The organism is Enterococcus sp. 22-H-5-01 (assembly GCF_050310005.1).
Classification (GTDB): Bacteria; Bacillota; Bacilli; order Lactobacillales; family Enterococcaceae; genus Enterococcus_A; species Enterococcus_A hailinensis.
Genome location: NZ_CP189994.1, coordinates 57672 through 115342, shown reverse-complemented (window position 1 = coordinate 115342; position 57671 = coordinate 57672). Strand labels below are relative to the sequence as shown.

Below are 57671 nucleotides of genomic sequence, written 5' to 3'. Positions count from 1 at the left end.
CATTGACTTACCTTTTCCGTTATCCGATTTTAGGTTTATTCACTGATAGTTCAAGTTTGGTTCAAGTTGGGGAATATATTTTGACTGCATCGCTTGCGACAACGATTTTTAATGGTTTTGCAGGCTTGATTTTGGGGATGTTTCAAGGAACCGGCAAAGGGTTGCCTACGATCATTATCTCAATCATCCAAAGTTTATTGATCATTCCAATCATCCTGTATATGAATAGTAATTTTGGTTTGCACGGACTTGTCTGGGCGTCTACAGTAACTGAATTCATCGCCTTTTTGATTGGGGTCGGCTTCTATTTCTATTATCGAAAAGATTTTCATACCGCTTGAGCATACAAAATACCGGTGATCTGCCGATATTTTTTTAGTTCGAGTAAGAAATAGCTAAGCCTCCAACCTTAACTTTCCCTTACATTCCACCAGATTTCTTCGTTTATGGGCTGATAGTTATTGTTTTGAGTGAATCGCTAGTACAATATACGTTTACGACAATTCTGGAAAGGTTTGATGATTGTCATGCCAAAAATAAAACGTAAGTCCCACGAAGTTGAGTCGGTGCTGGAAGAAGATATCGAGATCCAGGGGAAACGGTTCCGATTGTATTTTCAAAATCGTTACTCGATTCTGTCATTAACAGTGGATCTATTGACTGGTTTCTTTTACATTATCGGGAGTGTCGCTTCTTTGACACCGATCCCTGATCGTATCGGGATGTATTTCTATCTTACTGGTGCCATTTTTCTAACGATCCGCCCCATTTTACGAATCATCAAAAATATTTTTGTCTACGATGATTGGAAAGAAGATTCAAAATAATTAAAAAAGTTCGATACACCTGATAGTACCTTTTACACAGCAAATTTTTTACCAATGGTTCTCGCTCCTACTTATTTTGCTAGAATGATACAATAACAGTATAAATAATTAGAGCTGACTAAGCTTTATTGGAGGAGGTACTTTTATGCATTGGGCTTTTCAAATTGCAAATGAATTGATTGAAAAACATAAGGATGACCAAGCACCAATTACTTGTGCATCAGGTGTCAGCCCTTCTGGGTATGTCCACGTTGGAAATTTTCGCGAGATCGCTACAACATATTTCGTGACACAGGCACTGAAGAATCTAGGTGCAGCGCCTCGATATATTTTATCTTGGGATGATTATGATCGCCTGCGGAAGATTCCGAAAAATGTCAACGGGGTGGCAGAAGAAAATATTGGCTTGCCGTATACAAAGGTCGCTCCTCCAGCAGGTACAGATACAAATGCCGTTTCCTATGGGGATTACTTTGAGCAGCTATTCATTGATGATTTAGCAAAATTAAATATTCGACCAACATTTATTTTTGAAACGAAACGTTACGAAGGCGGAGCTTATGACGAAGAGCTTGCACTAGTCTTAACTAAACGAAAAGAAATCTATGATATTCTAAGTCGTTTTCGGACGGAACCTGCAAATGATGCCGAGCGGGAAAACTACTACCCTGTTTCTTTATATTGTGACCAATGCGGACATGATAGTACGACGATTACTAACTATGATGAAGCGACTCAAACGTTGTCCTATGAATGTAAAAAATGCGGACATGCGGGTACTCAAACGATTGGACAGCATCAGCACATCAAGCTTCATTGGAAGGTCGATTGGCCGATGCGTTGGCGCTATGAAAAAGTTGCTTTTGAACCCGGTGGCAAAGATCATTCGTCAAAAAATGGAAGCTTCGATGTAGCCAAAGCGATCGCCAAAGAAATTTTTGATTGGAAAGCCCCGCTATATCAACCATATGATTTCGTCAATATCAAGGGTGAGACAATGAAAATGTCCAGCTCAACGGGCAATATTTTGACCTTACCGGATTTATTATCGATCTATACGCCCGAATTGGTTTTATATCTATATGCTAAATACCAGCCAAAGGCACAATTTGATTTAGGGTTAGACGATGATGTCTTACGGAATTATTCCGAATTCGAGCGGTTAGTTCAAAAAGCAAAAACCTCAGAACTAGATGAAAACAATCAGCAATTACTACAATTGACTGGAGTCGATTTAACGCAGAATTACCCAAGCTTCAACCACGTTGTCAGCATCTTATCAATGACAGCCAATGATGCTGCTATTGCCAAAGAATTACTTTTAAAAGAAGCAACTTACAACACAGAAGCGATCGATCATATCTTATCTCGTGCTAGTTATTGGATTGAAAACGATGCGACGGCTCGTTTAGTCTCGATCAACCAAGTACCGAACCAAGCCGTTTATGAACAGTTGACGGAACCGGTGAAAGCGCAAATCGTGAAATTCAAAGATCTCTTAACAACTAGTAGCACATTAGATGAGAATGAGTTGATGCAAGCCATTTACGATTTGACCGATGCAACAGATAAAAAAGAGAAGCGGATGGAACAAAAAGTACTTTTTACCGCTATTTATCAATTAACGTTAAACCAGGATCACGGACCACGAATTCCTCTACTGATTAAAGTTGTAGGTCCTGAGAAATTGCAGCAATTACTAGATTTCAATTAAAAAAAGATCGAGCCCTAGTTTTCAGGGTTCGATCTTTTTAGTTATTGCTATATGCTCGATAATTTACCATGCCTAAAGTAGTTTTGAATAATCGTGATTTGGCTTCTAATTCGATTCGGAATTTTTCAAATTCAGAAATGGTGTGTTTCTTTGTAGCTGTACTCGGTTGCTTGATTTGCTTATTAAAGATTTTTTTCATGCTGATTCCTCCTTTAAATTCATTCATGTCATTGTTGAAATAATGCTGGAACTGGCGCGATCGCAATTTCTTTTATCATCCAAACGAAATCGATCGTATGTTTTTAAAGGTCCAAAAAATGGGTTTGTACTTTCTTTTTTGATAAAAGGCTTGAGCAGTCTTACGCGCTGTCAAAACAATTCGGACATGACCTTGTGCTTGAGCAAATTCTTCACATTGTTCCATCAACTGATCGCCAATTTTTTTACCTTGGTACTCTGGTGAGACCGCGACTTGACGGATGCGGGCAATGCCAAAAGGATACAATTGCACCGCGGCTGTCCCTACAACTTCCCCTTGTTCGATTGCTACAAAAACTGTCAAATTTCTTTCTTGATCCCAATCTATTTTTCCGCCTAAAAGTTGTTTACGTAATTTTAGGGCGGCAGTATGCTCTTTGCTAAATAATTCAGCCTGTTCAATCTTCATCGCAAACGTCCTCCGTATTCCTAGAAATTTCTTATCCTTAACAGATGAGAAATAAATTTTTTAGTTGATCTGATTCGTTAGCTGCTATTGGTTCAATTACTGCTTTTATCAAACCCATCAGCAGGAATCTTTTGTGTAAATATTAAGTAGAACTCTTTCAATTCGGTACCTATTTTTTAGGTACCTAATATTTAACTTGTTCTTAGTATACTTCGGTACCTAATCATTGTCAATAAATAATTTCATTTAAATCATAAACTAAAAAATATTTATTTTTAATTTTAAAAATAATTCCATAAAAAAACAAATGAACTCAAACTGATCATTCTCATTCAACTGATTTTTTGGACATTACTAAGGGACTGTGCCCCGATATTTTGTTGCTAAATAAATTCGGAGCAATAAGTGCAGTCGGTTCCAAGCCGTATACTTTGGCAAAAATGGAAACAATTCTTGCAGAATCTCCTGCCATTCTGCATGCGAAAAATAGCCTTCAAACTGAAAATAAAAGCGTTTGAAGGCAGCGACTTGACGGTATTCTTTCTTTATATAAAGATTGCGAACCAACTCGCAACACGGATTTTCAAGCTCTTCATTCCCTAATGCTCCACGGACTTGGAGCATCAGGATCAATCGAACCAGTGTTTCAGCATCTTTTTTTTCTGCATAAAAGACAGTGATTCGTTTTTCTAGTGTTTTTGGTTTCAAATGAAACAATTGGCGAATCGTAAAGGGATGCTTATTCATTAGCTCGACTCCTTTCTCCTGCTTCACTCTAACTAACGAATCTTCGACATGTCGTGTTCAAAAAATTTGCTATACGAAAAAAAACGGTAAATAATTTTGATTTCTAAGCTTTAAACCAAATTTTTTTTGTTCACTTCACAAACACCGTTCAATAAAAAAAGAAAAATAAAAAAACAATAATCTTTATTCAATTGACTTTTCAAAAAACATAATACGACCTAAAAGAAAATAAAAATAACAATTATAGATAAATAAAAGAGTTTTATGTTTTTGACTTACACGCATTTTCTACAAATAGCACATACTTGCTTTATTCAGATCTTTAAAGAAAAAACAGCGTTTATGGATAGTGGAAAAAGAGCGAAACAGTCTCAAAGATAAAAGACTGCTTTTATTAATTTGCTGATAAAAAAGAAGGCGTGTCGTTTTTTACCGCATGAATTATAGTGAAGATGAAATTACTATTTTGAAGGAGGAAACATTCATGAAATCATTTGTTCAAACGGAGTATTTAGATGACAGACAGTGGTCCGATCTTTGGTCAGCTTCACTTCAACGAGCTACACACCTTTCGATCCATTGATGGTCGATGAAATCAATGTGATCTTACCAATACCTGAACATAGCGGTGTTCTGATTTTTACGGACAAGCAGCTCTATCATAGTGACGATAGTGGTTTGACTGTTTTGAATCATTTTTCAAATGCTCATCGTTTTCCTCTGTATAAAGATAGTCATCGCTACCTGAATGCTCTAGGCTGCGGCACCCACTACAAAACACCGTGGCTCTGTCCATTTTTTACTTTACTGCCACTCGAAGATACGCGGCGAACAATTTGGATCAATCCGTTAAAAATCGCGAATACGAAACAAGCTGACAATCGTTGTTACCTCGAATTGTGTGATGGCTCGACTCTTGTTTTACCATTGCTTCAGCGAAGTGTCCGACTCCACGCCGCCCAAGCTTGTTACGCACTCGCTTTGTTGCGCAGAGATTTATTCCGTTTTGTCAAAAAAGCCGATACGCCTTTAGCTTATCTAGAATTACCTAATACCCCTTTTGCACGTTTACTAGTCAAACGTCCGCTGTTATCTCAATTCACACATCCCATTACCGCTTTTAGTCGGCACTATACTAAAGTTACTTTTCTGGCACGCTATGAAAAATTAGAAGCGGAGCCAACAGAAATCGATTGGTCTTTATGGTGATAAAAACTATGGCGTCCTAGGCTTTATTTTAGCTGTCCCAAAATAATTATAGTTTGTCAAAATCCTTGTTTTTCCCCAATCAAAAAGTGTATAGTGATAAAACATTTTAATTTTTGGGGTGTTTAAACTAATGGTAAATAATCGCTATGAACAATTAAAAAAAGCCGAATTAGGTGCGATCATCAGTATCGTAGCTTACATTTTGATCTCGATCTTAAAACTGACGGTTGCTGATCTGGCGCATTCAGAAGCATTACGCGCGGACGGTTTGAATAACTTTACGGATATCTTAGCTTCAATCGCTGTTTTGATCGGCTTAAGGATTTCGCGTAAACCGGCAGATGCTGAACATCGCTATGGTCATTGGAAAGCCGAAAATGTCGCCAGTTTAGCGACCTCGTTCATCATGTTGTTAGTGGGACTGGAAGTCTTATATAGTTCGGTACAATCAGTGATCCAGCATAAAACGGAATCACCAGATATGACTGCAGCAATCGTGGGAATTTTTTCAGCAATCGTGATGTACGCTGTTTATTTCTTTAACAAGCGCTTATCCGAAGAAGTCCAAAGTTCCGGTCTGCTAGCTGCTGCCAAAGACAATCGTAGTGATGCTTGGACAAGTATCGGGACCGCCGTTGCTGTCTTCGGCGCTTCGTTCAATTTAGGTTGGTTGGATAGTGCTGCTGCGATCGTTGTTGCCTTGTTGATTTTAAAAACCGCGATCGATATTTTTCGCGACAGTGTCTTCTCACTTTCAGACGGGTTTGATGAAACCCAATTGACTCGCTATACGCGTGCGATCGAACAACTGCCAGAGATCCGAGCAGTCAAAAGTATTAAAGGTAGGAGTTATGGGGCTAATATTTATTTGGATGTCACCGTCACGATGAATCCACAGCTGACCGTCAAAGAAAGTCATGACATTGCAGATCAGATTGAGGAACTATTACAAGAAGAGTTTCAAATTTTTGAGACTGATGTACACATAGAACCCTCCGAGTCTTAAGACTCGAAGGGTTCTTTTTCATTGATTATTTTAAGATTGCGATTGAATTTATAGACTAAAAAAATCGAGCGCAAGTACAGATCCAAAGCGATCGATAACCAAATACCGGCGATTCCTAAACTTAAATATTTCGCTAAAACAATTACACCGACGACCCGAATGCCCCACATTCCAACAGCTGTACTGTACAAAGGGGAACGTGTATCGCCCATTCCTTGGAGCGATCCAACAGTGATCAAACTGATCGCAAGCCCAGGTTGTGCAAAAGCGTCGATTCGTAAAGCCGTGACGATTTGCTGAATAGCTGAGTGATCGTGGGTAAATAAACTGGCAAAAAAAGGGGAACCAAAAAATAAAACAACTCCTAAAAAAGACATGAAAATCACACCGTATTTTGCGGCATTATAACCATATTTTTTGGCTAATAAAGGATTGTTCGCCCCAATCGCATGACCGACCAAAGTCGTTGCAGCAGTTGCCAGTCCATAAGCCGGCATATAAGTAAAACTTTCAATATTTCCTGCGATGGAATGTGCCGCAAATGTCTTGGCTCCGATACTGACGATCAAACCAAAATAAAGGACTTGACCTAAGCGCATCACCAAGCGTTCCAAAGTTGCAGGGATCGATAATTCGATCAACGGTCGAAAGCCTTTAAGTGAAAAAAAACGAGACCAATCTAAGGGACTGCTTGAGGATTGGACTTTACGATAGAGTAAAAAACATCCTAAACAGCGAGCGATAACTGTTCCCAACGCTGTTCCTAAAATACCCAAAGCCGGGATCGGTCCCAATCCAAAAATCAAGATATAATCTAAAACAATATTACTTAAATTAACGACGACACTGACTTTCATTGGTGATTTGGTATCACCTGTCGCCCGCAAAATACTACCAAAAATCGTCATCAAACCCATTACGACTGCCGCGCCGCCAACAACCATAAAAAATTTCAGTGCTTCATGAAGGACCGAAGCTGAGGCGCCCATCACTTTTAGTAAAGGATTTCCAAAAAAGAGCGAAAGCATTCCTAATACTAGACTGATCGCTACTGTTAAAAGTACTGCTTGATTGGCTATACTTGTCGCTTCCGCTTGTCTTTTACCGCCAATTTTCTGTGCGATCAAGGCCGAAGCCCCTACACCTAAAGCAATAAATAGAGCTAAATAGACATTTAAGATCGTATTTGCGATTCCCACCGCTGTAACTGCGATCAATCCGATTTTTGATACCATCAAAGCATCTACAAATCCGACCGCTGTCTGTAATAAATTTTCGATAGTTGCGGGAATCGCTAATTGTAATAATTTATTTTCTTTCAATGACTCCATCTGATCACCTCTCTTACAGCAGCTTGCTGTACTGATGGATCGCTTTACGTAAACTTTCTAATTCCGATTCAGCTTTTCCACTTTCGATTGCATTCATAAATGTATGATCCGCGTGCGCTTCTAATAATATCTGCGAAATTTTTTGTAAAGCTGATTTCGCTGAATTTAATTGTATGATGACTTCATCGAACGGTTTTTCTTCGACGATCATTTTTTTGATTCCGCCGATTTGCCCTTCAATGCGATTGATCCGTTTTACAAGATTCTCTACTTGATGATCTGGTTGATGTGACATATTGTCTTCCTCCTTTTCAAGATATGGCATATACCCCCATACCCCATATAAGAAGTTTAGTCCTCTCTTTATCTAAAGTCAACGACTTACAAATTTAGAAGGCTATCTTTTTACTTTTTATTTATTCCCGATCTTTTTGCCGTACATTATATAGAAAGACCATTATCATCATTCGCGATTTTTTGTCATTTTATAGAAAAAATGACAAAAGTTATGAATAAAATGTTGACAAAGTCCTTGTCCGTCTGTAGACTGATAAGAAATTAATTTAAATATTCCGAAAATTCCGAACAAGGAGGTGAAGACCATGAAACGCACTCAAAATCTATCAACTGCCGTCATTATTTTATTATGCTAGGGACTTTTTTGAGTGATCAATCAAAAAGTCCCTATTCACATTGCATCAAAAAGAAGAACTTACTTCTTTGATGGAATGTTTTTTTATACCTATTTTTGATCAATTAGCTTTTGAACGCCGTTTAATAAAACGAACGATTTCGTGTTCCACCACTCTAAAGTCGATTCTTTTGGCCTACTGCTTTCTTTGCGGCCAACAGGATTTGGAAGGAAGAAACCTCATATGAAAACCGTTAATGCGATTGCTGCTTTTGTTAACAAGTACCTGATTTACATTATGATTTTATTGATGATCGTTTCTTATTTTTTCCCTCAGCCGTTTCTATGGATCCCCGCTCGAACAACAAATTTATTGAGTATCATCATGTTTTGTATGGGGATGACTCTAAATTTTGATGCTTTTAAAATGGTCGTAGTCCAACCCAAGGCCTTTATCCTCGGTGTGATTTTTCAATTCACGATCAGTCCATTGGTCGCTTACGGATTGGCTCAACTATTTGGACTGTCATCTGGCTTGATTATCGGCTTTGTATTACTTGGCTCCGTTTCTGGCGGGACAGCCAGCAATGTGATGACTTTCATTGGAAAAGGTGATGTTGCTTTGACAGTCTCCATGACCACCATCTCTACTTTATTGGCGACTGTCGTAACACCTTTTTTAACTTTTATCTTGGCAGGAAAATACACGCATATTTCATTTGTACAAATGCTGCTGTCTGTTTTGCAGATGGTTTTAGTTCCAATTGTTTTAGGCGTTATCGTGCATAAACTAATCGCTAAATATATTGAACAGTGGCTGCAAACATTTGTCTTAGTTTCTTCCGTCAGTATCTTATTGATCGTTGCAGGGACCGTTGCTAAAAATGGTTCTGTCATTGTTCAGTCAGGATTGATTTTGATCTTACTAGTCTTGATTCATAATTTGTTCGGTTATGGTGCTGGATATGGCTTGAGCCGCCTGCTAGGTGTCAGTGCCAAACAAGCCCGATCGATCATGTTCCAATTAGGAATGAAAAATACCGGCTTAGCGATTTCACTCGCCACAGCTCATTTTGCTACCATTCCTGCTGCTGTCACTCCCGCTGCCGTGGGCATGGTGATCCATCAAATCACTGGTCCGATTCTCGCTAACCTAGTCGCAAAGAAAGAAGGAAAAGTATATGAGTCAAACAATTTTTTTACCAAGCTATACTATCGGTACAGACGCCTATAATCACATCACTGAAATCGTTCAAGCTTACGGAAAAAAAGCCGTTATGATCGGCGGAAAAAAAGCTTTAGCCGCAGCAGAACAAAAAATTACATCCGCCATCACAACAGATATTGAATTAACGGATACCCTTTGGTACGGCGGCAACTCAACATATGAGAATGTTGATGCGTTAGCCAATTCCCAAGCAGTCCAAACAGCTGATGTATTATTTGCAGTCGGCGGAGGTCGTGTCTGTGATACGGTTAAAGTCGTGGGCGAAAAAATTGGAAAACCCGTTTTTACTTTTCCAACGATCGGGTCAAATTGTTCACCGGTAACTGCTGTATGTGTTATGTATACTGAAACAGGCGAAATGCAAGGTCTCTTCTTTCCATCTAAACCACCGACACATGCCTTTATTGATACCGCAATTATTGCTGCAGCTCCTGATAAATACCTATGGGCTGGTATCGGTGACGCTCTTTCAAAACAAGTCGAATCAAGTTTTTCTGCTCGGGGCGACCAACTGAACCATACGGATGGCTTAGGGATTCAAATTGGAAAAATGTGTACCGACCGCTTGTTGGACTATGGAACTCAAGCATTAAAAGACAGTGCTGAAGGAAAAGCATCCTATGCGATCGAGCAAGTCGTTTCTGAGATCATCGTGACGACGGGATTGGTTTCTGTTTTGGTGATCAATGATTACAATTCTTCAATGGCACATTCCTTCTATTATGGGACGACCGTCTTGAAAAAAATGGAAGAATACCTACACGGAGCTTCTGTCAGTTATGGCGTCTTAGCCCTACTGAAACTCGATCAACAAGAAGAACTTTTTGAACGCATCTACCAATTCATGCAAGAAAATAACTTGCCTGTCTCCTTAGCTGAAATGAATCTAAATACAACTTCAGATTTGACCGCTATTTTAGACAAAGCAATGACGACCAATGACATCGTTCATAGTCCTTATGAAATCACTCGAGCCATGTTCGAACAAGCCATTATGGATGTGGAAGCTCACAAAGTAGCCGAAGAAACAAGAATCGGATGATAAAAAGCCCTAATTCTCTAGAGAATTAGGGCTTTTTTTATTCAGTAGTTGAGAACAGCTTCTTTATTGATCTAATAAGTAATAATAAAGCAGCCTTTTCCATCATTCCCTTTTTTTCCTGGATTTCCTTTTATCCCAGCAACTCCAAGGTTACCAGATTTACCAAATTTCCCAGAATTTCCTTTTCTACCCGGATTGCCTCCAAGAAAGTCTGTTCCTTTTTGGTACATTTCAGTGGCAGAATGATTTGTCTTAGGATAAACGATTGTTTTTGCATATGCTATGTTTCCTATACAAATACTACCAATTATACTACCCATTATTAATAATCTAACTAACCCCTTTTTCAAAAAAGACACTCCCTTATTCATAAAATAAAAATAGTTCTTTATAAGGAAACCATATAATTTGATCATCTTCAACACTTGTCTATTTTAAAAATTATATAAAAACATAAAAAGTTACTTTAATGTTATTTTAACCCTTTCGCGAAAGTAGATAAGTATCTATAGACTTCCTATCTCGTTCTATTCTTTTATGTCTAGTTATTTAAAAATATACTCTATCTAAGTAAAATCACTCAAATATATCCACATAAGCATATTGCTGATCAAGTTTATTTAAAATAAAAAAAGTATCCCTTTTTCTTTTAAGGGATACTTTTTTATCTGAATTAAAATAATGATTCTTTATAAACACCTCAGATACTTAGTATATATTAAAAATTAGCTATTTGCTGCATCTTTAGACTTCTTCCAATAATATAAACTACTTAAAGCAAGCAGTACAACTGCTCCTAAAATAGTAAATAGATTACTTTGGCTTTCACCCGTTTTAGGATATTCCTTATTATCTGAAGTAACTTGAGCCTTAGAATTTCTCTCATTATTTTTAATAATATTTTGATTTAATTGGTTACCCAATGCCCCAGGACGATTTATCAATTGATTAGTTGCTTTTTTATCTAGACCTCCATTCGTATCTTTATCTACCTTACTATTTTCTTCTTTTACTGTATCTTTTACATAAAGATACGTAATAACTTGATCTACATCAGTAAATACGCCAGTAGCATTTCCTTTAATCTCTTTAAATGTATAGCCTTTAATATTTAATTTTTCGGTTGAGTATTTTTCTCCGATTTCTCCTTGCTTTGTAATAGCATTATGGATAGTTTTTCCATCAACATCTTGGTAATTTACAATTACTTTACCTGCTACTATTGGTACGGGTTGTGTAATCGATATACCACATTATATGTTCCTTCTTTTGTTGTATCTACTTCATTGACAATCGCAATGAACTCGCCACCATTGTTAGTATCACCATACGGTATCTCTTGATCTCCTCTATAAGCTGTCGCATAATTTTGAGGTTCAAACACATCGCCAACATTTAAATGTATCGTACGGTTTGGTACTTCAATGCGATCTGAACTGTCAACGATAACCGTCATTGACTCATCTACGGAACTCCCTGACGGGTTGTGTAATCGATATACCACATTATACGTTCCTTCTTTTGTTGTATCTACTTCATTGACAATCGCAATGAACTCGCCACCATTGTTAGTATCACCATACGGTATCTCTTGATCTCCTCTATAAGCTGTCGCATAATTTTGAGGTTCAAACACATCGCCAACATTTAAATGTATCGTACGGTTTGGTACTTCAATGCGATCTGAACTGTCAACGATAACCGTCATTGACTCATCTACGGAACTCCCTGACGGGTTGTGTAATCGATGTACCACATTATACGTTCCTTCTTTTGTTGTATCTACTTCATTGACAATTGCAGTAAACTGCCCTCCATTACTTTCACCATACGATATCTCTTGATCTCCTCTATAAGCTGTCGCATAATTTTGAGGTTCAAATACATCACCAACATTTAAATGAATTGTACGATTAGGTATTTCGATATGATCAGTAAGATCAGCATCTACAATAGAACTAGTACTCGACGTTGTTTCAGCAAAGGTACTCAGCGGAAAATAAAACTGTGTGAAAAAACTACATGTGACTAAACAAATTACAACTTTTTTACCTAACGAATTTTTCTTCAAAAAAAAACACCTTCCTTTTGTTTTTTGATCATTTACAAAATTATTATTACATTTTGTTCATTTTTATTCAACATTTTTACAATGTTTTAGTTATTTTAAACATAATAAATAATCATTTTTTGTTATTTAAGTTATAAACATTTATTATAATTATATATTTTTAAAATGAATAAATACGCTAGTTATTATAGTTTAAAAAACATTTTCTACCCTAACTATGTTTAACTCTAAAATACTAATAGGCTAAAAATTTATAATTTTATGTTGTAAAAATGAATAAAAAATATTTTTATATTGGCAGGAATGCGTATCAATCTTTACTAAAATATATCCAATATATTAACTACGATTTATACATCACATCGGATCACGAATTTTCATTCTCTCATAAATCAGTTTAATTATTTTGTCTATACGAATTAGCTGTTCAAAGTTTGAAGTTTGAAGCTAATAACAGCCAATTTTCATTATAAGAATATTCAAACTTTATTTAAAAAACAAAAAAGCTTTCCTTGATGGAAAGCTTCTATATATTAAATTAAACGATTTTTTTGTTATTATAGTCTGCAAGTATTGATTTAATCAATTTAACTTCCTTATCTGTAAATAAAGTTGCGGTACTTCTTAACTCAGAAATTCTATCTTCATGAATTTTAGTTTTTTTTGCTAATGAAGCATCAGACATGCCCGAGGCGTTGAATAAATCAACAACATGTTCTAATTTTTTTTGAGATTGCATACATAAAAGAAACACTATAAATGGAATTATTACTAAAAAAATATGAAACCCAACAGAATAGACATAAGTATGATAAACACTTTCAGGTATAAATAAGTAATCCACAAAAAACGCCATAGAGATAAGAATCGCATTCATTTCAGCTATATTCAAATATAATCGTTTCATTACTACGCACCTCCATCTTTTTTAACTAAATTACTACTAATAAATTCTCTAGATTACTCTTGAAAATATATTATCTGACATTTAGAAATTAAATAATTCCAAAAAAATATTATTAATTTTTCAAATGAATCAAAAAATATTTATATCCAAAACAAATTAACCTCAGTATTTATTATTTTCAGCTTATTCTTCAATCCACTTTGCTTTAAAGAATATCTCCCCCATACCATAAGATATTATAAATTGCATCTAAAGCTCCCACTAATCATCAATCAAAATTATTCAGAAAAAATAATAGGTATATATATTCAAAAGTTGTTCTAAAAGTTATATATATTAATAATAGCATATTGGTATACCTTTATCAAACAGCTTTTATATAACAAAAAAATAAAGGACAGCCAATAGATGGCTGTCCTTTTCTAATTTCTTTTGTATAGCTCATGTCCTTCCGGCGTTACACCGATACATTCGACATAACGTGATAAAACACCGTTTGTTACCACGCCTTTAAAATGTTGTTCTAATTGTTTTGATTTATCTTCTGGACAATTTTGCCAAGAATCTAATTCAGTTACTTGAAATGTTTGTCCTGAATGTGTGTGTCCAGCGTCTTTAATTAAATCAACTAACCATTTACCCAAGTGGTAAAACCTCCTAAATGATACTTTAGGTAATAATCATATCATTAATGAAAAGACAACAAAAACCTGATTTAGTTTTATTATTTAAGTTAAATTGACCAAAAATCTTACGTTATTGATTCACCTCAAAATAGTAAGGTAATCGACAATAAAGCTCTTGTATCACTAATTAAGACCACCTTACTTTCATTCTTTGAAAATTTGGCAGCTGTCTATGAGCTACATGAAAATAACAATTGATGTCATAACCTTTAGACAATTTGTGTAACCTTTCGATAGGAAGCTGTGTGATTTGTATTTTTAATATCTCCAAATTTAATTTAACAGTAGCTTTGCAGTATTATCAGAATTTATCACTGAAAAATTGGATATCACTAACTGCTTATTACTATTGATTTCTCCTTCAGCCTTGATCAGGTATTTGCCATCTGGAAACATGGAAATTTTTTTGACTAGCTTGGGCTCTACTGCAATACAATTAAACGATTTCAAAAGCGTCATCAAATCAAACTGAACAATTGAAGCCGAAATGTTACCCATCCGAATATTTTTCAACAACCCTATTTCTTCAAACATCATTATTTTCCTTTCCAAAACAATTTAATTTTGCTTGTTCACCGTATCGCTACAAACAGAACCATTATAAACCAAAATAATTCATTTATAAACAAAATAATTACTATTTTTAAACATAATGACTTTGTACACAAAAAAGTAACGTATTAAAAACGAATAGTTTTTAATACGTTACCAATAATATCTCTTCAATAACAAACTTAGCTCGAATAAAACTTGCTTATCATCTTTTAGTAATTTTAGTTTCACTTATCTTTTTTGCAATTTGATTGATCGTTTCAAGTTCACGATCAGATAAATTATCAACTAGCGTCAATAAGGCTTCGTTACCTGCAAATTTATCTTTCACGATTTTTTTTGTTTTATAGCGTGTTTTTTCTTGGTTCAATTTTTTTAAAATTTCTTCTGATAAGCTCACTGAAGCGTATATTCCAGAAATAGCCGCAATACTAAGCCCGATACCGATTTTTGTACGTGTCTTCATTATAAATCATTCCTATCTTCATTATTGATCATCATTAATTTAACCATCGATTTAATCCAATTTCGCTTTTTTTGTTCCCTTAAAATACAAGAAAGAGGATCCTATCATAAGAACCTTCTTCCTTGTATTAATTAATAGTAATTACAAAATCATCGTTTGTTCAATCAAACATTTTTTTGGCTGCTTTTAGCAATGTAGGAATATCTTTGTCATATCTTGGCGTTTTAACTAATTTAGACATTGGGACTCCAGCAAAATGAAACGCAGCGATTTCTCCAGAACGAACAGCGCTTTGTTCAGTGAAAATCATTTGATAAGGCTGTTCTACAAATTCACCAGTAAAGGCTAAATTAGTCGAATGTTCTGGGATTACTTTAGGTCTATCTATTTTTGCACGATTATTAAATAGCGCCGAAGCATACGGCATATATACAGGTATATTGTTAACGATACTTTCTAGAATCGCTTCTTCTTTTTCAGCAATATTGACCGGACCAGGATCAACTTTAGACAATTGCCCTATTAATTCCTGTGCCATTTCTTTACCAGTCATTTGAATGTATTCTTTTTCAACAAACTCTCCTTGACGTCTTGGATACAAGAAATAGCCCCAAATGACGGTTTCATTAGGTTTTTGTGTTGTAAAGTGTGGTTGATGATGAACTACGATCGACATATTGACGTCCTTATGGCCTAGCGGTGTAATTGGTGTGGTTGAAATGAATGAGTTTAGCGCATTACCTGGCGTTTGCGTCGTAATTCTGACAATTTCATTTAATAGTAAATGATCTTTAGTCGTCAGAGTAAAACTTACCCATTCACTTGCATCGCGGTCAGCAAAGAATTTATCCGCATTTCCTAGGTTATAGAATTTTTTACTGATATTTTTCCAAAGACTCGACGCAGCCCCATAGTCCATATTTTCAGCTGCCGGTGTGTTGTAATCCCCTAACGTAGCTGAATCAGTAATTGAACCATTTGTAAAAATGACGGCGGTATCATCATCTATCGTTAAATAATGATCTTCATTTGTGACAGTATCCGTCATCTTGATACCTGTTACTGTAATTTCATCTTGCATTTTAGTTTCTTTAAAATCAAAATCAGTTACCAATCGATTTAGAACGATTTCACAGCCTTGATCTTTCAAATAATTGATCAAAGGCAACATGATACTTTCAAATTGGTTGTATCTCGTACGATTGACACCAACTAAATGTTCGATTTGGGTGAATTCATAAATCATTTGATGCATATAGCGACGGAACTCTTGAGCAGAGCTTCTGGTTCTAAAGGCAAAAGTTGTTTCCCACATATACCAAAAATTCGTTTCAAAAAAGTGTGGATCATCCTTGAAGTATTGAGCAATTGTAACATTATCTAATTTTTCTTCTTCGGAATCAGGCATTGAAATCAATTTGGTCAATAATTTACGATCCGTATTATCAAACCCTAATTTTCCACCATTAATAATTCCTTTACCACCTTCAAGTAGACGTGCGATGTCATAGGTCCGATGGTTTGCATCAAATTCCCTAGTATCTTCTTCCGCCGTCATATGAGGCTCTGTCGCAGATGGAATTCTGCTTAATAAATCCATTAAATCCACATACGTACGATAATTTAACATTCTACCGCCACGTGCGATGTAGCCTTTAGTATTTTCCATTGGATGGTTTTCATTCCAATATTCATCGGTCACTGTATCTGTGGGTGCTCCATCGTTTGATCCATGATCATCTAATGAATAAAATTTTATTTGGGATCCGCTCCAACCGCCTTCTTGAATTAAATAGACGGCCGCAGCCATATTAGCAATGCCGGCCCCAATCATTACAGCTTTATTTTTTCTCATAACAAATTATCCCTCATTTCAAATCTTTATTTACTGGTATCATATTCATCGTATAGATGATCATCATTTTTGAGTAATCCTGTTTTTTTCCCTAAAATTAAACCACTAATTGTCAATAACCCGATACTTAATAGAAATAATTTATTCTTCATAAAAAATACCCCCTTATTTACTAAGTTGTCCTTACACTTTGATTTTAGAACCACCGATATTTAATTACAAATCTAAGCACTTTTATCTTTTCAAAATATAAACAAATTACTTAAATTGTCTAAATTAGTCAGCAAATATAGCTAAAATAACTATTCATTCGGTATCATCAATATTAATGTTCACTTTTTCGTTGAATAAATACTCTGTGTATATTGGTACAAATTTGTTTGATTATTAACTAAAAAACCTATCAAATAAATGATAGGTTTTCTTCTATTGTTCCTTATTCCGTTAGAAATTTATTGATGGCTTTAGCATTTACTTCTGTATCAATCTCTAATACTGATCCACTTGGGGTATCATCATTGAATTGCCAAGAGTTCTCGATGGGAACCGATAGGGCCTCCATTTCTTTATTACTGCCTAAGGCAAAATCTTTTCCAACACTTAGAATCGTCTTTTCTGGAATATTGGTTTCCACATAGCCTAATAATTTACCGATTGTTTTAGGCAGTCTACTTAGCGAAGTTACGTCAGTCACTTGTTGTGAAATGGAGATAGTACTTGTTGCTGTCGTCTGATACGACCAAAATCACTTTCCTCATCCTCTCTAAAACGAGAGTATTGTAACAACGTATTACCATCCATTTTTTGTTTTCCAGCTTTTATAAAAACACCGTCTAAATCTAAATCTTTTTCCGCATCGATCGTAACTCCTTTAGGAAATAAACTATCGACAGCTTCTTTAAAGTGATCAAAATTGATGATCACATAATATTCTATCGGAATATCAAAATTTTCTTTTAACGTCTTTCGAACCAACTCTACTCCGCCATAGGAATACGCCGCATTTATCTTATCCATCCCATATCCAGGAATATCCACATAACTATCACGCATCAATGAAACAAGTTTTGGCTGCTTTTTCTTTTGGTCGTAATGCGCGATCATCAAAGAATCCGAACGTCCCGCATCCTCTCGTCGAGAGTCAGTTCCGATGATCAATACATTCAAATCATTTTGATCGCTTGCTTCTTCCCCGTTGAAAGAAACGGCCTGTTTAGAATGGTCTTGCTTCGTTGAATCGTATCCTTGAAGAAAAGAAAAAACAAGGTAACCTTCTACGATCACGATAATACCTAATATAATTAGAATAACTTTTTTAAAAATTTTCATTCCCAGATCCTTTCTTGTCACTCACATCTATCTATTAAAATTAACGAATAGATCGTTAATGTAACATTCCAAAAATACCAATTATAACCATTAAGGCTGCTGTTTTTTTAATATACTATTACAATAATACACTTTGGATCTAAACGCTATATTAATAACAAAATATTTGCAAGAACTTCGGTTATTTTTAAAATCAAGACTAGAAACTACTTAAATATATTCAAAAAAAATAATCCAGTCTCTTAAATTCTCTTAGTTAATAATGACCGTTAAAAGTCCCAATAGTTCTGAATATCTCACAGATTACGTCCACTTATTCTGTTGCAATAAAAATAGTTTTCAATACGGATACTGGATTTTTTTCCAATAGGTTACTATTTTACCAGACCCAGCTTCTTCATAAAGTAGATCAAAATTTTGGGGAATGATCTTTATTCCTTACTTTGAATTGCTCTCAAAAAGTATCTCGTAATCCGCCTGCATTAATAAGCTTTATCTTATTCGAATATAGCATTTGTTAATAACGAAACTGCTTTTCGTCATTCATTTATTTTGATATTCTTCGGATAGATCTTGTTATCGCTGATAAAAGATTACATTATTATATAAAGTCATTTTTATTAAAATAAAAAACAGGAATATTTTGCATAAAGATGGCCTTATATGATGATGCACTCACTCTACTACTTTTTTTAATAAAATGGGTTAGTAGCTATTTTTTATTGAAAGGATCGGTCAAAATTGGAAAATTCACTTCAAATAAAAAACACTATTCATGAATTGTACAATCTTCTATCGAAACGAACAAATCCGTCCCCCGAACTTTTAGATATTACAGATGTTTTATTGCAAGTATACTTAAAAATAGATACCTCTAACAATCCACCCGCATTACTCAATCGCTTAGTCAATTATATCCGTACGCTTTCTTTAAAAGGTCGGCTACACTATTCAGCGGAAGAAGAAAACTTGCTTATCCAACTTGGTTTATCCAGCCAGCCAGCCGGATTGAACGGCCTATATAAAGCCGACTTTTCGGACAAATCGCAATTTTATACTTGGTCAGAAAAAATTCCGCGCCATTCATAACTAAATAAAAAAAGTGTCTCTAACTCCTTCGTTAAAGACACTTTTTATTTATTTCAAATATGAAACATGAAACGCAATATGTTCTTCGATAAACGTCGCAATCGTATAATAACTATGATCATACCCAATTTCTTTACGATAACTGATTGCTTCATCACTAGCATCTGCAGCCGCTAAAAAGGCTTGCTCATTCAACTGAACTTGATAAAAATTATCGTCGGTTCCTTGGGTGATCAACATCGGTGCATGCTTAGTCCCAACTTCTTTCAGCAACTCCGTCGCATCCCATGCCCGCCATGTGTTTACCGACGTTCCCAAATACGCAGTAAAAGCCTTTTGTCCCCATGGTACTTGGCTTGGATTTGAAATCGGCGCAAAGGCGGAAATCGCAGAAAAACGTTGGGGATTTTTTAATCCAATCATCAATGCGCCATGGCCACCCATCGAATGGCCCATAATACTTTCTTTACCAGAAAAATTAGGCAGCAACGAATAAACGAGCGCCGGAAGTTCTTGGGTCAAATAATCATACATCTGATAATTTGCTTGCCAAGGTTCTTGAGTCGCATTTAGATAAAAACTTGCCCCTTGTCCTAAATCCCAATCGCCACTATCAGCAACGCCTCTTGGAGAAGTATCCGGCATCACAAAAGCGACGTGATTTTTGGCAGCGTAAGCTTGAAACGCACCTTTTTGACTAAAATTATCGTCCGTACAAGTCAGTCCTGAGAGCCACCAGATCAATGGCATAGCTGTCTTGGTTTCTGGCGGCAAAAACAAACTGAACGTCATCTCACACTTCAAAGTTGCGGAATCATGACGATATTTGATTTGCTGACCACCAAAAGATTGATGTTTTTCTATTATTTCAACTGTCATATTAGGCGTCTCCATAGGTCAACATCGTTCGGATCGATTCTCCACGATGCAATAAGTCAAACGATTCATTAATTTGAGTAAAATCTAAATGATGCGTAATAAACGAATCCAGATCAATCGAACCAGCCATAAATTCTTCCACCATGTCAGGTAATTGAGTTCGACCTTTGACACCGCCAAATGCAGAACCGCGCCATACTCGGCCGGTTACCAATTGGAAGGGACGCGTATGAATTTCTTTACCAGCGCCAGCCACACCAATAATAATACTTTCGCCCCAACCTTTATGGCAGCACTCAAGCGCTGAGCGCATAACATCGACGTTACCGATACATTCAAAGCTATAATCCACACCGCCATTCGTCATTTCAACGATGACTTCTTGGATCGGACGCTCAAAATCTTTCGGATTCACAAAATCCGTCGCGCCCATTTTTTTAGCCAATGCCCATTTATCAGGATTCGTATCGATGGCAATGATCCGTTTGGCTTGAGCTTTTTTCAATCCTTGGATCACTGCTAGACCGATCGCACCTAATCCAAATACTGCTGTTACCGCTCCAGCTTCTACTTTAGCCGTATTTTCAACCGCTCCCAGGCCGGTGGTTACGCCGCACCCTAATAGAGCCACTTTATCTAATGGTGCCAGCTCATCAATTTTCACCAAATTAATTTCATTGACGACAGTATATTCACTAAAGGTACTCGTGCCCATATAATGGTAGATTGGCTTTCCTTGATAAGAAAATCGCGTCGTTCCATCTGGCATCAATCCTTGGCCCTGTGTTTCACGGACAGCCGAACATAGATTGGTTTTACCAGATAGACAAAATTCGCATTTCCCGCATTCTGGTGTATATAAAGGAATCACATGGTCCCCAACTTTGACGGATGTAACCTCATCACCAACTTTATAGACGACGCCCGCCCCTTCATGTCCAAGAACCGCTGGAAAAACACCCTCAGGATCATCCCCCGATAAAGTGAAAGCATCCGTATGACAAACAGAGGTATACAATATTTTTACCATGACCTCCGTTGGTTTTGGATCCGCCACGTCGATCTCAACGATTTCTAAAGGTTTTCCGGCTTCAAAAGCCACCGCTGCTCTACTCTTCATTTCCACATTCCCTCTTTCTACTACCTAATTTGAATACTAACCGAACAATAATTTGTCCATTCCTTTTAAGTATACTGGGGGGCTGGCGATTAAACCAATTAAATGAATCAGCCTGTCACTAATCAAATCGTTTCCCAAAATATCGATCCAGCAAAATGTTTCACTAAAAAAGTACTCCGCCATCGACGAAGTACTCGAAAAAATCAATTAATCACCCGTGCCTTCATCTGACCAAGGAAGTTCCGTTGATAATAATGCCGCAAATTTTTTGTAGTCGTCCCGCTCTTTTAAGCGATGGTCTCGACGTTGCTGGTACCCATCGCAGACCATTTTCTCCTCTGCAGTCTCTGGAATAACTGCCGGCACAGTGAATTCCGTTTCTTCATTCATGTGCGAAGGTACCGCGACGAAAGTTGTGAAACATGTTGCGGCCAAATAGCGCTCGCCTGTGGATAAGTCTTCACCGATTACTTTGACAAAGACTTCCATTGATTTATTATGGCTCCCTGAAACATAGCTCTTCACGCAAACAGAATGATTGGCATGCAACGGTTTTAAAAAATTTAAATTATCCAACGAAGCTGTCACCGCACCACGTCGGCAATGTCTTGAAATAGAGATTGAAGCCGCATCATCGATCAATGTCATCAGCTTTCCACCGAATAAAAAACCAAACGGATTCAAGTCAAAAGGAAAAATTCGGTGGGTCTGGATTACGCGCGATTCGCGACAAGTTTTTGTGTCAGTCAAAATATCACTCTTTCTATTATTTGTCTTTGATTGATTATCTCATTTTACAAGTTTTTTTTCAAAAATTCACAAAAGTATACAGCCGATTGTACATTCTGTATACTTGGCTTATAAAGGAGGTTTACATGATGGAAAAAGAAAAACCCTCAAAACTCATTCCATTTTTTGGTGGTAAAACATCTTACTATCTGATCGGTTTGATTATTTTAAGTGCTCTAGCCATTTATTTATTAACGACTGTTTCCTTTATTTTCAAACCATTAGTAGTGATCATTACCACTATCTTACCACCAATGATTTTCGCCTTACTGATTTATTATTTATTGAATCCGATTGTAAATTTTATCAGCAAAAAGGGATTATCTCGGACGATCAGTATCACGCTAACCTATATCGTGATTCTTGCGATTCTATTTTTCGGTGGTGCTCGTTTAGTTCCCGTGATTCGTGACCAAGCTCAAGATTTGGTCAAACAATTTCCTACGTATTTAGAGGATTTCCAACAAACCGTTCGCCGCTTTTTGGATGCGACTCCGTTTGCTGCTTCTTCAGATGAAGCTTTGAATTCGATTGACAAGTTAACAAACGAAGCGCTTAGTTATTTAGGAAATAATTGGCAAGATGGCGCAAAAGGACTAGGAACGATTTTTTCTGCTGTCTCTAGTACCGCGATCACTTTATTTACTGGGCCGATCATTGCTTTCTTTTTGATCCAAAGTCCCCAAAAATTATACAACACAGTAATGGAATTGATTCCGCCGCGGTTTCGTAAAGATTCTAGTGCGCTGATCAAAATCGCAAATCAACAATTAGGCGCTTTTTTAAAAGGTCAAGTCATTGCATCTTTATTATTAGGTCTGATTTATTGGGGTGTTTTCTTACTCTTAGGTCTGCAATACGCGACCGTCATTGCTTTAGCAGCAGGGATATTAAGTATTATTCCTTATATCGGTTCTTTCCTGGCCTTTCTTCCAGGGCTATTCATTGCTTTTCAAGATTCAACCTTTATGGTCGTCAAATTCGTGATTGCCTGGTTCGTCGTTCAGCTATTACATGGCGACCTAGTCGTCCCTCGTGTAATGGGCGATAAATTAAAGATTCATCCAATTACGATTTTAGTCGTGTTATTAGTCATGGGGGATCTACTTGGACTAGTCGGAGTGATTTTTGGTATCCCGATCTATTCAATGATCAAATTGCTCGTCGTCTTTACCTTCCGAAAATTCAAGCAACGTTACAATAAATACTTTGCTGATGAAGGTACTTATCGAAAGACCGGTTTTTCCGAAGACGATTATCTATAAGCAAAAAAAGCTGTCCTTTTTAAAAGGAACAGCTCAGAATGTAGACAAAGTACTAATATTTAGTACTTTGTCTTTTTTATTCGCAAGAATAAGGCTAAAAAAGATTTTATTGAAAAAATGAGTAATCTGCATAAATCACAATTATGATAAGCTTATCTTTGAGAGTATAATAATTTTAAAAATGATTCTTTTACATTATTTGATGTTTTAGCCTTATCAATAGTTAAATAAAATGAACAGGTTGTGGATAGAAGCTTATGTATGCTTTAGAATAGGAAGTAATAAATAGAAACTATAAAGCTGTTCGATTAAAATTCTAAATAAAAAGAGCAGAAGCACATAAATTCTATGAGACAATAGGTTATGACAATGGTAAAAATCAAAAAAATTTATTAAGATGTTTAGCTATTAAGATACTATAGGTAAAAAAGGAAGTGCTTAAATGAACGAAGAACAAGAAAAATTTTGGATTGATTTTAAGCAAGAAAAACCTATATTCAAGAATATTACTTTTGGTGCTGCATGGAGTTTCGGGAATACCAAAGAACTGGCTGACGAATTGGCTGAATTAGTTTTAATTGGAAGAAAAACTGCTACTGCTAGTGCCTTTATTCAATATGAAAAACATAAAAAGCCTCTACCTAAAGTTAATCCTAGAGTATTTGATATTCTGTTGAATGGAGAACAAAAACCTTTAGCAATATTACAAAATACCACAGTATATGTCACAACTTTTGATGCTGTATCAGAAGACCATGCTTACAAAGAAGGCGAAGGTGATAGATCTCTAGACTACTGGAAAAAAGTACATTTGGACTTTTGGAAAAAAAGTTTAAAGATGGATAACCTCGACAATATAGATATAGAAAAAATGAAAGTTGTTTGTGAAGAATTTAAAGTAATTTGGAGAAAATAGAGATTAATTAACTATTTTGGATGTTAATTATCTATCATCATCGTTTTTATAATCTAGATTCGACTGAGAATCACTAGTATGAAATTGCAATAATTGTTTAAAATACTGTAAGATTAATGGTTTATTGTATGCTGTTAGTAAAGGAGAATAATTATGGATTTAGTTATTAACAGATTTTATGCGCCTTCGAAGCTTCATTATGATTTATTATTGGATGCTGATCCCTCGATAGATAACATTAATAGTTATTTGTGTAGAAGCATTTGCTTCGAAAGTAAAATAAAAGAAGAAACTGTAGGAATAATTATTTTGTTACCCACAAGGCCTCACACTGCTGAGATAGTTAATGTGGCTGTATTACCAAAATATCAAGGTCAAGGAATAGCACAAAATATGATAAATTCTATTCTTAAGAAAGCAAGGTCCCTTAATATAAAAACAATAACTGTGGGAACTGGAAGTACTAGTTTTAAGCAACTATATCTTTATCAAAAATGTGGTTTTCGAGTAAGTTGTATAGATACAAATTTTTTTCTTAAACACTATGATTTTGAAATAATAGAAAATGGTCTTGTGTTAAAAGATATGATTCGATTATCAATTGATTTATTCTAAAATCTAATTAAAACAAGAGGAATCATATACAGAGTATAGAACTCTTATATAAAATTTGTTCACAAAAAAAGCTGTCCTTTTTAAAAGGGACAGCTTTTTCTTATTGGTAAATCGATAAAAACATCAGCAAGGCGCCTAACATCACGAATAGATGCCAAACTACATGCATAAAGCGACGATCTTTCATACTATAAAAGATCGAACCTACGGAGTAAGCAATTCCGCCGAACAATAATAAAAGTAAACTTTTTAGGCCGACACTTTTGTAAAGCACAGGCAATGCGATCGCTACACCCCAACCCATGACATTATAAAGGATCGTTGAAACTTTAGAGACTGACGTTTGTTTCATTAAAGTCAAACATTTATAGATAATTCCGGCAATCGCCGATAGCCAGATAACTGATAGTAAAACAATGCCGATCACACCTTGGATATACAACAAACAATATGGCGTATAGGTTCCCGCGATTAAAAGATAAATCGAACAATGATCGAAAACTTGGAACACTTTATTGGCTTTGGTGAAAATCAAACTATGGTAAAGCGTTGACGCTAGAAAAAGCATCAGCAAGGACACACCATAAATGACAAATGAAATATAATGCAACGGACTATCTGCTTTTTGTAGTAACAGAACAATACCCGCAATGCTCAACAGCGCACCCACACCATGTGTGACCGCATTCAACACTTCGTTCGTGATTAAATACTTTCGACTAAATTGTGCTTCCATTCGCTTATCACCTCATATTAATTTCTAAAGACAATATATCACGATTAATAAAATAATGCAATCTAGTTATAATAACTAGATAGTCGAAAATTAGCCCAAAACGATTCCTTGATCTACCAAACGATAACCAAAGACTAGTTCCTCTTCGAAATAGATTTCTGCATCCTTGGCTTCGTTCAACAAATTAATGAATACATTAAGACGCAAAATCTCAGAGGAATTTTTTTGTAATATAATTTTATCAGCCGTCCTTTTGACTGCCAAATGATTTGTTTCTTGCTCCCCTTCTTTTATAAAAACAAATTGATAAGAAGACAATTGTGTTAATTCGCCGGCTGAATCCACTTGGATCGCCGTCAATAAATCTTTTGCTTTCATCTTTTCGACCTCATTTACTTATTGATATAATCAGTTTAATTCATTTACCTTAAGTATAACAAAAAGCAAATGATGAATTGGAAATAAATGCTTCCAACACCATCATTTGCTTGTTAATTACGATCTAAACTTTTAGCAATCACATTACCTAATGACTGAACGACTTGGACCAAAATAATCAATAAGATAATCGTAGTATACATGATCGTCGGTTCATTTCTTAAAAAGCCATATTGATAGGCAATGCTACCTAACCCACCTGCGCCGACCAAGCCAGCCATCGCTGTTGCACCGATCAATCCGATCATTGCAATCGTCAAACCACGAATGATCCCGCCGCGTGCCTCGCGTAATAAAACACTACGAATGATATGGAAATGATTGATCCCCATGGCTTGATAAGCTTCAATCACACCACCGTCTACTTCTAATAAAGAGGTTTCGACTAGCCGGGCCAAATAAGGTGCCGTGTAAATGATCAATGGCAATAAAACTCCTTGGACCCCGATCGTCGTCCCCATAATAAATTTCGTCAGAGGCAAAATCAAAAATAGTAAAATAATAAACGGCAGCGAACGTAAGATATTAATGACGCTATTTAACACCGTATATAATGGAAAGTTACTATTTAATCCTCCTGGGCGTGTGATCACTAGTAACACACCTAACGGAATTCCAATCACGATCGATAGTGTGAGTGCGATACAGACCATCACTAATGTCTGACCCAAGCCTTCAATGATGACACTGCCCCATTGACTCCAAAAAGCATTCATTTTATGCCCTCCTCTTTTCATGTCTTCAACCTTTTTATAAAGCAACCAATCAAATTTCTTCTATAATAATACCTTGTGATTTGATATATTCTTTTGCCGTCACAAAATCTTCTGTGCTTCCGCCAGAAAATTGCACTAATAATTTTCCATGTCGCTGCTCTTTTAAGTAGCCAATCGTACCACTTAAAATATTTGGGCTTAATGGAAATTCTTTTGCGACTTTTGATAAGACCGGTTCGGTGGCTTCGTCGCCAATAAATTGCAGTTGCACCAAGCGTCCCGTATTTCGGTAATTTGACAATACCTCTTCCGGAACACCATAACTATCATTTGCACCAATAAACCGTTTGGTCGTTGCTTCTTTAGGCTGCGTAAATAAATCAATTACCGGCCCAGCTTCAACAATCTGACCCTCTTCCATCACCGCCACTCGGTCACAAATTCGCTGAACGACCTCGATTTCATGGGTGATCAAGAAGATCGTAATTCCCAATTCTTGATTGATTTTCGTTAACAATGTCAAAATCGATTCCGTTGTTTCAGGATCCAAGGCACTTGTCGCTTCATCTGATAACAAAATTTCCGGCTCATGCGCTAAAGCTCGAGCGATAGCGACCCGTTGACGCTGACCACCAGAAAGTTGCGCCGGATAATTATCTTTACGATCTGTTAAGCCAACCAATGCTAAGTATTTAGCCACACGCTCTTTGATTACCTCTTTAGAAACACCTTCTAATTTTAACGGTTTGGCAATATTCTCATAAACCGTCGCTGTTGAAAGTAAGTTATAACCTTGAAAAATCATACCGATTTTCCTTCTAGTTAACAATAATTCTTTTTTGTTAAGTTCTTTTAAATTTTGACCATTGATTAAGATATCACCCGTAGTAGGTGGCTCTAAATAGTTGATCATCCGAATCAATGTCGATTTTCCTGCGCCTGAATATCCTACAACACCGAAGATCTCTCCTTTTTCAATTTTTAAATCAACCTCTTTCACTGCTTCAATCCGCCGCTTTTTTTGTTGATACACTTTTGAAACTTTTTTCAATTCGATCATTCGGCTCACCTCTTCTATTTTACAATTACATTTTTTACTGCCAACTCTCTTACTCAAGTAATAAGTAACAGAGCCGGCAGCTCACGATGATTTCTTAAAAGGCTGGGACAACAGAACCTTTGAAGGTATCTTCAATAAACTTTTTCGTTTCATCTGATTGATAATATTTTTTGATTTCTTTGATGATCTTGTCATCTTTATTTTCCGTGCGGACAGCAAACACATTGAAATTCGGGTTATTTTCTAAAGGCTCATGATAGATTGCATCATCATTGATCGTTAGTCCAGCACCAAATGCAAAGTTTGTATTGATTACTGCTGCAGATAATTCACTTAATTGCGATGGGATTTGTGATGCTTCTAATTCAACAATTTCAATATTTTTAGGATTTTCATCAACATCATTTTTAGTTGCTTTAACTTCAACACCAGCTTTTAATTTCAATACGCCCGCTTTTTCCAATAACTTTAATGCACGATATTCGTTTGTAGGATCATTTGGCACCCCAATTTTATCTCCGTTTTGAAGTTTACTTAAATTATCAATTGATTTAGAGTAAACCCCTAATGGAAAAGCGACTGTTTTAAACGCCGACTCGAGTTTGTACTCTTTATCATCCACTTGCTGTTCTAGAAAAGACAACGTTTGATAACTGTTTCCGTCTAAGTCGCCATCATTCAATGCCGTGTTCGGTGTATTGTAATCATCAAAAGCTTTTATTTTAATTTCGATTCCATCTTTTTTGGCTTGTTTAGCAACTTCTTCCATAATTTGTTGGTGTGGTCCAGAAGTGACCCCAATCGTCACTGATTTTTCGTCTAAATGTTTGGCTTCACTTTTACTACCACATCCAGCTAATAATCCTCCCACACCCAATGCCACAACACTTAATAAAATTCCTTTACCCAATCGTTTCATTTTATTCCTCCTAATTTAACTTTTTATTTTTGATTCTAAAATTATAATGGCCGTAAAACAGTACCGATTTTTCGAATGAAAAATCAGTACCTATCAATGTGCAGATAGACAAAGAAAAAACTCGCCCCTCTCCAACACTAAATCTGTCAGAAAAGGACGAGATTACTCGCGTTACCACCTTTGCTTACGATAACCTCACGACTACCGTCTTTACAAGTACTAATTATACTTGAGCGTTTTTAACGAGCGCTGCCCCGTCATTGTCTACCTATCGACAATCCCGTTCAGAGACCATTTTCTAAACCATGCCACATATCCGCTCTCACCTACCCGGATTCTCTTTAATGCTTTAAGATCTATACTTTTCTCTTCATCACGTTTCTTTGTTTGCAAATTGATAAATCGTATACTACACATCTAAATTAAAAATGTCAACCTTTTTTATTATCAAAAACACATTTGACTTTAATTTAAACAAGGTCTAAACTATTTTAAATCACATTTAAGGAGTTGACCAAATGGATATTGCTACTGAAGTACGACCAGGCGCGAACCGTTACGTAAGCGATGAAAATATTTTAAGAAATTTGCCTAGCTATCTCACTGATTTTGAAAAAATTTTTATTATTACTGGAGACACCTCCTTTGATATTTTTACAAGTTACTACAAAAATGAACTCCCATTTCCTGTTTATCGTTACGATGGAACCGCTAGTTATGAGAATGCTTCAGCACTCGCTTCAGAAATCATTGCTGCCGATTTAATTATCGCTATCGGTGGTGGCCGTCTGATTGATACGGCCAAGATGACCGCTGAAGAATTAAATGCTGAATTATTAGTCATTCCAACTTTGATTTCTAATTGTGCTCCCTTCACACCGATTGTTGCGATCTATCATCCAGATCGAACCTTTAAATCAATTGGTTATATGAAACGAGCTCCTTTCTTAACCTTAGTCGATTGGTCATTTTTGTTGAATACACCCGTCGACTATTTTATAGCCGGGATCGGCGATACATTAGCTAAGTGGTATGAAATTGAAGGTATCACTCGAACCCTCACTGAAGATAAAAAAACTGCCTATGTACGTTTAGGGATTGCCAGTGCAAAAGCGATTCAAGATTTGCTCTTAACAGATTCTATTTCAGCCATAAATGATTTGAAAAACAAGCAAATCACCCCTACTTTCAGTCGTGTGGCTGATACAATTATTGGGCTTGCCGGGGAAACAGGTGGATTTGCTGCTGCTCATGGTCGTTCTGCTGGAGCTCACGCGATTCACGATGGGCTATCTTATTTAGAAGAAACACATGACCAACTTCATGGGAAAAAAGTTGCTTATGGCATTTTAGTTCAACTTGCCCACACCAAAGATCTCGATGAACTCAAAAACTTAAGACCTTTTTATGAAGCAACCGGTTTACCCTTAAAATTACAACAATTGAATGTCTGCGATCTATCCACAGAGCACTTAGCTCCTGTTATTAAACACGCTGCTTCATCTGCCGAAACTTTTAATATGGTTGATGCTAATATTACTGTTGATGATATTTATCAAGCAATTCAAATCATCGAATCATTATGAAGTTTACTTTAAACGCATTAAGGTTAACCCTAATGCGTTTTTTTGAAGTTTACTATAAAATATGAACTTATCTATCTATAGCCATACTAGCACACAAAATAAACCGGTTTCAAAGTTTACCTTTAAGTTGAAAATACAGTTTACTTTTTATACTATCAATATATAAGTTTACTTTATTTATTTTAAAAGTAAACTATTTTTTAGGTTCTTCTTCAATTATTGGGTTTACCTTATTTTTATTTTAAAAGTTTACTTCAAAAAAAATCCATTTAGGTAAACGGTATACCTTAATTATATAGTTTACTTTTTATAAAAAAATAGTGGTTTACTTTATATTCAAAGAGTTTACCTGTTTTATTTCAATTCAATGATAAAGTTTTTTTTTATTTTCTATATTGTTTACCTTAAATAGTAATTAGTTTACTTTTTATATAATAAAATACTTTTAAATAAGCTTTTTTATGAGTAAAAAGTTTACCTTAATTTTTCAATAGTAAACTTTTTATTTTTTTTAGTTTACCTATGCATTATATGAAGTTTACCTTTTATAAAAAGTAAACTTTTTATATATAATTTCAAAGTAAACTTTATATATCGAATAATAAAGTTTACTTTATTGATTTATTTAAGTACACTTTATTTAAAGGCATAGTGGTAAACTTTATTTGAGCTTTTTATAGTAAACTTTATTGCATTATTATTTTCTTTGTAGTAAACTTTATTGCATTATTATTTTCTTTGTAGTAAACTTTATTTGAGTAATTATGATTGGAGAATTTTTATGCCAAAACAAGCTGAAACATATGTAGTCGGAAATTTTAAAGGTGGGGTAGGTAAGTCAACCACCGTTCAAATGTTATCTTTTGAAAGTGCATTTAGAAAAAAACGTAAAACGTTAGTAATTGATTTAGATCCTCAAGGAAATACTAGTGATGTACTATCTATCACAGCTGAAAATTTTGGGAATGAAAATTTACCCGATGAATTTGATGCGACTATTTGGGAAGCTGTTAGAACAGGGGACATAACTTCTTCTATTTATAACATTATGCCTGACCTTGATTTGATTCCTGCAAATATTTCATTTTCTGATTTTCCTGATTATATGATTGAAAAGTATCCTAGTGATAAACTTTCTCAATTTAGATATATGGAAAAATTGATTCAGCCGTTGAAAGATATTTATGATGTCATCTATATTGATGTCCCACCGACGATTAGTACCTATTCAAATGCAGCAATGTATGTTGCAGAATACGTCATAGTGATTTTACAAACACAAGTAAAATCTCTAAAAGGGGCTCAAAATTACATTGATTACATGAATTTCTTTATTGAACAATACGATACTGATCTAGAGGTAGTAGGAATCGTTCCATTTATGATGCAAAAACGTGATTCTGTGGATCAAGAAATTTATACTGCTGCAAAAGATATTTATGGTGCTCATTTATTGGATACTGTTGTGTTGAACCAAAGTCGTTTAAAACGTTACGATGGCTCTGGTATTACCTATGATATTAATAAAAATGGCAAAGTAGAACAGTGGGATAAACGTGCACATGAAGTTTTTGTCAATATTTTAGATGAAATTGATGAACACCGTCGTATATTGAGCGGTGAAGAGTAGGGGAGACGTTAAATGGCGAAAAAAATGAAACTGGATTCGCTTTTAACTGCGAAAAAAAAGAATAAAGGCATTGAAAAAATGTCTGAGTACTCAAATCAAGACAAAAAAGAAGACAAAAAACCCACTTCAAAAGATCTTTTAGCTAACAGATCACTTAGTCTTGAGGATGATTTCCGTCGTGCTTCTGTTCATGAAGAAACAGATCGATTGAATGAACGTTCTCCGCACTTACGTGAAAATACTTCTGTTCGAGAAGAACCAGAAACGGGGAAACGAGGCCGTAAACGTCAATATTATGACCCACGTTTGAAAGCTTTAGAAATGCAAAAAATCTCTGCTCGGACAAAAATTCGTATGCAAAATCTGATCAATGCTAAATTTGATGGTTATACGCCAGATAAAATGATTGATTTTCTTTATGATTATTATATCGAAAAAGGATTGTCAAAAGATGATCGTAATTTTTTAGATCAATTAGAAGAAGCATCAATGCAGGAGTATAAAGAAAAGCCTAAATATCAAAAATTATTCAAAGAATTAGAAAACGATGAGAAATGATCGTAAAAAAAGTAAACCTTATTAACAGGTTATTCCTGCAATAAGGTTTACTTTTTTTAGATTCTATCATTCTTATCGGTATACTTTATGTTGTCCTAATCCAATTTTAAGGTTTACTTTTATAAGAGAAAACGATTTACACTTTTATTTGTGGATAACTTATCTAAAACTTGTGTGCCGTAGTTTTTATTTAACTTCAAGTTTTCCACAACTCGTCTTATTACTATATTATAGTTTACTTTAAAAACTTTTATTAGTTTAACTTAGGTAAACTTAAACTTATTTTTGCTTGTATTAAAGTAAACCAAAATAAGTTTTACAAACATTTTAAAAGTTTACTCTAAAAAAAGATGTATAGGAATCGCTTTACATTAGGCTTCCAATCCATTATTCTAAACGTGTAGAAAAAAACGAAAAAAAAAGAGTTTAAAGATTTGGCGATCTCTAAACTCAAAGGTTTGAGCTAATTTTGGCGAATTAGCATATCACATACAAATAATTCTAAAGGGTTAGAAAAATTGGTGTTTGCCTAACCTTTATTAAGTATAGCATATTTAAGGTGCTTTCTCAATATATCTGTGATAGAACTCAAACCTTTTTAAAAACTTTCGTTATCCACAAGTATGAAAGAATCTAAGGAGGTTTTTTTGTGATGTCCACAACATTGACGAATATTATGACGGCAACAAACTTGCCTAACGGTAACTATATTCCCGTTGATCTAAATCTTATTAACAATCCTATCTATGAATCCCTTTCAATTGAAGCCATGATGCTTCATGCTTTATATACCATGCGTATGTCTTGTAGTATTTATAATTCCCAAAAAGATGGTAGTTGGTTAAACGAGGACGGGCATCCTTATATTTATTTTTCCAACGAAGAGGCGGCTTCTTTGCTGCGTGTTTCGGAAAGAAAAGTGACAAATCTTAAAAGTTCTTTGGCTGAGCTGGGCCTAATCCAAGTAATGCGACATGGCTTAAAAAATTATCGAATCTATGTTGCTAATCCTCAAGCGCCATCTGAAGGAACAACTATTCCACTAGTTTTTAAAAATTTTATGACAACACGGACAATTAAAACTGTGGATAATCCTGTGACAGAAAAACCAAAGTTATCCCCTGTGGATAGGGTAGCAGAATCTGCGTCTACGTCTGCGCAAAATTTGCTTACAAGTACACAAAAACAATTAGCAAAAAATATAACAAATACAACAAATGTAACTCGCGTGACTACAAATTCTGCAGCACCCTCTCAAGATAGTGTCTTGATCGAGGCGTTAGCTGCTCGTTATACTCATTTATTACCTCAGCAAGTTTTTCAACGTTTATTGCCTTTTTGTGATAATAGTTATGAGAAGTCGAGGTGGTTTATCGATACCATCTTCAAAGCCAAATATTCTAGTAATCAACAATTAATCGAAGCTGGTTTGCCTGCTGAATCAGAAGTATTGACTTTTGAAGACAATAGCTATTTCAGTGCCGGAATTTCAGATGCAGTTGCTAAAGCCTTAGAACAAATGTATCGATATAAGAATGTGAAAAATCCAGAAGCATTCTTTTTTACCTTTATGCGCGGCTTCTTCACAGAAAAGACTCGTCAGTATCTAGTCGATCATTATGAAATGACGAGAGAATTAGAACAAACGCTTTCAAGACTTCAACAAAATATCATGAAGCAAAAAGAAAAGCAAAAACAATATAAAACACAAAAAGTCGTAAAAAAAGCCTCCTAAGACGCACAACCTTTGTTATAATGTAGCGGAGTCTAACAAGAAGAAAGGTTAATTTTATGAATAAGTTTAAACTAGCGTTTTTTGGCTACAGCGGTCTGTTAGGATTAGCTATTGGAGTGATTGTAGCCTTATTTATGGGTGTTTCAGAATTGGGACATCAGTTGCTGTGGCAAATATTGCCACAAGCTCTTGGAAATCCGCGACTCTATCCATTAATTATCTGTCCAATTGGTGGAATTCTTATTGGATTTTTTGTTCGAGCCTTTGGAGGATATCCTCGTACACTGCAAGAATCTCTGACTGAATATCAGGAAACAAAACGGATTGATTATCATGAAGGACAAATCGTTCGTAACCTTTTAGGGGGTTTTATTGTATTACTTTTTGGAGCTAGCTTAGGCCCGGAAGCAGCATTAGTAGCAATGATCGGTGGATTAATTACTTATGTAGCGGATAAACGAAAAACTTCTGAAAGTCAGCGAGCTGATTTAACAGAATTTGGAATCGGGACATCGTTAGGCGTCATTTTTATGACCCCCTTATTCGGAGTTGGTCGTTCGGCTGAAAAAGAAGATTGGCGAGTCGTAACGGAAAGCAAGTTGAAGAAATATGTATTATATATTTTTGCGACCTTTACAGGATTTATCGGTTATCTAGTAACCTATAATTTATTTCCAGATCAAGAACAAGTTTTTGCGATTCGTCGAATGGCAATTAATTTTACTTGGCAAGGCGTACTGTTATGTGTTCCAATGATTATTTTAGGTGCTCTTTTTGGGAAATTTTTCTTATTTCTACGAAAAAAGAGTGAACAATTGAATCAGCGGATACGTAATCCACTACCGTTGGCAATTTTTGCCGGCATCTTATTAGGTATTCTTGGTGTGATTTCTCCTTATTTTCTTTTTTCGGGGGAGCATACGTTACTATCATTTACTCGCCAAGCGGAGACTATGAATTTTTTCATCTTACTTTTGATCGGTTTAGGAAAAGTAGTGATTACTATGATCTGTTTAGCTTGTAATTGGCGAGGCGGAACAATTTTTCCAATGATTTTTTCAAGTATTGCTATTGCTCTAGCATTTGCAAATATATTGCCTTACTCACCAGGGGTAGTAGCAGCAGTCTTTACTGCAGCAACTTGTGCGGTGATTTTAAAGCAGCCTTTTGCTACTGCATGCTTGTTTTTATTAGTATTTCCAGTGGAACTTTTCTTATGGATTTGGTTGGCAGGCTACTTAGCCAATTTATTTGTGCAACGGGTACCGTTTTTCCATGAAGCACAAACCATTCAAACCTTTAAACTTCCGCAATTACCGAAACGTTCAACTAAAACAGAACTCAAAGAATCTAATTCTAAAGAAATGGCTGAACGAAGAAGATCAGCAGAGCGTAAAAAAGTTGAGACAACAGAAGCACAGCCACAAGTTATTGTTGCAAAATCAGATTTGCTAGATCGAAAAAAAATTCAATCTAAAGGTGAAACGAAGCGAGTGACCGATTTTGAATTAACAGATTCGGTTAAAGAGCAACCAACTACTCGAATGAGCAGACATCGTCGTCGATAAAAAAGTACGAGAAAATTTTTCTCGTACTTTTTTATTTTTCAAGAATAGTTGACGGAAAAAATGTAGAGGTCTAATATGGAAATAATTAAATAGCAAATGTGGGGAGCTATTTTTTGGCTGAGAGGAAGTTTGACTTCGACCCATTGACCTGATTCAGATAATGCTGACGTAGGAATAAAAACTGATTTATTGAATTGAATAATAAATTAGTTATGATTGATTGAATCCTTTTCAAATGTGAGTGATTATCTGGATAGATAATGGCTCACATTTTTTATTTAATGACTATCTAAAAGGAGGACGCTCATGGAAGCAAGCGTAGCCATTCAAGTATTACCAAAAACGGAAAGTAGCGAGGAATTGATTCGGGTGGTCGATGAAGTCATTGCTTACATTCAATCAACTGGATATACCTATCAAGTTGGTGCTTTTGAAACGAGTATTGAAGGTGATTATGAAGGATTAATGGAAATTATCAAAAATTGTCAATTGATTGCAATCAAAGCGGGGGCACCACAAGTTTCAGCGTATATCAAAATTGTGTATCAACCAGAAGGTGACGTTCTAACAATCGAAAAGAAAACTAAGAAACACCAACATTGAAAGTAAAGTAGGGATAAAAAGCAGTTAAAGTTGTAAAGATTATTGCTATAATATTTTTTGAAAACGTTTGACCAAATTTAATTCCACTGCTAGTCTAGAGACACAAAAGTGTTTTAAGAGGAGGCAATGTGGAAAGATGTTGAATGAAGAGAAGATTCAATCTTATTTAGAAAAAGAAAAAATGGATGCTTTTTTTCTTGCGAAGCGAGTGAATGTTCGTTTTACTAGTGGCTGGACAGGAGATGATTCGTTTATCCTGATCACTCCGAACGAGAAATATTTTTTGACAGACCCACGTTATACCGAGCAAGCGGCACGTGAAGTACCTGACTATAAAATTATCAATTGGCGTTTGCCAGGAAAAACGGTTGGTGATACTATTGCTCGTTTAACAAGCGAAAAACAAATCAAAACAGTTGCTTTTGAAGCGGACTATCTAACGTATGACATGTATGCTGATTTTACAACTAAATCATCTGCTGAATTTATCCAAGCGGGTGGTGTGATTGATCGGATGCGTGCCATCAAATCACCTCAAGAAATCCAGTATATGCGTAATGCTTGTGAAATATCTTGTCGTGCTTTTAACCGCATACTATCAGATATTCATGTTGGGGTAACCGAGAAAGAATTGGCGGCAAAACTTTCATTATACATGGTACAAGAAGGTGCAGATACACAACCTTATGGAAATATTTTGATCTCTGGTACAAATACTTCTTTGTTACATGGCATACCATCAAAAAAGGTGATCGAGTATGGCGATTTTGTTCTGATGGATTTTGGTTGTCAATATGAGGGGTATATGTCTGATATGACTCGCACAGTAGTCGTAGGAAAAGCTTCAGAAAAACAAAAAGAAGTCTATGAGTTAGAAAAGCAGAGTTTGGAAGCAGCTGAGGCTGTTATGAAAAATGGAGCTGCAGTCAAAGATATCTATCAAGCATCATTGAAACCATTAGCCGGGACAGAATATCCTCAATATACTTATCGTAACATCGGACATAGTATTGGTTTGTTTGTTCACGAGTTGCCTTATATCGATGAACAATACGAGGATGTTTTAGAGACAAATATGGTCATGACGATCGAACCAGGTATCTATATTCCTGAATGGGGCGGCGTGAGAATCGAGGATCAAGTTTTGATCACTGAGAGCGGTTATGAAAATATGATCAGTATCCCACATGATTTGATTGAATTGTAAGCCGCGCTTAAGCTATACTATTAACGACGACAGCATAAGCTGTCGTCGTTTTTTTACAGAGGAGGGAAGCGGATGAAGGAGCAGGAATGCTTTGATTTAGTTTATGATATTGGCGAGACATTATTAAAAAATGGGGCCGAGATCAAACGAATCGAAACAACGATTCGTCATATCGCTGCCGCATTAGAGTTAAAAGAATTTGACAGCTTTGTGTTGATCAATGGTATTTTTATGACCGCACGCTTAGAAGATAAAACTGTTCAGGCACGAGTAAGGGATATTCCGATATCACCAATTAACTTGGGGAGAATCGAACAAATCAATACGTTATCCCGTCGACTAACAGAAAAACGTTTGAGTCCGGAAGACGCGTATCTTTGGTTGCAACAAATTAAACAAGAGTCATTTGCTTCTACACCATTGAAAATTTTCGCTTATGCTTTTGGTAGTGCTAGCTTTTGTTTTATCTTTGGAGGTAGTTTTTGGGATGCCATCGGAGCTCTTTTTTTAGGTGTATTGTTAGCACTATTTTCTATGAGCTTATTACCGAAATTCAACTTATCTGATATTATTTCGACAATAGCTTGTAGTGGATTCGTTAGCATTCTTGCTTGTCTATTTGTTCATTTTTTTCCAGTTCTTCAATTGACTAGTTTGGTTACCGGTGGGATCATTTCTTTGTTACCAGGAGTTGCTATCGTCAATGGTATCCGCTATTTATTTGATGGCGACTATAGTTCTGGTTGGGGACAAATCGTGAATGCTTTGATCACAGCTCTGTGTGTTTCAGTTGGTGTGGGGTTGGTATTACAAGTCTTTGATATGTTGTACTAAAGTGTTGAAAGATAAAGGTATTATTGATTCATCAAAGAGGAGGAGAAGCGATTGGTCAATTTAGTCTTGCAAGTCATAGCCGGTTTTTTAGGAACGATTTCCTTTGCCATTTTGTTTGAGGTCCCACGACGTTATTATATTTATTGTGGTGTGATCGGAGCCTGTGGCTGGTTTATTTATTTATTGATTATGTACTTTTTAGTTGCCCCAGTCATGGCAACATTCATAGCTTCTTTGGTCTTGATCTATCTTTCAAGAGAAGCATCCTTTGCCTTAAAAGCTCCGGTCACGATTTTTTTGATTTGTGGTATTTTTTGTTTAGTACCTGGGATGGGTATTTACAATTTTACGTATAGTTTTTTTATAGGCAATTCAATCGAAGCAGCGCAAATTGGTGTTCAAGTGTTAAAAATTGCGATCGCTATTGCAGTAGGGATCACAATTGGGTATGAATTATCGCCTAAATTTTTTTATTCATATCATAAAATGCAAAAAAACAAAATAGTGGAAGAAAACTAGTGTTGTTATATAACAATACTAGTTTTTTATTATTATATTTATTGTTATTGAATGATAAAAAAAGAGAGGGATTTTTAATACAAAAAAGATGAGTATACTTTTTTTTGCAAAACAATATTTAAAATAAGAGGATAAAGTACGGTACTGTTAGTGCTTAGAAATAATTTTAAGAATTGTTTAATTGTTCAGAAAAGTATAGTAGAATGATTAAAACGGATTCATTTTATTTCATGATCATAAAATCAGTAAAGGTTAAACTAAATATTTGGCTTTATAGTTATTTTTTAAATTATTTTTAAAAAAGCGAGTCAACATTTCTTTTAGTATGAACTGTTACAGATCAGCTGGATTCGTTTAAATAAATTAAAAGCAGTAACTTAAAAGTGAGCTGTTTTTAAATAGCAATATACCACTATCATTATTGAAGGAGTGAAAGATTTTGAAAGAAGAACGCGTTGAAAGAGTCATCAAAAAAATGAAAGACCAAGGGTATGGCCAATTGTTAGTTTCAGATCCAACGACTATTTTTTACTTAACGGGACGCTGGATCCATCCAGGTGAACGGTTACTTGTATTAGTAATTACCCCAGAAAATAAAAATACGTTGATCGTAAACAAGTTATTTCCGATTGAAGAAGATTTGGGCGTTGAAAAAGTATTTATCGATGATACAGATGATGCAGTCAAAAAAGTATTAGAGTATGTAGATACGGATCAAAAGATCGGGATCGATAAGAACTGGCCTGCGCACTTTTTATTGAGATTATTAGAAATTGCACCGAATGCACAATTGGGCAATGGTTCAGAAGTTACAGATGCTGTTCGAGCAGTCAAAGATGCTGACGAACTTGATTTGATGCGTGAAGCTTCGAGAGATAATGATATTGCTGTGGGGCGCCTAAAGGATCTATTGCCAGAAGAATTGACAGAGCTTGAGATGCGTGACAAATTAGCGGAAATCTATGCTGATTTAGGAAACAGTGGTTTTTCTTTTGACCCAATTGTTGGTTATGGAGCTAATGCTGCAGATCCACATCACGAAACAGATGACTCTAAAGTGAAACCAGGGGATTCAATCATTTTAGATATTGGAGGTATCAAAAATTCCTATGCTTCTGATATGACACGGACGGTCTTTTATAAAGAAGTATCCGACAAAGCCCGTGAAATCTACGAGATTGTTTTAGAAGCTAATCGTCGTGCCATTGAAATGGTTAAACCGGGAGTAAAATTTTCTGATTTAGATGCAGCTGCTCGGGATTACATCACAGAGCAAGGTTATGGTGAATATTTCACTCACCGTTTAGGTCATTTTATTGGAATCGATTGTCATGAAGCAGGGGATGTTTCGGCGGCTAATCATAGCGTAGCAGAACCAGGAATGGTCTTTTCGATTGAACCGGGCATCTACGTTCCGGGCGAAGTCGGTGTGCGTATCGAAGATTTGATTATCTGTACAGAAGATGGCTATGAGAACTTGAACCACTATCCTAAAGATTTAGAAGTTGTCGGTTAGGAGGGCAAAAAGTATGAAAATCGAAGAAGGATATATGCCTTATTTAGGTCATAAAACTTATTATCGAATCGTTGGAGAACAAACGGGTAATAAAAAACCCTTGATTCTCATGCATGGTGGTCCAGGTTCTACCCACAATTATTTTGAAGTTCTTGATGAGTTGGCAGGCGATGGACGCCAACTCATCATGTACGATCAATTAGGTTGTGGAAAATCGGCGGTACCATCACAGCCGGAACTTTGGACAGCTGAGACATGGGTCAATGAATTGATCGCTTTGCGGGAGCATCTTGGACTTGATGAAGTTCATTTGCTCGGACAATCATGGGGCGGTATGTTGGAAATTATTTATGTTTGTGATTATGCCCCCAAAGGAATAAAAAGTATGGTGCTTTCAAGTACTCTTTCTTCTGCTAAACTTTGGGCACAAGAGCAACATCGAATGATCAAATTTATGTCTGAAGAGGATCAAGCGGCGATCGCTAAAGCAGAACAAACGAATAATTATAGTGATCCAGCTTATTTGGCCGCTAACGATCGTTATATGGTTCGTCATGCTGCCCCAGTATTTACCAAAAATGATCCAGAGCCTTTGTGGCGTAAAAAAGTAGCCGGAACAGAAAGTTATCTTACTGCTTGGGGTCCTAATGAATATTCTCCAGAGGGCACACTGCAAGGGTATGATTATACGGAAAAGCTGAGTGGAATCACTGTGCCAACACTTGTTACAAGTGGTACAAATGATTTATCTACACCTTTAGTAGCTAAAACAATGTATGATGCGATTCCAGGGGCGAAATGGGAATTGTTTGCCAATAGCAGACATATGCCATTTGTGGAAGAGCGTGAAAAATACATGCTGTTACTGGAAAATTGGCTGTCAGCCAACGACTAAAATTTTTTAATGAAAGAGGGAAGAAGATAGTGGAGACAACTTCGGTAAAAACAAAAAAGCCGTTTGGTTTTTATGTCTGTGCACTCGGATTTACATTTGAGCGATGTGCCTTTTATACTGCAAAATATATGTTAGCGATCTGGATCGCTACAACAGCTGCTTCAGGTGGATTAGGAATGACTAGTGCACAAGGTGTACAAATTTCAGCTTGGTTTGTAGCAGCCACTTATATTACACCGACTTTTGGCGGCTATATCGCGGATTATTGGTTAAGTCCGCGCCTGTGTGTGTCAGCCGGAATGATCATGATGGGTCTGGGCTATATGTTAGCTTGGCAAGCCAGCTCAATGGGAATGGTTTGGCTGATGATTATTTTAGTTGCACTTGGTACAGGATTATTTAAGGGGAACCTTTCGGGTGTGAATGCTTTACTGTTTAGTGACGAGAAAGAATTAAATGAAGCCTTCTCGATTCAATATTCATTTGTGAATGTTGGTTCATTTATTGGGACGACTTTTCTAGTATTATTGATTCCGGCTTTTGGTTTCAACTTTGTATTTTTGATTTGTGGAATTCTGCTACTAATTGATGCGCTTTGGTTTATCTTTAATAGCCGTTCTTTAGGTGAAGCAGGAAAAAAACCATTTAAAGTGGATCAACGTCAATTTGAATCAGCTGGTAAAAAAGCGAATGATGCAGCAGATACAAAATTAACTTCAGGTGATAAAAAACGAATCGTTGCAATTATTTTGGTCACTTTGTTTTCTGTTGCTTTTTGGACAGTTTGGTATTTAGCGTATATGCCGGCATATTTCTATTTTGGCTATGGTGATGGTGCTGGATTTATTGAACGAGCAAATTGGATGATCGGCAGCTTCAAAGTTCCAACTTCATACTTTGATTCAATGAATGCCTTGACTTGTATCGTATTGGGACCAGTTTTAGGTCGTTTATGGACAAAATTAGCTACACGTCCTAAAGGGGACATGAGCATGTTTAAAAAGACCGCTTTAGGAATGATTTTAGTAGGTATCTCTTATGTAGTGATGGTGCTTGCAGATAGAATCGGAAATGGACACACAGGCATTTTATGGCTAGCATTAGTGAGTTTATTGATGTCCGTTGGTGAAATGGTTTTCTCTCCATTAGGAAATTCGTTCATTGCTAAATTAGCACCAGCAAAATTGATGGGCTTGCTTTTAGGTGTTTGGACGATCGCCGTTTTCTTCTCGCAAATGATTTATCCAGTCATCTATGCGGTATTAGAAACAGCAGATCCAGCTAAATTCCAAATGGGTTATGGAATTTTAGCAGCAGTTGTAATCATATTAGGGATTGTTTTATGGTTCGGCAGTAAATCACTTGATAAATTGGAAACAGCTGAGTAAAAAAGGTAAATACACTGATCTCAATCGAGATCAGTGTATTTTTTTGCATTAAAGTGAAGTTTTTAATAAGGATGTTTTATAGAAAAATTAAATAGAAAGCGGTTTCTATAAATGAGAATAATTATCATTTAAATAACTATTTAAATTAATATATGTATTAGTAGATAACCAATTTTTTTATTACCTTAAATTATAATAAACATTAATTGGAGTAATATTTACAAGGTTTTTTTACCTGTATATAAGCGTTTTGAGCTTTTTTTATATAAAATAAATAAAGTAGGATTTTACTTATTTATATTTTTTTTAGAATGAGCAACTAATTTTTTTATTAAAAAATACCAAGTTTATAATTTATCATCTTTCAGAAGCAAAATGATTGTGCTATTATTTACTTGAACTACGGGTGGCTGGTTTGCTCAAGTTCGAACAAATGTAAAAGTCAGGAGGTGAAATAAATTGACACAAATTCTTATACCATTAAAACAACATGTTGGCGCTCCATGTAAAGCAATTGTAAAAGCAGGTAATCACGTTCAGCGAGGACAATTGATTGCCGAACCGAATGGATTAGGTGCCAATATCCATGCAAGCTTTGCTGGAAGAATAATTGATGTAGACGAAAATAATATTGCTTTGATGATCGATGAAGAGCAAAATTTTTCAACGTATTTACCGATTACTGAAACAGACAGTCCGATTAAAGCGGTGGAAAACGCTGGGATCGTTGGTGCTGGCGGTGCTGGTTTTCCAACCTTTTTGAAATTAGCTTGTGAGATTCCTGAAGGCGTTTTTATCGCTAATGGAGCAGAGTGCGAAGCCTTACTTATCCATAATGTCAAACAAATGAACGAACACATCGATCAATTGATTCGTGGAATGAAGTATTGCATGGCAATGACTAAAGCACCAAAAGGTGTGATTGCTGTAAAAGGCAAACATCGAGTATTAGTCACACGGCTACTGAAAGCGGTTGATAGTGAACCAACATTAGAGGTTTATCAATTACCAGATATTTATCCAGCAGGCGATGAGCGCATGATCGTGCGGGAAGTTATGGATATCGTTTTGGAACCGGGTCAGCTTCCTACTGAAGTTGGAGCGGTGATCGATAATGTGGAAACGATTAAACGGATTGTGGAAGCAATTGAAGATCGTAAGCCATTTATCGATAAAGATGTAACTGTTTCTGGACGTGTAAAACAAAAAGAAACCGTCTTTGTTGATGTTCCAATTGGTACACCAGTTAAAACATTGATCAATAATGTCGGAGGGTATGTTGAACCTCATGGCGAAATTGTAATCGGCGGACCAATGACCGGAAGAAGTGGGGATGAAATCACACCAATCACAAAAATAAGTGGTGGCGTATTGGTCGCTATGCCATTCCCTCAAGAAAGCCGGAAGGTCGGTCTTTTGATCTGTGAATGCGGAGGTTCTGCTGAACGGATGACAGAAATTGCTAACAATATGGGCGCAGAAGTTGTCGCTGCTGAAAGATGCAAGCGGATGGTAGAAGTGAATGGAAGATATAGATGTGCCCTGCCAGGTATTTGTCCAGGTCAAGCTCAAACTGTTCTGTCGTTGAAAAAACAAGGAGCAGAAGTAGTGATGACTGGATCTTGTTCCGATTGAACGAACACCGTAATGGGTGTAGCTCCTAGGTTAGGAGTTCCGGTTTATCATCATACAGATCATGTACTGCGGGCAGATGGTCACAGACTATATCGTAAATTACCTACAAATTAATCTGAAAATTTAGGAGGAATTAACGAATGTCTATTACAGCAGAAACTGCTAAAGAACATGCCAAAGATCCTGCAGTATTGTGTTGCCGTGCAGAAGCAGGCAAAGTAATCGCACCAGATGATTTAGAAGATCCAGCGATCTTTCCCGATTTAGAGGATTCAGGATTATTAGAAATTCCTGAAGGCGCTTTAAAAATCGAACAAGTACTTGGTACCACATTAAAAGAAACAACGGATGCGTTGGTTCCATTAACAAAAGAATTACTTGATGGTGTTTCTGAAGCTACTGAAGAAGCAAGTAAAGAGCAAGCACCGCCGGTTGTTGAACAAGCAGCACCTGCCACAGTGGCACCAGTCGTACCGGTTGCGCCAATGGGAAATGTCCAAACAATCAAGATTCATATCGCAGAAGGACGTGGAATTGATTTAGAATTACCATTGTCTGTAGCAGGACAAATGGGTGTGGCACCTACAATGCCAGTACCACCTACAGCCCCGATGGAAGAAGCAACAACGGCAGAAAGCCCAGCAACTGCTGAATCAGAAGCAAAAGTAGAAGAGAAAGTTATTCGTTCTGTTCGTCGTGATCATATGAAGATTGATAACGTGGTTTTTGGCGATGAAACAAAGATTGAAGGAACAACTCTTACATTACGTAAGATGGAAGACATGTGTGCAGAAGCAGCGGAATTAGAAGAGCTAGTGGAAAGCATGACTTTTGAAATCATCACACCAGATAGATACAACGAATATAGTGAAACAATCATGGACGTACAACCAATCGCAACTAAAGTTGATGGCGCGGATATTGGCCATGGAGTTACACGTGTTTTAGATGGTGTTGTCATGGTTCTTACAGGAACAGATGCTACAGGTGTACAGATCGGAGAATTCGGATCATCCGAAGGTGAATTAGATCGTAATATCATGTGGGGCCGTCCTGGAGCACCTGAAAAAGGCGAGATTTTTATTAAAACACAAGTAACGATCAAAGAAGGCGCGAATATGGAACGTCCCGGACCATTAGCCGCTCATAAAGCATCTGACTACATTACACAAGAAATCCGTGAAGCTGTGAAGAAGGCAGACGAATCACTTGTAGTAGAACAAGATGAAATCGTACAAAAACGCCGCATCGGCAATAAACGTGTGGTAATTATCAAAGAAATTATGGGCCAAGGAGCAATGCATGATAATTTGATCATGCCAATTGAACCGGTTGGAACATTAGGAGCAAAACCAAACGTGGACCTTGGTAATTTACCAATTATGCTGGCACCAACCGAGGTATTAGATGGTGGGATCCATGCATTGACATGTATTGGACCAGCATCAAAAGAAACTTCTCGTCACTATTGGAGAGAACCATTAGTACGTGAAGCGATGGAAGATGAAGAAATTGATTTAGTAGGTGTTATGTTTGTAGGTTCTCCGCAAGCAAATACTGAGAAATACTATGTTTCGAAACGTTTAGGAATGACGGTTGAAGCCATGGATGTTGATGGCGCAATCGTTACAACAGAAGGGTTTGGTAATAACCATATCGACTTTGCATCGCATATCGAAGAAATCGGTAAACGAGGCATCAAAGTTGTAGGTGATTCTTATTCAGCGATCCAAGGTGCGTTAGTGGTAGGTAATCCAGAAATGATCGCCATGGTTGATAATAATAAATCAAAACAAGGGATCGAAAATGAGATCTTATCAAACAACACACTATGTAAAGAAGACGCGATTCGTGATTTAGCAATGTTGAAAACATTGATGGGTGGCGGAACAATCAAAGCTGCTGAACGTAAATGGAATCCCAATGTTAAATTGAACAATATTGAAATCATCGAAAAAACAACAGGTAAGAAAATTGAATTGGCTCCAAATGAACAAAGCTTACCTAAGAGTAAAAAGCGTCAAGAAATTTACGAAATCGAAGAATAAGGTGAATCAGATGGATGGAATAAACAAACTCAAATACATTTCGACGGAACAAATGTTCGAAGGCATCATCGTAGAACTTTTTGATGCTAGTGTGACTATCGACTTGAAAGGTCGTTTGGGGCAATTAAAAGTACCACGTCGAATGATCATTTCTGAATATAATTTAGAAATTGGCCAAGAAGTTGGGTTTTTAATGACCTATCCAGAAGTTTTAGCAGAAGAACCCGACGAACATTATAAGACAGCTATTTATGAGCATGAACGCCGTCGAATGGAAGTTAGAAAAAAACGTGAAGAAATAAGAGAGGAGAATTAAACATGGGCTTAACAGTCTTTGAAGGGTTACAGTCAGAAATTTTCGTACCAATTACACCAAAATCTGTCTTTACCCCGGTAAAAAAAGAGCTTAAAGAAATGCGTGTAGCATTAGCAACTGCTGCAGGTGTTCATTTGAAAACAGATAAACGATTCAACTTAGCGGGAGATACGACTTACCGTGAAGTACCAGATACATCTACCATAGATGAGTTAATGGTTTCTCATGGTGGTTATGATAATGCGGATGCAAACCGTGATATTAATTCAATGTTTCCAATTGATCGCTTACATGAATTGGCGGCAGAAGGGTTTATTAAAGAATCAGCACCTGTACACTATGCCTTCATGGGCGGTGGGGGAGACCAAGATGCTTTCCACGATGTAACAGGACCTGAAATTGCAAAAAAATTATTGGAAGAAGAAGTCGATGCAGTTGTATTGACTGCTGGCTGAGGAACTTGTCATAGAACTGCCGTGATCGTGCAGAGAGCTATTGAGGAAGCCGGGATTCCTACTATTTTAATTGCAGCATTACCACCAGTTGTTCGTCAAAATGGGACACCGCGTGCTGTAGCACCACGCGTACCAATGGGCGCGAATGCTGGAGAACCACATAACATTGAAATGCAAACAGGTATTTTAAAAGATACGCTAGAAGAATTAGTTAAAATCGAAACGCCAGGGAAGATTGTTCCATTACCTTATGAATACATTGCCCACGTCTAAATCAAACGGTCGATTCAGATAAGCAGCTTTTTTAGGCTACTTACCTAACTACCATTTTTGATGAAAGCAGGTGTGATTAATGCAAGGCGAAACTCTAAAGATCAAAGTTTTTCATATGAAAGAGGTCGTTTTTGGCGATAATTGGAAGTTATCGCCAGATCGATTGCAAATTAAGCAGGACTTTGACTGTGAAGACGCCGCTATTCAGAAGCTGACGATTCGATTACTTCCACCACATCAACATGAAGTTGAAACCAACACGATCATGGATATCATTCCGATTTCTACGAAAGTGTTGGGTGTGTTGGGAACTGGGATCACGCATACACTAACAGGCGTTGCAGTCGTCATGACTGGAGCAATCGAAGAAGGAGAACAAATGCATGAATTTGGGTCTTCTGAAGGTGTATTGCGTGATCATTTAGTATTGGATCGAGCAGGGACGCCTAAAGCAGAGGACACTATCATTTTGGTAGATCTTTTAGCTAAAAAGGGGACTCCTTTTAATCGTGGGCTTTGTCTTAAAATGTTTGCTATTGTAGACAAATATATCCAAGAAATCCGAGAGAATTTGAAGATGCTGGACGACAAAGATGCATGTGAAGTTCATGTCTATGAAGAGAGCATCCATCCAGGAAAACCAAAAGTTGCTTTAGTAAAACAAGTGGCTGGTCAAGGAGCGATGTATGATACGTTGCTTTATCCTAATGAGCCAAGTGGCTTTGCGGGAGGAACTTCAATTATAGATATGAATAATATGCCAGTCTTTTTATCTGCAAACGAATATCGAGATGGAGCTATTCGTTCAATGGTTTAACAAATAAGAACTAGGTGGTGGCATCATGGGAATAGGTCCATCAACAAAAGAAACATCTTTACATCATTTTCAAGATCCATTGATTGATCTTTTGGGAAAAGATCCTGATATTGATTTTCAAGGAGTTATCATTGTCGGTACCCCTCAAAGTAATGCGATGAAATATTTAGTTGGTCAACGAACTGCTATCTGGTTGGAAGGAATGCGCACGAATGGTGTGATTGCTACAACAGACGGTTGGGGCAACTCTGATGTTGATTTTGCAAATACTTTAGAAGAAATTGGCCGGCGAAATATAAGCGTAATTGGCCTTAAGTTCATTGGAACACAAGCGAAATTTGTCGTTGAAAATGAATTTACAAAGCTCGTGTTGGATTTTAATAAATCCGAAAAAGGAATTGAAACGGAAATCGTAGGTGCAAATACGATTGATCAGCGTGACGCAGCCAAGGCACTAGCTTCTATAAAGTTGAAAATGAGAAAAGACAATCAAGAACCAAGGTGATCTAAATTGATGTGTAAGATGTAATAAGAAATTTAAATGAATGGTATGTTCAGATAATTATGCTCAATAAGGAGGGCAATCATGAAAGTATCAAAAATGATTTCAGCAATTGATACCCATACAGCTGGTGAAGCTGCACGTTTAATTATTGGTGGAATTCCTAAATTTCCTGGCGAAACGATGGCCGAAAAACGTGCCTATTTAGAAAATGAAGCAGATAACTTACGCAAGATGTTGATGCTAGAACCACGTGGTCATCGTGATATGTTCGGTGCTTTTATTACAGAACCTATTCATGAAGAAGCCGATTATGGCATTATTTTTATGGATTCAGGTGGCTATTTAAATATGTGTGGCCATAATACGATTGCTGCTATGACGGCTGCCGTAGAACAAGGTTGGGTTGAAGTTCCAGAAGGTGAACGTGAAGTAAAAGTGGTGCAAGATACTCCAGCCGGAATCGTTCGAGGAATGGTTCATTTGGATGAAGACTATTCTGCAGAAGCTGTCTCTTTTGAAAATGTGGAATCTTTTCTATATAAAGAAAATGTAAAAGTTAATGTTCCCGATATCGGAGAACTTACGGTAGATATTTCCTTCGGAGGAAGTTTCTTTGCGATTTTGCCAGCTTCGTCAGTTGGGTTAGAAATCAAACCAGAAAACGCATCTAAATTTAATGATTTAGGAATAATTATTCGTGAAGCAATCAATGAACAAATCGAGGTCAAACACCCAACGCTAGAACATATTCAAACTGTGGATTTAGTTGAATTTTACGGGCCGGCGACTAGTCCAGATGCAACATATCAAAATGTGGTCGTTTTTGGTGATGGTCAAGTGGATCGTTCTCCGTGTGGTACGGGAACGAGTGCAAAATTGGCAACACTTTATGGCAAAGGTGAAATGAAAGTTGGCGATACCTTTGTTTACGAAAGTATTTTATGTACAAAATTTAAAGGTGAAATTGTTGCAGAAGCTGAAGTTGGAGGATACAAAGCAATTATTCCACGTGTCACTGGATCAGCATATGTCACTGGTTATAATTCATTTTTAGTGGATCCTAAAGATTCGTTGAAAGATGGATTTCTTCTAGGCTAGCTATAAGAGGAGGAAAAATATGGTAACTATATTGCTAGGAATCTATGTTGCACTGATGGTCTTACACACGGTCAATATGGGTAGTGATTTGTTTAAAAATAGAAATAATTTAGGTCATGGAAATTGGATTATTTCGGGAATTATTGGTTTTGTTACAGACTTCTTAGATACATTAGGAATCGGAAGTTTTGCACCTACCACGTTAGCATTAGATGCAACAAAGCAGTTGAGTTCCGATCGCTTATTGCCAGGAACATTAAATGTGTCGCACGGAATCCCCGTATTACTTGAAGCATTTATCTTTACAAAAGTAGTTGATGTATCGCCAATAACATTGTTCTCTTTAGTAGGGGCAGCAACAATTGGTGCTTTTATTGGTTCGAAGTTTGTTACGGGATTACCGGAAAAAAAAGTTCAACTTTGGATGGGATGGGCATTAATTGTTACAGCGATATTAATGTTTGCTCGTCAACAAGGCTGGATTGATATTTTAGGTGCAGATAATACTGCAACGGCATTAACAGGAATCAAGTTGATTATCGGCGTTGTGATCAATTTCTTCCTAGGTGCATTGATGACGATAGGTGTTGGTTTGTATGCACCTTGTATGGCAATGGTTTACATGCTGGGGCTGAGTCCTTTGGTTGCTTTCCCAGTAATGATGGGTTCTTGTGCAGGATTGATGCCGATTGCTAGTATTAATTTTGTGAAGACGGGAGATTATGCCCGTAAAGTTAGTTTAGCCATCACAATCGGTGGTATTTTAGGAGTGATTATCGCTGCAAAATTTGTAACAGGATTAGATTTAGAACTTCTAACATACATTATCATTGTTGTAATTATCTATACAGGGATCACTTATATTCGTAAGAGTATGCGATCAGTTGTAAAAGCTTAAAAAAAGACTGCTTACTTTAAGAAAAGTGAGCAGTCTTTTTTTATTAGAGACTAATCTAAAATTTCACAATAATCGAGTTTTATTTAAATTAATGATTATTTAATAGCTATAAAAAATTTATTTTTTTAAAGATCTATTTCTTTTTTTATTACGATAATAGTATAAAGAATTTTCCTTTTTAAAGGAATAATTAGTACTATTTTATAAGTTATCTTAAATAAAATTCTCATGGTTAAATAAAAAATTTACTGTTATAATGGTTGAAGTAAAGGATGGTGAGCAATATGGAAACAGCACAGCAATTAATTGTTTGTGGTGGATGTAATGCAAAGATTGGACCAGGTAATCTAGGAGAACTGCTTGCTGATTTACCTAAAACAACGAATGAAAATTTATTAGTGGGTTTTGATTCTACAGATGATGCAGCTGTTATTAAATTACGTGAAGATTTAGCAATCATTCAAACGTTAGACTTTTTCCCAACAATGGTAACGGATCCATATCTTTTTGGTAAAATTGCGGCAGCAAATGCGTTAAGTGATGTTTATGCTATGGGAGGAGAAGTTCTTTCAGCATTAAATATTGTCGCCTTTCCTGAAGAAAAAGATCTTTCTATTTTAAAAGAAATTTTACGAGGTGGTTCTGAAAAAGTCCAGGAAGCCGGTGCTATTTTAGCTGGTGGACATTCGATTCACGATCAATCGGTCAAATATGGCTTATCAGTTACAGGTACCATCGATCCTACTAAAATTTATCAAAATAATACTTGTCAATTAGGGGATCACTTAATACTGACGAAACCTTTGGGTGTAAGTATTATCACGGTTGGTTATAGTGCAGAAGAAATTAGCGAAGCTGCATTTGTGAAAGCGACCACGAGCATGGAGACATTAAATAAATATGCGATGGATATTATTCGTCATTATTCAATCAATAGTTGTACTGATGTCACTGGTTTTGGTTTGGCTGGACATCTGCATGAGATGTTGAATAATAATTTCAGTGCGGAAATTAATGCTAAAGAACTGCCTTATTTTGAGGAAGCCTATCAAGGAGCAAAAGAATTTATTTTGACGGCAGGTGGACAACGTAATCGAAATTACATGCAGGATAAAATCGATTTTAAAATCGATGATTTTGGAATTGAAGAGCTTTTATTTGATCCACAAACATCGGGCGGGCTCTTAGTGAGTGTTCCTGCAGATGAAGCTTCTGCAATAGTGAAAGCGTTACAAGTAGTAGATATTCCGGCAAAAGATTTTGGCGTTGTTGTAGAAAAACAAATAAAAGAATTGATCGTAAATTAAGGGTATGACACATGACGAAGGAGTGAAAAAATGTTTAAAATTGATGCATTAGGTAAAGCGTGTCCTTTACCAGTAATCGAAACAAAAAAGGCACTACGTGAACATGCGGTTGTTGAAACGCTTGTAGATAATGAAATCGCGACTCAAAATTTGAAAAAAATGGCTGAGCAACTTGGGTATATTTATCAAATGCAGCAACAAGCGGAAAACAAATATGCTGTTGTAATCTCTAAAGCAAATACTGAATTAACAGATGAGGCAATGGAAACTGCAATAACTCCTACAGAAGATGTTGTTACTGATGAATATATCGTGGTGATCGATACGAATGTGATGGGAAGAGGTTCTGACGAACTAGGAAAGAATTTATTGAAAGGGTTTATTTATTCATTAACAGAACAAGATGTCTTACCGAGTAAAGTTATTTTTTATAATGGTGGTGTACAGTCAGTAATCAATGCATCAGATTTATTGGAAGACTTAATAGCTTTAGCAGATCAAGGCGTTGAAATCTACTCTTGTGGTGCTTGCTTGAACTTTTATGAACTGACACCGGCAATTGGTGAAGTAACTAATATGTATAGAATAGTAGAAATGATGCGTGAAGCGTCAAGAATCATAAAACCATAAAGGAGCAATTTTGATGCAAACATACGGTGTTGCCTTATTCTATTCGACACGAGAAGCGATGAAAGCAGAAGAAATTGCAAAAAAAGCCCAACTGGCTGTGCGAATCATTTCTACTCCGGAAAAGATTCATGCTAGTTGTGGCTTTTCTTTGAAATATTCGTTATCGGAAGAAGCACAACTGAGAGAACTGTTGGATCAATTAGCGATCATTTCAGAAGGCTTTTATCACGCGAATCAGACTGGCTTAAAAATAAACTATGAATTACTAGAAGCTCACTAATAGTTGTATGAGAAACATTATTGTAAGGCAAGAAAGATTATACGAACGAAGGGATTAATAGATGGCTAATATTGTAATTGGAACCGCTGGGCATATTGATCATGGAAAAACAACGCTGATCAAAGCCATGACAGGGATTGAAACAGATACGACTTCAGAAGAGAAAAAAAGAGGGATGTCGATTAATTTAGGTTTTGCTTATTTGGATCTACCAAATGATAAACGAGTAGGAATCGTAGACGTCCCGGGACATGAAAAATTCATTAAGAATATGGTTGCTGGGTTGCCCGGAATTAACCTTGTTTTATTGGTGATTGATGCGGCGGAAGGAATCATGCCACAAACAAAAGAACACATTGATATTCTGTCACTATTAGGCATTCGGGACTTTTTGATTGTTTTAACTAAAGTAGATACAGTTGATCCGGAACTAAAAGAGTTAGTCGTAGAAGATATTCGTGAACAATTAAGTGAAACGCCATTAGCTAAAGCTGACTTGATCGAAACGGATGCCGTCACAGGTACAGGAATCCAAATTCTGATTAATAAAATTCAAGAACATTCTGAAATAGCGACCGAAAGATCAAAAAATGGCGCAGCTCGCTTGAATGTTGATCGTGTATTCAGTGTAAAGGGGTTTGGGACCGTTGTTACGGGGACTTTGCTCGATGGAGAAATTCATACAGGTGAAGATCTTTACCTGTATCCTAGCCAAAAGAAAACGCGAGTAAGAAATATCCAAGTTCATGAAATGGATGTCTCAAATGCTCAGCCCGGACAGCGGACAGCTTTGAATTTAGCAAATATTTCAAAGGATGAAATCCAGCGAGGTGATGTTTTAACAACATCTGAAAAATTATCTGATACGTGGATGTTGGATGTTAAAGTGACCTGTTTGCCCGAAGTAACCAACGGAATCGGGTTATGGGATCGGGTTCGTTTACTAATAGGCACTAGAGAAGTGATGGCACGAACGGTTCCACTAGGAATTGACTGGATTGCACCTGGAGAAGAAGGTTTTCTACAATTACGACTAGAAGAGCAAGTAGCAGTGAAAGATCGTGATCGTTTCATTTTACGAGCGTATTCACCTATGCAGACGATTGCCGGAGGTGAGGTCTTAGATGCGGCACCGCATAAACACCGTCGTTTTAAAGTAGAAATATTAGAAAGTTTAAAAGCAAAAGAAGATGGTAGTTTGGATGAATTGATCAATGATTTTATGACGAATAAAAAACAACCTTTCACTAATTTGAAAGAATTGGCAGAATACCTTGGGACAGATCCGGAAGAACTCAAACCTGTATTAAGTGAAATGATTGCAGAAAAACGCATTTTAGAAACTAAGACCGGGTACTTAGCCCAAACGAGTTTTCAAAAATTAGCCGATCAAGGGATTGAAATTTTAACTGCTTATCATAAACAATATCGTCTACGCTATGGGATGCCAGTAGAAGAATTTCGTTCACGGATGCGCCGCTCTTTGGCAGAAAAAGAAATTGCTACATATCTGGAATTAATGAAAAAAGAAAAGCTCAAAGAAAGTAATGATCGGCTAGCCTTGATAGATTTTGAAGTAACTTTTAATCAGTATCAAAAAGCAGCCAAAGAAAAAATCGAAACTGTCTTAGCTAAAAATGGTTATACGCCAGTAAAAAAAGAAGAGTTAATCCACTTAGATAAAAATGCTGAAGAAGTCTTAGAAGCTTTGAATAGCGAAACAGTGGTTTTTTTGACGCATGAATATGTATTGTTGAAAAAAATCTTTGACCAAGCTGTTGAATTAGTCAATAAACAAATCGTTGAAAAAGGTCAAATGACGTTAGGGGATTTTCGAGATTTGACAGATTCAAGCCGCAAGTCCTCAATGTTGATCCTAGAGTACATGGATAAGCAAGAAATAACCAAGCGGGTAGAAAATTATCGTGTTTTAGGAAATTATTTTAAACAATAGATATAAAGAGGTGAAGGGGACGCATGAGTATTTATATGGATAATGCCGCAACAACTGCGCAAAAACCCGCAGTAGTCAGTGAATCAATAAAAAAAATTCTTCAAGGTGATTATGGAAATTCCTCTCGTGGTGCTCATGGCTACTCTCTGGCTAGCTATCATGTGGTTGAAAATGCTAGAAATCAGATCAAAGACCTTTTTCAGGCCAGTGAACAGTACGAAGTTGCATTTACAAATAATGCGACTGTTGCACTGAATGAAGTCTTAAAAGGGATGATCCATCCAGGTGATCACGTGATCACGACCTCTTGGGAGCATAACTCAGTATTGCGGCCATTGTATCAATTGGAAGCTCAAGGTGTATTGTTAGATATTATCTCGAGCGAACCGATCAGTGGACGATTGAATTACGATGAATTTTTACGAAAATTACGTCCAACAACGAAGGTGGTTATCTGCAACCACGCGAGTAATGTCACAGGAAATCTATTGGATCTAGCTAGAATAAAAGCATTTTGTGTGCAGCATAATCTTTTTCTGATTATCGATGCTTCACAAACTGCTGGGGCAGTACCGATTGATCTTAGTGATGGAAAAATTTCGGCACTTTGTTTTACTGGACATAAGTCATTGTATGGACCACAGGGAACGGGCGGCGTGTGTATAAAAAAAGATGTACCTATAGAACCTGTTTTGACGGGCGGCGATGGCATGCAGTCTTTTTCAAAAGTACAACCGCAAGTATTACCGACATTGCTAGAAGCCGGAACATTAAATATTCCCGGGTTAGCAGGTTTAGCTGCTAGCGTCGAGTGGCTGAAATCAAAAGATAGTAATTCTAATTTAGGAGAATATTTTTATCAAGAAGCTAAAAAAATTACCGGATTAACTACTTATGGTGACTTTTCAGCTCCGCGAGTCGATGTTTTTTCAATCAATCTTCGAGGTGCGGAATCGGCCATTGTCAGTGATCTACTTTGGGAAGAATTTAAAATTGCTACTCGTCCCGGGTATCATTGTGCCCCCTTGATGCATGAAGCGTTAAACACCGCAGACCGAGGAACTGTTCGAATTTCCTTTTCTTGTTTTACTACGAAAAAAGAAGTCGATCATGTATTAACAGCACTAAAAAATCTAGCGTCTCGCTAAGAAAGTAGGAGACTTATGACTCAAACGATTCAAACTATTTTATCGAAATTACCGTCCGTTGATGTACTATTGAAGAAAATAAATCCGGAATATCCACACGGCATAGCTAAAGAAATAACACAAAAAGTATTGACTGAGATTCGTCAAGAAGTTCTTTCGGGAACAAAAACGGTACTAGAGACGGATACCGAAATCATCACAAGAATTGAAAAAAAATTGCAGGAAAATCAGTTTTCTTTACGTCGAGTAATAAATGCGACTGGAACAGTCATTCATACCAATCTAGGACGATCATCATTGAGTTCTCAAGTCCAGCAGCAAGTAATGGAAACTAGTTTTCATTATTCAAATTTAGAATTTGATTTAGCCACAGGTAAGCGCGGATCGCGTTATAGCCATCTAGTCTCGATCATCAAGAAACTCACAGGCGCTGAAGATGTACTAGTAGTGAACAACAACGCGGCGGCTGTGCTACTAGTTTTAAGCACATTGACCCAAAATAAAGAAGTATTGGTTTCACGCGGTGAATTGGTAGAGATCGGTGGTGCTTTTCGTATTCCTGATGTCATTACTTCTAGCGGAGGAACAATCGTAGAAGTAGGAACAACGAATAAAACCCATCTAACTGATTATGAACGTGCATTGACTGATGAAACCGGAGCTGTTTTAAAAGTCCATACCAGCAACTACCGAATTATTGGATTTACTGAAACACCTGAAATAAGCGAGCTAGCTAAGTTAGCTCATAGCCAAAAATTGCCGCTGATCAATGATTTAGGGAGTGGTTTGTTTTTAGACATGCGGTCTTTTGGCCTGCCTTATGAGCCAACAATCAAAGAAGTTTTGGAACAAGGGTGTGATGTGGTCACGTTTAGCGGAGATAAGTTACTAGGTGGGCCACAAGCTGGTATTATCGTTGGAAAAAAAGAATATATCGAGAAAATGAAGCAGAACCAACTTTTACGAGCTTTACGAATTGATAAAATGACGTTAAGCGCACTAGAAGCAACCTTCGCTTTGTATTTAGATGAAAAAGTAGCATTGGAAGCTATTCCGACATTACAAATGATCAGTTTAACTGAACAAGAATGTTTAACAAAAGCTAAAAAATTAGCGGATATGTTAAGTGCAATTCCTGATTTGAACGTAACGATTGAAAAAGACCATAGTAAAATTGGTGGGGGGTCTTATCCTGAACATGTACTGCCGACAATGACTGTTTCTTTAACAAGTAAAAAATATTCAGCCGATCATTTACAAGTAAAACTACGAATGGCAAAGATACCAATTATCAGCCGGATTAAAAATGATTGTAATTTACTTGATGTAAGAACAATTGATGAAGCAGAATTTTCAATGATCCAAACAAGCTTGATAGAAATTTTTTAAATAAAAAAATTTGATTCAATCATATGAGCTAGTTTCAACGATGATGTTGAAGCTGGCTCTTTTTTTATG

The 57671-nt window shown here is 36.5% G+C and carries 59 protein-coding genes, 2 pseudogenes, 1 riboswitch and 1 other annotated feature (1 of these 63 only partly in view); of the genes and pseudogenes, 37 read left to right on the top strand and 24 right to left on the bottom strand.

The window, feature by feature from the left end; genetic code table 11:
- From ACQKTA_RS11505 to lysS, 3 genes are all read left to right on the top strand, one after another.
- A protein-coding gene (locus ACQKTA_RS11505) for an MATE family efflux transporter (RefSeq protein ID WP_427814819.1) crosses the window boundary here: on the top strand, window positions 1–341 show its 3' end. Its footprint begins 1009 nt before the window's first position; 341 of the gene's 1350 nt are visible here — the last part of the coding sequence; the start codon falls outside the window, past its left edge; the stop codon is at window positions 339–341.
- 186 nt (window positions 342–527) lie between these two features.
- Window positions 528–827, top strand: a complete 300-nt coding sequence (locus ACQKTA_RS11500; protein WP_427814818.1) for a YrhK family protein — start codon at window positions 528–530, stop codon at window positions 825–827.
- Between the two features lie 145 nt (window positions 828–972).
- Window positions 973–2541: a lysine--tRNA ligase gene (gene lysS, locus ACQKTA_RS11495; RefSeq protein WP_427814817.1), complete on the top strand. Its 1569-nt coding sequence runs from the start codon at window positions 973–975 to the stop codon at window positions 2539–2541.
- Window positions 2542–2578: 37 nt separating this feature from the next.
- Here the strand turns inward: lysS and ACQKTA_RS11490 are convergent, their stop codons facing one another.
- The 3 genes from ACQKTA_RS11490 to ACQKTA_RS11480 form a co-directional block, all read right to left on the bottom strand.
- Window positions 2579–2740 (bottom strand): hypothetical protein, encoded by a 162-nt coding sequence (locus ACQKTA_RS11490; protein ID WP_427814816.1) that lies wholly within the window; start codon window positions 2738–2740, stop codon window positions 2579–2581.
- 75 nt (window positions 2741–2815) lie between these two features.
- Window positions 2816–3208 carry a GNAT family N-acetyltransferase gene (locus ACQKTA_RS11485; RefSeq protein ID WP_427814815.1) on the bottom strand — a complete coding sequence of 131 codons (393 nt, stop codon included), beginning with the start codon at window positions 3206–3208 and terminating at the stop codon, window positions 2816–2818.
- A gap of 354 nt (window positions 3209–3562) precedes the next feature.
- On the bottom strand, window positions 3563–3955 hold the full coding sequence (locus ACQKTA_RS11480) for a hypothetical protein (RefSeq protein WP_427814814.1): 393 nt from the start codon (window positions 3953–3955) through the stop codon (window positions 3563–3565).
- 525 nt (window positions 3956–4480) lie between these two features.
- Here ACQKTA_RS11480 and ACQKTA_RS11475 point away from each other — a divergent pair.
- Window positions 4481–5164 carry a hypothetical protein gene (locus ACQKTA_RS11475; protein ID WP_427814813.1) on the top strand — a complete coding sequence of 228 codons (684 nt, stop codon included), beginning with the start codon at window positions 4481–4483 and terminating at the stop codon, window positions 5162–5164.
- Window positions 5165–5294: 130 nt separating this feature from the next.
- Window positions 5295–6170, top strand: coding sequence for a cation diffusion facilitator family transporter (locus tag ACQKTA_RS11470; protein ID WP_427814812.1), 876 nt, complete (start codon window positions 5295–5297; stop codon window positions 6168–6170).
- On the opposite strand, the gene ACQKTA_RS11465 is transcribed toward ACQKTA_RS11470, so the two are convergent.
- Window positions 6167–7501 carry an MATE family efflux transporter gene (locus ACQKTA_RS11465; protein ID WP_427814811.1) on the bottom strand — a complete coding sequence of 445 codons (1335 nt, stop codon included), beginning with the start codon at window positions 7499–7501 and terminating at the stop codon, window positions 6167–6169. The genes ACQKTA_RS11470 and ACQKTA_RS11465 overlap by 4 nt on opposite strands.
- A 13-nt stretch (window positions 7502–7514) precedes the next feature.
- Window positions 7515–7796 (bottom strand): metal-sensing transcriptional repressor, encoded by a 282-nt coding sequence (locus ACQKTA_RS11460; protein ID WP_407855338.1) that lies wholly within the window; start codon window positions 7794–7796, stop codon window positions 7515–7517.
- Window positions 7797–8376: 580 nt separating this feature from the next.
- Here ACQKTA_RS11460 and ACQKTA_RS11455 point away from each other — a divergent pair.
- Complete coding sequence (locus ACQKTA_RS11455) at window positions 8377–9366, top strand: bile acid:sodium symporter family protein (RefSeq protein ID WP_427814810.1); 990 nt, start codon at window positions 8377–8379, stop codon at window positions 9364–9366.
- Window positions 9314–10402, top strand: a complete 1089-nt coding sequence (locus ACQKTA_RS11450) for an iron-containing alcohol dehydrogenase family protein (protein ID WP_332581693.1) — start codon at window positions 9314–9316, stop codon at window positions 10400–10402. Before ACQKTA_RS11455 ends, ACQKTA_RS11450 begins: the two co-directional genes overlap by 53 nt.
- Before the next feature lie 71 nt (window positions 10403–10473).
- On the opposite strand, the gene ACQKTA_RS11445 is transcribed toward ACQKTA_RS11450, so the two are convergent.
- From ACQKTA_RS11445 to ACQKTA_RS11395, 11 genes and pseudogenes are all read right to left on the bottom strand, one after another.
- The gene (locus ACQKTA_RS11445; RefSeq protein ID WP_427814809.1) at window positions 10474–10818 is read right to left on the bottom strand and encodes a hypothetical protein; all 345 of its coding nucleotides are present in this window, start codon (window positions 10816–10818) and stop codon (window positions 10474–10476) included.
- A gap of 309 nt (window positions 10819–11127) precedes the next feature.
- Window positions 11128–11346: an LPXTG cell wall anchor domain-containing protein gene (locus ACQKTA_RS11440; protein WP_427814808.1), complete on the bottom strand. Its 219-nt coding sequence runs from the start codon at window positions 11344–11346 to the stop codon at window positions 11128–11130.
- 93 nt (window positions 11347–11439) lie between these two features.
- A pseudogene (locus ACQKTA_RS11435) lies at window positions 11440–11607 on the bottom strand (MucBP domain-containing protein); the annotation flags it as partial.
- A 14-nt stretch (window positions 11608–11621) separates the two neighbouring features.
- Window positions 11622–12473 carry a hypothetical protein gene (locus ACQKTA_RS11430; protein WP_427814807.1) on the bottom strand — a complete coding sequence of 284 codons (852 nt, stop codon included), beginning with the start codon at window positions 12471–12473 and terminating at the stop codon, window positions 11622–11624.
- A gap of 538 nt (window positions 12474–13011) precedes the next feature.
- Complete coding sequence (locus ACQKTA_RS11425) at window positions 13012–13380, bottom strand: hypothetical protein (RefSeq protein ID WP_427814806.1); 369 nt, start codon at window positions 13378–13380, stop codon at window positions 13012–13014.
- Between the two features lie 422 nt (window positions 13381–13802).
- Window positions 13803–14024, bottom strand: a complete 222-nt coding sequence (locus tag ACQKTA_RS11420) for a hypothetical protein (RefSeq protein WP_427814805.1) — start codon at window positions 14022–14024, stop codon at window positions 13803–13805.
- Window positions 14025–14339: 315 nt separating this feature from the next.
- Complete coding sequence (locus tag ACQKTA_RS11415) at window positions 14340–14600, bottom strand: hypothetical protein (protein ID WP_427814804.1); 261 nt, start codon at window positions 14598–14600, stop codon at window positions 14340–14342.
- A gap of 223 nt (window positions 14601–14823) precedes the next feature.
- Complete coding sequence (locus tag ACQKTA_RS11410) at window positions 14824–15084, bottom strand: hypothetical protein (protein ID WP_427814803.1); 261 nt, start codon at window positions 15082–15084, stop codon at window positions 14824–14826.
- A 160-nt stretch (window positions 15085–15244) separates the two neighbouring features.
- Window positions 15245–16939, bottom strand: coding sequence for an oleate hydratase (locus ACQKTA_RS11405; RefSeq protein ID WP_427814802.1), 1695 nt, complete (start codon window positions 16937–16939; stop codon window positions 15245–15247).
- Window positions 16940–16965: 26 nt separating this feature from the next.
- Window positions 16966–17091, bottom strand: coding sequence for a methanol dehydrogenase (locus tag ACQKTA_RS11400; RefSeq protein ID WP_427814801.1), 126 nt, complete (start codon window positions 17089–17091; stop codon window positions 16966–16968).
- Window positions 17092–17375: 284 nt separating this feature from the next.
- Window positions 17376–18268 (bottom strand): annotated as a pseudogene (locus ACQKTA_RS11395) (LCP family protein).
- 741 nt (window positions 18269–19009) lie between these two features.
- On the opposite strand from ACQKTA_RS11395, the gene ACQKTA_RS11390 reads away from it, so the two are divergent.
- The gene (locus tag ACQKTA_RS11390; RefSeq protein ID WP_427814800.1) at window positions 19010–19357 is read left to right on the top strand and encodes a bacteriocin immunity protein; all 348 of its coding nucleotides are present in this window, start codon (window positions 19010–19012) and stop codon (window positions 19355–19357) included.
- Between the two features lie 48 nt (window positions 19358–19405).
- Here the strand turns inward: ACQKTA_RS11390 and fghA are convergent, their stop codons facing one another.
- From fghA to ACQKTA_RS11375, 3 genes are all read right to left on the bottom strand, one after another.
- Window positions 19406–20236, bottom strand: coding sequence for an S-formylglutathione hydrolase (gene fghA, locus ACQKTA_RS11385; RefSeq protein WP_427814799.1), 831 nt, complete (start codon window positions 20234–20236; stop codon window positions 19406–19408).
- Window position 20237: 1 nt separating this feature from the next.
- Complete coding sequence (locus ACQKTA_RS11380; RefSeq protein WP_427814798.1) at window positions 20238–21356, bottom strand: S-(hydroxymethyl)glutathione dehydrogenase/class III alcohol dehydrogenase; 1119 nt, start codon at window positions 21354–21356, stop codon at window positions 20238–20240.
- A 207-nt stretch (window positions 21357–21563) separates the two neighbouring features.
- Complete coding sequence (locus ACQKTA_RS11375; RefSeq protein ID WP_332581586.1) at window positions 21564–22106, bottom strand: acyl-CoA thioesterase; 543 nt, start codon at window positions 22104–22106, stop codon at window positions 21564–21566.
- Between the two features lie 128 nt (window positions 22107–22234).
- Between ACQKTA_RS11375 and ACQKTA_RS11370 the strand changes: the two genes are divergently transcribed.
- The 3 genes from ACQKTA_RS11370 to ACQKTA_RS11360 all read left to right on the top strand — a co-directional run bounded on the left by ACQKTA_RS11370 (window position 22235) and on the right by ACQKTA_RS11360 (window position 24941).
- On the top strand, window positions 22235–23410 hold the full coding sequence (locus tag ACQKTA_RS11370) for an AI-2E family transporter (RefSeq protein WP_427814797.1): 1176 nt from the start codon (window positions 22235–22237) through the stop codon (window positions 23408–23410).
- 442 nt (window positions 23411–23852) lie between these two features.
- Window positions 23853–24326: an ASCH domain-containing protein gene (locus tag ACQKTA_RS11365; protein WP_427814796.1), complete on the top strand. Its 474-nt coding sequence runs from the start codon at window positions 23853–23855 to the stop codon at window positions 24324–24326.
- A 153-nt stretch (window positions 24327–24479) separates the two neighbouring features.
- On the top strand, window positions 24480–24941 hold the full coding sequence (locus ACQKTA_RS11360) for a GNAT family N-acetyltransferase (RefSeq protein WP_427814795.1): 462 nt from the start codon (window positions 24480–24482) through the stop codon (window positions 24939–24941).
- A gap of 100 nt (window positions 24942–25041) precedes the next feature.
- Here ACQKTA_RS11360 and trhA read toward each other — a convergent pair whose 3' ends face one another.
- The 5 genes from trhA to ACQKTA_RS11335 form a co-directional block, all read right to left on the bottom strand.
- Window positions 25042–25677, bottom strand: coding sequence for a PAQR family membrane homeostasis protein TrhA (trhA, locus tag ACQKTA_RS11355; RefSeq protein ID WP_332581585.1), 636 nt, complete (start codon window positions 25675–25677; stop codon window positions 25042–25044).
- Between the two features lie 90 nt (window positions 25678–25767).
- Entirely contained in the window at window positions 25768–26055 is a 288-nt protein-coding gene (locus tag ACQKTA_RS11350; RefSeq protein ID WP_427814794.1) for a hypothetical protein, read from the bottom strand.
- A gap of 113 nt (window positions 26056–26168) precedes the next feature.
- Window positions 26169–26831 (bottom strand): methionine ABC transporter permease, encoded by a 663-nt coding sequence (locus tag ACQKTA_RS11345; protein ID WP_427814793.1) that lies wholly within the window; start codon window positions 26829–26831, stop codon window positions 26169–26171.
- A 49-nt stretch (window positions 26832–26880) separates the two neighbouring features.
- The gene (locus tag ACQKTA_RS11340; RefSeq protein WP_427814792.1) at window positions 26881–27891 is read right to left on the bottom strand and encodes a methionine ABC transporter ATP-binding protein; all 1011 of its coding nucleotides are present in this window, start codon (window positions 27889–27891) and stop codon (window positions 26881–26883) included.
- Between the two features lie 94 nt (window positions 27892–27985).
- Complete coding sequence (locus ACQKTA_RS11335; RefSeq protein WP_332654292.1) at window positions 27986–28810, bottom strand: MetQ/NlpA family ABC transporter substrate-binding protein; 825 nt, start codon at window positions 28808–28810, stop codon at window positions 27986–27988.
- A gap of 149 nt (window positions 28811–28959) precedes the next feature.
- Window positions 28960–29193, bottom strand: a binding site (T-box leader).
- A 135-nt stretch (window positions 29194–29328) separates the two neighbouring features.
- Here ACQKTA_RS11335 and ACQKTA_RS11330 point away from each other — a divergent pair.
- From ACQKTA_RS11330 to selA, 26 genes are all read left to right on the top strand, one after another.
- Window positions 29329–30396 carry an iron-containing alcohol dehydrogenase family protein gene (locus ACQKTA_RS11330; RefSeq protein ID WP_427814791.1) on the top strand — a complete coding sequence of 356 codons (1068 nt, stop codon included), beginning with the start codon at window positions 29329–29331 and terminating at the stop codon, window positions 30394–30396.
- A 781-nt stretch (window positions 30397–31177) separates the two neighbouring features.
- Complete coding sequence (locus ACQKTA_RS11325) at window positions 31178–32026, top strand: ParA family protein (protein WP_427814790.1); 849 nt, start codon at window positions 31178–31180, stop codon at window positions 32024–32026.
- Between the two features lie 12 nt (window positions 32027–32038).
- Window positions 32039–32584, top strand: a complete 546-nt coding sequence (locus ACQKTA_RS11320; protein WP_427814789.1) for a hypothetical protein — start codon at window positions 32039–32041, stop codon at window positions 32582–32584.
- A gap of 652 nt (window positions 32585–33236) precedes the next feature.
- Window positions 33237–34319 (top strand): replication initiator protein A, encoded by a 1083-nt coding sequence (locus ACQKTA_RS11315; RefSeq protein WP_407857532.1) that lies wholly within the window; start codon window positions 33237–33239, stop codon window positions 34317–34319.
- Window positions 34320–34375: 56 nt separating this feature from the next.
- Window positions 34376–35887, top strand: coding sequence for a chloride channel protein (locus ACQKTA_RS11310; protein ID WP_427814788.1), 1512 nt, complete (start codon window positions 34376–34378; stop codon window positions 35885–35887).
- An 89-nt stretch (window positions 35888–35976) separates the two neighbouring features.
- A riboswitch (TPP riboswitch) is annotated at window positions 35977–36079 on the top strand.
- Window positions 36080–36193: 114 nt separating this feature from the next.
- Window positions 36194–36490, top strand: coding sequence for a thiamine-binding protein (locus ACQKTA_RS11305; RefSeq protein ID WP_332581706.1), 297 nt, complete (start codon window positions 36194–36196; stop codon window positions 36488–36490).
- Between the two features lie 136 nt (window positions 36491–36626).
- The gene (locus ACQKTA_RS11300; RefSeq protein ID WP_427814787.1) at window positions 36627–37697 is read left to right on the top strand and encodes a M24 family metallopeptidase; all 1071 of its coding nucleotides are present in this window, start codon (window positions 36627–36629) and stop codon (window positions 37695–37697) included.
- Between the two features lie 72 nt (window positions 37698–37769).
- Window positions 37770–38531 carry a threonine/serine ThrE exporter family protein gene (locus ACQKTA_RS11295; RefSeq protein WP_427814786.1) on the top strand — a complete coding sequence of 254 codons (762 nt, stop codon included), beginning with the start codon at window positions 37770–37772 and terminating at the stop codon, window positions 38529–38531.
- Between the two features lie 51 nt (window positions 38532–38582).
- Window positions 38583–39050 carry a threonine/serine exporter family protein gene (locus tag ACQKTA_RS11290; RefSeq protein ID WP_427814785.1) on the top strand — a complete coding sequence of 156 codons (468 nt, stop codon included), beginning with the start codon at window positions 38583–38585 and terminating at the stop codon, window positions 39048–39050.
- Window positions 39051–39489: 439 nt separating this feature from the next.
- Entirely contained in the window at window positions 39490–40566 is a 1077-nt protein-coding gene (locus ACQKTA_RS11285; protein ID WP_427814784.1) for a M24 family metallopeptidase, read from the top strand.
- 13 nt (window positions 40567–40579) lie between these two features.
- Window positions 40580–41461, top strand: coding sequence for a proline iminopeptidase (gene pepI / locus ACQKTA_RS11280; RefSeq protein ID WP_427814783.1), 882 nt, complete (start codon window positions 40580–40582; stop codon window positions 41459–41461).
- 29 nt (window positions 41462–41490) lie between these two features.
- Window positions 41491–42849 (top strand): peptide MFS transporter, encoded by a 1359-nt coding sequence (locus tag ACQKTA_RS11275; RefSeq protein ID WP_427814782.1) that lies wholly within the window; start codon window positions 41491–41493, stop codon window positions 42847–42849.
- 459 nt (window positions 42850–43308) lie between these two features.
- A complete protein-coding gene (gene prdC / locus ACQKTA_RS11270; RefSeq protein ID WP_427814781.1) occupies window positions 43309–44598 on the top strand; it encodes a proline reductase-associated electron transfer protein PrdC in 1290 nt (429 codons plus the stop codon).
- Between the two features lie 26 nt (window positions 44599–44624).
- Window positions 44625–46532, top strand: a complete 1908-nt coding sequence (gene prdA / locus ACQKTA_RS11265; RefSeq protein WP_427814780.1) for a D-proline reductase (dithiol) proprotein PrdA — start codon at window positions 44625–44627, stop codon at window positions 46530–46532.
- A gap of 10 nt (window positions 46533–46542) precedes the next feature.
- Window positions 46543–46848 carry a CBO2463/CBO2479 domain-containing protein gene (locus tag ACQKTA_RS11260; protein ID WP_427814779.1) on the top strand — a complete coding sequence of 102 codons (306 nt, stop codon included), beginning with the start codon at window positions 46543–46545 and terminating at the stop codon, window positions 46846–46848.
- 2 nt (window positions 46849–46850) lie between these two features.
- A complete protein-coding gene (gene prdB, locus ACQKTA_RS11255; RefSeq protein ID WP_332581595.1) occupies window positions 46851–47576 on the top strand; it encodes a D-proline reductase (dithiol) protein PrdB in 726 nt (241 codons plus the stop codon).
- A 79-nt stretch (window positions 47577–47655) separates the two neighbouring features.
- Window positions 47656–48393 (top strand): proline reductase cluster protein PrdD, encoded by a 738-nt coding sequence (prdD, locus tag ACQKTA_RS11250; protein ID WP_427814778.1) that lies wholly within the window; start codon window positions 47656–47658, stop codon window positions 48391–48393.
- A gap of 25 nt (window positions 48394–48418) precedes the next feature.
- On the top strand, window positions 48419–48898 hold the full coding sequence (locus ACQKTA_RS11245; RefSeq protein WP_427814777.1) for a glycine/sarcosine/betaine reductase component B subunit: 480 nt from the start codon (window positions 48419–48421) through the stop codon (window positions 48896–48898).
- A gap of 81 nt (window positions 48899–48979) precedes the next feature.
- On the top strand, window positions 48980–49996 hold the full coding sequence (locus ACQKTA_RS11240) for a proline racemase family protein (RefSeq protein WP_427814776.1): 1017 nt from the start codon (window positions 48980–48982) through the stop codon (window positions 49994–49996).
- A 19-nt stretch (window positions 49997–50015) separates the two neighbouring features.
- Window positions 50016–50894 carry a TSUP family transporter gene (locus ACQKTA_RS11235; protein ID WP_407857539.1) on the top strand — a complete coding sequence of 293 codons (879 nt, stop codon included), beginning with the start codon at window positions 50016–50018 and terminating at the stop codon, window positions 50892–50894.
- A 284-nt stretch (window positions 50895–51178) separates the two neighbouring features.
- Window positions 51179–52201, top strand: a complete 1023-nt coding sequence (gene selD, locus ACQKTA_RS11230) for a selenide, water dikinase SelD (RefSeq protein ID WP_427814775.1) — start codon at window positions 51179–51181, stop codon at window positions 52199–52201.
- A gap of 30 nt (window positions 52202–52231) precedes the next feature.
- Window positions 52232–52831 (top strand): sulfurtransferase-like selenium metabolism protein YedF, encoded by a 600-nt coding sequence (gene yedF, locus ACQKTA_RS11225; protein WP_427814774.1) that lies wholly within the window; start codon window positions 52232–52234, stop codon window positions 52829–52831.
- Between the two features lie 13 nt (window positions 52832–52844).
- Complete coding sequence (locus ACQKTA_RS11220; RefSeq protein WP_427814773.1) at window positions 52845–53111, top strand: DUF3343 domain-containing protein; 267 nt, start codon at window positions 52845–52847, stop codon at window positions 53109–53111.
- A gap of 61 nt (window positions 53112–53172) precedes the next feature.
- On the top strand, window positions 53173–55065 hold the full coding sequence (gene selB / locus ACQKTA_RS11215) for a selenocysteine-specific translation elongation factor (protein ID WP_427814772.1): 1893 nt from the start codon (window positions 53173–53175) through the stop codon (window positions 55063–55065).
- Window positions 55066–55088: 23 nt separating this feature from the next.
- The gene (locus tag ACQKTA_RS11210; RefSeq protein WP_427814771.1) at window positions 55089–56213 is read left to right on the top strand and encodes an aminotransferase class V-fold PLP-dependent enzyme; all 1125 of its coding nucleotides are present in this window, start codon (window positions 55089–55091) and stop codon (window positions 56211–56213) included.
- A gap of 15 nt (window positions 56214–56228) precedes the next feature.
- On the top strand, window positions 56229–57602 hold the full coding sequence (gene selA / locus ACQKTA_RS11205; RefSeq protein WP_427814770.1) for an L-seryl-tRNA(Sec) selenium transferase: 1374 nt from the start codon (window positions 56229–56231) through the stop codon (window positions 57600–57602).
- Window positions 57603–57671 lie beyond the last annotated feature (69 nt).

Excerpts from the sequence above, each read along its gene's own strand:
- ACQKTA_RS11370 (WP_427814797.1), top strand. The coding sequence starts at position 22,235 with ATGGAAAAAGAAAAACCCTCAAAACTCATTCCATTTTTTGGTGGTAAA.
- ACQKTA_RS11445 (WP_427814809.1), bottom strand. The coding sequence starts at position 10,818 with ATGATCAAATTATATGGTTTCCTTATAAAGAACTATTTTTATTTTATG.
- ACQKTA_RS11415 (WP_427814804.1), bottom strand. The coding sequence starts at position 14,600 with ATGTTTGAAGAAATAGGGTTGTTGAAAAATATTCGGATGGGTAACATT.
- ACQKTA_RS11330 (WP_427814791.1), top strand. The coding sequence starts at position 29,329 with ATGGATATTGCTACTGAAGTACGACCAGGCGCGAACCGTTACGTAAGC.
- ACQKTA_RS11320 (WP_427814789.1), top strand. The coding sequence starts at position 32,039 with ATGGCGAAAAAAATGAAACTGGATTCGCTTTTAACTGCGAAAAAAAAG.
- ACQKTA_RS11470 (WP_427814812.1), top strand. The coding sequence starts at position 5,295 with ATGGTAAATAATCGCTATGAACAATTAAAAAAAGCCGAATTAGGTGCG.
- selA (WP_427814770.1), top strand. The coding sequence starts at position 56,229 with ATGACTCAAACGATTCAAACTATTTTATCGAAATTACCGTCCGTTGAT.
- ACQKTA_RS11455 (WP_427814810.1), top strand. The coding sequence starts at position 8,377 with ATGAAAACCGTTAATGCGATTGCTGCTTTTGTTAACAAGTACCTGATT.
- ACQKTA_RS11345 (WP_427814793.1), bottom strand. The coding sequence starts at position 26,831 with ATGAATGCTTTTTGGAGTCAATGGGGCAGTGTCATCATTGAAGGCTTG.
- fghA (WP_427814799.1), bottom strand. The coding sequence starts at position 20,236 with ATGACAGTTGAAATAATAGAAAAACATCAATCTTTTGGTGGTCAGCAA.
- ACQKTA_RS11300 (WP_427814787.1), top strand. The coding sequence starts at position 36,627 with ATGTTGAATGAAGAGAAGATTCAATCTTATTTAGAAAAAGAAAAAATG.
- ACQKTA_RS11360 (WP_427814795.1), top strand. The coding sequence starts at position 24,480 with ATGGATTTAGTTATTAACAGATTTTATGCGCCTTCGAAGCTTCATTAT.
- ACQKTA_RS11410 (WP_427814803.1), bottom strand. The coding sequence starts at position 15,084 with ATGAAGACACGTACAAAAATCGGTATCGGGCTTAGTATTGCGGCTATT.
- ACQKTA_RS11310 (WP_427814788.1), top strand. The coding sequence starts at position 34,376 with ATGAATAAGTTTAAACTAGCGTTTTTTGGCTACAGCGGTCTGTTAGGA.
- ACQKTA_RS11305 (WP_332581706.1), top strand. The coding sequence starts at position 36,194 with ATGGAAGCAAGCGTAGCCATTCAAGTATTACCAAAAACGGAAAGTAGC.
- ACQKTA_RS11490 (WP_427814816.1), bottom strand. The coding sequence starts at position 2,740 with ATGAAAAAAATCTTTAATAAGCAAATCAAGCAACCGAGTACAGCTACA.
- ACQKTA_RS11240 (WP_427814776.1), top strand. The coding sequence starts at position 48,980 with ATGAAAGTATCAAAAATGATTTCAGCAATTGATACCCATACAGCTGGT.
- ACQKTA_RS11365 (WP_427814796.1), top strand. The coding sequence starts at position 23,853 with ATGAACGAAGAACAAGAAAAATTTTGGATTGATTTTAAGCAAGAAAAA.
- ACQKTA_RS11350 (WP_427814794.1), bottom strand. The coding sequence starts at position 26,055 with ATGAAAGCAAAAGATTTATTGACGGCGATCCAAGTGGATTCAGCCGGC.
- ACQKTA_RS11405 (WP_427814802.1), bottom strand. The coding sequence starts at position 16,939 with ATGAGAAAAAATAAAGCTGTAATGATTGGGGCCGGCATTGCTAATATG.
- selD (WP_427814775.1), top strand. The coding sequence starts at position 51,179 with ATGGAAACAGCACAGCAATTAATTGTTTGTGGTGGATGTAATGCAAAG.
- prdA (WP_427814780.1), top strand. The coding sequence starts at position 44,625 with ATGTCTATTACAGCAGAAACTGCTAAAGAACATGCCAAAGATCCTGCA.
- trhA (WP_332581585.1), bottom strand. The coding sequence starts at position 25,677 with ATGGAAGCACAATTTAGTCGAAAGTATTTAATCACGAACGAAGTGTTG.
- ACQKTA_RS11260 (WP_427814779.1), top strand. The coding sequence starts at position 46,543 with ATGGATGGAATAAACAAACTCAAATACATTTCGACGGAACAAATGTTC.
- ACQKTA_RS11460 (WP_407855338.1), bottom strand. The coding sequence starts at position 7,796 with ATGTCACATCAACCAGATCATCAAGTAGAGAATCTTGTAAAACGGATC.
- ACQKTA_RS11245 (WP_427814777.1), top strand. The coding sequence starts at position 48,419 with ATGGGAATAGGTCCATCAACAAAAGAAACATCTTTACATCATTTTCAA.
- ACQKTA_RS11315 (WP_407857532.1), top strand. The coding sequence starts at position 33,237 with ATGTCCACAACATTGACGAATATTATGACGGCAACAAACTTGCCTAAC.
- yedF (WP_427814774.1), top strand. The coding sequence starts at position 52,232 with ATGTTTAAAATTGATGCATTAGGTAAAGCGTGTCCTTTACCAGTAATC.
- ACQKTA_RS11500 (WP_427814818.1), top strand. The coding sequence starts at position 528 with ATGCCAAAAATAAAACGTAAGTCCCACGAAGTTGAGTCGGTGCTGGAA.
- ACQKTA_RS11295 (WP_427814786.1), top strand. The coding sequence starts at position 37,770 with ATGAAGGAGCAGGAATGCTTTGATTTAGTTTATGATATTGGCGAGACA.
- ACQKTA_RS11425 (WP_427814806.1), bottom strand. The coding sequence starts at position 13,380 with ATGAAACGATTATATTTGAATATAGCTGAAATGAATGCGATTCTTATC.
- ACQKTA_RS11340 (WP_427814792.1), bottom strand. The coding sequence starts at position 27,891 with ATGATCGAATTGAAAAAAGTTTCAAAAGTGTATCAACAAAAAAAGCGG.
- ACQKTA_RS11480 (WP_427814814.1), bottom strand. The coding sequence starts at position 3,955 with ATGAATAAGCATCCCTTTACGATTCGCCAATTGTTTCATTTGAAACCA.
- ACQKTA_RS11380 (WP_427814798.1), bottom strand. The coding sequence starts at position 21,356 with ATGAAGAGTAGAGCAGCGGTGGCTTTTGAAGCCGGAAAACCTTTAGAA.
- ACQKTA_RS11465 (WP_427814811.1), bottom strand. The coding sequence starts at position 7,501 with ATGGAGTCATTGAAAGAAAATAAATTATTACAATTAGCGATTCCCGCA.
- lysS (WP_427814817.1), top strand. The coding sequence starts at position 973 with ATGCATTGGGCTTTTCAAATTGCAAATGAATTGATTGAAAAACATAAG.
- ACQKTA_RS11335 (WP_332654292.1), bottom strand. The coding sequence starts at position 28,810 with ATGAAACGATTGGGTAAAGGAATTTTATTAAGTGTTGTGGCATTGGGT.
- selB (WP_427814772.1), top strand. The coding sequence starts at position 53,173 with ATGGCTAATATTGTAATTGGAACCGCTGGGCATATTGATCATGGAAAA.
- ACQKTA_RS11210 (WP_427814771.1), top strand. The coding sequence starts at position 55,089 with ATGAGTATTTATATGGATAATGCCGCAACAACTGCGCAAAAACCCGCA.
- ACQKTA_RS11220 (WP_427814773.1), top strand. The coding sequence starts at position 52,845 with ATGCAAACATACGGTGTTGCCTTATTCTATTCGACACGAGAAGCGATG.
- pepI (WP_427814783.1), top strand. The coding sequence starts at position 40,580 with ATGAAAATCGAAGAAGGATATATGCCTTATTTAGGTCATAAAACTTAT.
- ACQKTA_RS11400 (WP_427814801.1), bottom strand. The coding sequence starts at position 17,091 with ATGAAGAATAAATTATTTCTATTAAGTATCGGGTTATTGACAATTAGT.
- ACQKTA_RS11485 (WP_427814815.1), bottom strand. The coding sequence starts at position 3,208 with ATGAAGATTGAACAGGCTGAATTATTTAGCAAAGAGCATACTGCCGCC.
- prdD (WP_427814778.1), top strand. The coding sequence starts at position 47,656 with ATGCAAGGCGAAACTCTAAAGATCAAAGTTTTTCATATGAAAGAGGTC.
- ACQKTA_RS11325 (WP_427814790.1), top strand. The coding sequence starts at position 31,178 with ATGCCAAAACAAGCTGAAACATATGTAGTCGGAAATTTTAAAGGTGGG.
- ACQKTA_RS11235 (WP_407857539.1), top strand. The coding sequence starts at position 50,016 with ATGGTAACTATATTGCTAGGAATCTATGTTGCACTGATGGTCTTACAC.
- ACQKTA_RS11450 (WP_332581693.1), top strand. The coding sequence starts at position 9,314 with ATGAGTCAAACAATTTTTTTACCAAGCTATACTATCGGTACAGACGCC.